This is a genomic window from Kitasatospora sp. NPDC001664, assembly GCF_053596675.1.
This window is the reverse complement of sequence record NZ_JBSFGS010000012.1, coordinates 1-53,194: the sequence shown is the minus strand read 5'-3', so window position 1 is coordinate 53,194 and position 53,194 is coordinate 1. Positions and strand designations below refer to the sequence as shown.

Annotated in this window: 62 protein-coding genes (1 of these 62 cut by a window edge); 45 read left to right on the top strand and 17 right to left on the bottom strand. The window is 71.8% G+C overall.

Features of this window, described 5'->3' with window-relative positions:
* From ACWCYY_RS18290 to ACWCYY_RS18160, 27 genes are all read left to right on the top strand, one after another.
* Positions 1-236 carry the 3' portion of a hypothetical protein gene (locus tag ACWCYY_RS18290; RefSeq protein WP_449796609.1) on the top strand. It extends 970 nt beyond the left edge of the window, so 236 of the gene's 1,206 nt are visible here — the last part of the coding sequence; the start codon falls outside the window, past its left edge; it ends in the stop codon at positions 234-236.
* Positions 237-245: 9 nt separating this feature from the next.
* Positions 246-1,427 carry a hypothetical protein gene (locus ACWCYY_RS18285; RefSeq protein ID WP_449796608.1) on the top strand — a complete coding sequence of 394 codons (1,182 nt, stop codon included), beginning with the start codon at positions 246-248 and terminating at the stop codon, positions 1,425-1,427.
* 2 nt (positions 1,428-1,429) lie between these two features.
* Positions 1,430-1,954 carry a hypothetical protein gene (locus ACWCYY_RS18280; protein ID WP_449796607.1) on the top strand — a complete coding sequence of 175 codons (525 nt, stop codon included), beginning with the start codon at positions 1,430-1,432 and terminating at the stop codon, positions 1,952-1,954.
* 67 nt (positions 1,955-2,021) lie between these two features.
* Positions 2,022-3,536: a LysM peptidoglycan-binding domain-containing protein gene (locus tag ACWCYY_RS18275; protein ID WP_449796606.1), complete on the top strand. Its 1,515-nt coding sequence runs from the start codon at positions 2,022-2,024 to the stop codon at positions 3,534-3,536.
* Positions 3,536-3,781: a hypothetical protein gene (locus ACWCYY_RS18270; RefSeq protein WP_449796605.1), complete on the top strand. Its 246-nt coding sequence runs from the start codon at positions 3,536-3,538 to the stop codon at positions 3,779-3,781. Before ACWCYY_RS18275 ends, ACWCYY_RS18270 begins: the two co-directional genes overlap by 1 nt.
* 1 nt (position 3,782) lies before the next feature.
* The gene (locus ACWCYY_RS18265) at positions 3,783-4,085 is read left to right on the top strand and encodes a hypothetical protein (protein ID WP_449796604.1); all 303 of its coding nucleotides are present in this window, start codon (positions 3,783-3,785) and stop codon (positions 4,083-4,085) included.
* Positions 4,086-4,220: 135 nt separating this feature from the next.
* Positions 4,221-5,477, top strand: coding sequence for a hypothetical protein (locus ACWCYY_RS18260; RefSeq protein WP_449796603.1), 1,257 nt, complete (start codon positions 4,221-4,223; stop codon positions 5,475-5,477).
* 314 nt (positions 5,478-5,791) lie between these two features.
* Entirely contained in the window at positions 5,792-6,352 is a 561-nt protein-coding gene (locus ACWCYY_RS18255) for a deoxynucleotide monophosphate kinase family protein (protein ID WP_449796602.1), read from the top strand.
* On the top strand, positions 6,349-6,537 hold the full coding sequence (locus ACWCYY_RS18250; protein ID WP_449796601.1) for a hypothetical protein: 189 nt from the start codon (positions 6,349-6,351) through the stop codon (positions 6,535-6,537). The genes ACWCYY_RS18255 and ACWCYY_RS18250 overlap by 4 nt, the downstream gene beginning before the upstream one ends.
* Before the next feature lie 94 nt (positions 6,538-6,631).
* Positions 6,632-7,435: a hypothetical protein gene (locus ACWCYY_RS18245; protein ID WP_449796600.1), complete on the top strand. Its 804-nt coding sequence runs from the start codon at positions 6,632-6,634 to the stop codon at positions 7,433-7,435.
* A gap of 113 nt (positions 7,436-7,548) precedes the next feature.
* A complete protein-coding gene (locus ACWCYY_RS18240) occupies positions 7,549-8,310 on the top strand; it encodes a recombination directionality factor (RefSeq protein WP_449796599.1) in 762 nt (253 codons plus the stop codon).
* 98 nt (positions 8,311-8,408) lie between these two features.
* Positions 8,409-8,720 carry a hypothetical protein gene (locus ACWCYY_RS18235; protein WP_449796598.1) on the top strand — a complete coding sequence of 104 codons (312 nt, stop codon included), beginning with the start codon at positions 8,409-8,411 and terminating at the stop codon, positions 8,718-8,720.
* Positions 8,717-8,902 (top strand): hypothetical protein, encoded by a 186-nt coding sequence (locus ACWCYY_RS18230; protein ID WP_449796597.1) that lies wholly within the window; start codon positions 8,717-8,719, stop codon positions 8,900-8,902. The genes ACWCYY_RS18235 and ACWCYY_RS18230 overlap by 4 nt, the downstream gene beginning before the upstream one ends.
* Positions 8,902-9,069 carry a hypothetical protein gene (locus ACWCYY_RS18225; protein WP_449796596.1) on the top strand — a complete coding sequence of 56 codons (168 nt, stop codon included), beginning with the start codon at positions 8,902-8,904 and terminating at the stop codon, positions 9,067-9,069. Before ACWCYY_RS18230 ends, ACWCYY_RS18225 begins: the two co-directional genes overlap by 1 nt.
* Positions 9,066-9,245, top strand: a complete 180-nt coding sequence (locus ACWCYY_RS18220; RefSeq protein ID WP_449796595.1) for a hypothetical protein — start codon at positions 9,066-9,068, stop codon at positions 9,243-9,245. The genes ACWCYY_RS18225 and ACWCYY_RS18220 overlap by 4 nt, the downstream gene beginning before the upstream one ends.
* 108 nt (positions 9,246-9,353) lie before the next feature.
* Positions 9,354-9,752, top strand: a complete 399-nt coding sequence (locus tag ACWCYY_RS18215) for a hypothetical protein (protein ID WP_449796594.1) — start codon at positions 9,354-9,356, stop codon at positions 9,750-9,752.
* A gap of 51 nt (positions 9,753-9,803) precedes the next feature.
* Positions 9,804-10,679 (top strand): toprim domain-containing protein, encoded by an 876-nt coding sequence (locus ACWCYY_RS18210; protein WP_449796593.1) that lies wholly within the window; start codon positions 9,804-9,806, stop codon positions 10,677-10,679.
* A complete protein-coding gene (locus ACWCYY_RS18205; protein ID WP_449796592.1) occupies positions 10,676-12,247 on the top strand; it encodes a DNA primase family protein in 1,572 nt (523 codons plus the stop codon). Before ACWCYY_RS18210 ends, ACWCYY_RS18205 begins: the two co-directional genes overlap by 4 nt.
* Before the next feature lie 11 nt (positions 12,248-12,258).
* Positions 12,259-14,127, top strand: coding sequence for a DNA polymerase (locus ACWCYY_RS18200; RefSeq protein ID WP_449796591.1), 1,869 nt, complete (start codon positions 12,259-12,261; stop codon positions 14,125-14,127).
* Between the two features lie 11 nt (positions 14,128-14,138).
* Positions 14,139-14,585 carry an endonuclease domain-containing protein gene (locus ACWCYY_RS18195; RefSeq protein WP_449796590.1) on the top strand — a complete coding sequence of 149 codons (447 nt, stop codon included), beginning with the start codon at positions 14,139-14,141 and terminating at the stop codon, positions 14,583-14,585.
* A 201-nt stretch (positions 14,586-14,786) separates the two neighbouring features.
* Positions 14,787-15,167, top strand: coding sequence for a hypothetical protein (locus tag ACWCYY_RS18190; protein ID WP_449796589.1), 381 nt, complete (start codon positions 14,787-14,789; stop codon positions 15,165-15,167).
* A 252-nt stretch (positions 15,168-15,419) separates the two neighbouring features.
* The gene (locus ACWCYY_RS18185) at positions 15,420-16,415 is read left to right on the top strand and encodes a sigma-70 family RNA polymerase sigma factor (protein ID WP_449796588.1); all 996 of its coding nucleotides are present in this window, start codon (positions 15,420-15,422) and stop codon (positions 16,413-16,415) included.
* A 49-nt stretch (positions 16,416-16,464) separates the two neighbouring features.
* The gene (locus ACWCYY_RS18180; RefSeq protein ID WP_449796587.1) at positions 16,465-16,629 is read left to right on the top strand and encodes a hypothetical protein; all 165 of its coding nucleotides are present in this window, start codon (positions 16,465-16,467) and stop codon (positions 16,627-16,629) included.
* Positions 16,630-16,645: 16 nt separating this feature from the next.
* Positions 16,646-16,963, top strand: coding sequence for a hypothetical protein (locus ACWCYY_RS18175; protein WP_449796586.1), 318 nt, complete (start codon positions 16,646-16,648; stop codon positions 16,961-16,963).
* Positions 16,963-17,118 (top strand): hypothetical protein, encoded by a 156-nt coding sequence (locus ACWCYY_RS18170; RefSeq protein WP_449796585.1) that lies wholly within the window; start codon positions 16,963-16,965, stop codon positions 17,116-17,118. The genes ACWCYY_RS18175 and ACWCYY_RS18170 overlap by 1 nt, the downstream gene beginning before the upstream one ends.
* Complete coding sequence (locus ACWCYY_RS18165; RefSeq protein WP_449796584.1) at positions 17,105-17,569, top strand: hypothetical protein; 465 nt, start codon at positions 17,105-17,107, stop codon at positions 17,567-17,569. The genes ACWCYY_RS18170 and ACWCYY_RS18165 overlap by 14 nt, the downstream gene beginning before the upstream one ends.
* 2 nt (positions 17,570-17,571) lie before the next feature.
* Positions 17,572-17,817 (top strand): hypothetical protein, encoded by a 246-nt coding sequence (locus ACWCYY_RS18160; RefSeq protein WP_449796583.1) that lies wholly within the window; start codon positions 17,572-17,574, stop codon positions 17,815-17,817.
* 67 nt (positions 17,818-17,884) lie between these two features.
* Here ACWCYY_RS18160 and ACWCYY_RS18155 read toward each other — a convergent pair whose 3' ends face one another.
* On the bottom strand, positions 17,885-19,540 hold the full coding sequence (locus tag ACWCYY_RS18155; protein ID WP_449796582.1) for a recombinase family protein: 1,656 nt from the start codon (positions 19,538-19,540) through the stop codon (positions 17,885-17,887).
* Positions 19,541-19,586: 46 nt separating this feature from the next.
* Between ACWCYY_RS18155 and ACWCYY_RS18150 the strand changes: the two genes are divergently transcribed.
* Positions 19,587-19,721: a hypothetical protein gene (locus ACWCYY_RS18150; protein ID WP_449796581.1), complete on the top strand. Its 135-nt coding sequence runs from the start codon at positions 19,587-19,589 to the stop codon at positions 19,719-19,721.
* An 83-nt stretch (positions 19,722-19,804) separates the two neighbouring features.
* Here ACWCYY_RS18150 and ACWCYY_RS18145 read toward each other — a convergent pair whose 3' ends face one another.
* On the bottom strand, positions 19,805-20,701 hold the full coding sequence (locus ACWCYY_RS18145) for an MBL fold metallo-hydrolase (protein WP_449796580.1): 897 nt from the start codon (positions 20,699-20,701) through the stop codon (positions 19,805-19,807).
* Between the two features lie 81 nt (positions 20,702-20,782).
* Here ACWCYY_RS18145 and ACWCYY_RS18140 point away from each other — a divergent pair, with 81 nt between their 5' ends.
* Positions 20,783-21,637: a LysR substrate-binding domain-containing protein gene (locus tag ACWCYY_RS18140; protein WP_449796579.1), complete on the top strand. Its 855-nt coding sequence runs from the start codon at positions 20,783-20,785 to the stop codon at positions 21,635-21,637.
* 7 nt (positions 21,638-21,644) lie between these two features.
* Here ACWCYY_RS18140 and ACWCYY_RS18135 read toward each other — a convergent pair whose 3' ends face one another.
* A complete protein-coding gene (locus ACWCYY_RS18135) occupies positions 21,645-21,875 on the bottom strand; it encodes a hypothetical protein (protein WP_380150027.1) in 231 nt (76 codons plus the stop codon).
* A 150-nt stretch (positions 21,876-22,025) separates the two neighbouring features.
* On the opposite strand from ACWCYY_RS18135, the gene ACWCYY_RS18130 reads away from it, so the two are divergent.
* Positions 22,026-22,574: a hypothetical protein gene (locus tag ACWCYY_RS18130; protein WP_449796578.1), complete on the top strand. Its 549-nt coding sequence runs from the start codon at positions 22,026-22,028 to the stop codon at positions 22,572-22,574.
* A 32-nt stretch (positions 22,575-22,606) separates the two neighbouring features.
* Positions 22,607-22,981 (top strand): hypothetical protein, encoded by a 375-nt coding sequence (locus tag ACWCYY_RS18125; RefSeq protein ID WP_449796577.1) that lies wholly within the window; start codon positions 22,607-22,609, stop codon positions 22,979-22,981.
* On the opposite strand, the gene ACWCYY_RS18120 is transcribed toward ACWCYY_RS18125, so the two are convergent.
* Entirely contained in the window at positions 22,962-23,402 is a 441-nt protein-coding gene (locus tag ACWCYY_RS18120; protein WP_449796576.1) for a hypothetical protein, read from the bottom strand. The genes ACWCYY_RS18125 and ACWCYY_RS18120 overlap by 20 nt on opposite strands.
* A 130-nt stretch (positions 23,403-23,532) precedes the next feature.
* Positions 23,533-24,315: an IclR family transcriptional regulator gene (locus ACWCYY_RS18115; RefSeq protein WP_345279958.1), complete on the bottom strand. Its 783-nt coding sequence runs from the start codon at positions 24,313-24,315 to the stop codon at positions 23,533-23,535.
* 319 nt (positions 24,316-24,634) lie between these two features.
* On the opposite strand from ACWCYY_RS18115, the gene ACWCYY_RS18110 reads away from it, so the two are divergent.
* From ACWCYY_RS18110 to ACWCYY_RS18080, 7 genes are read left to right on the top strand one after another with little or no spacing between them, the layout of a single operon-like run.
* A complete protein-coding gene (locus ACWCYY_RS18110; protein WP_449796575.1) occupies positions 24,635-25,651 on the top strand; it encodes an ABC transporter substrate-binding protein in 1,017 nt (338 codons plus the stop codon).
* 24 nt (positions 25,652-25,675) lie between these two features.
* Positions 25,676-26,686, top strand: coding sequence for an NrtA/SsuA/CpmA family ABC transporter substrate-binding protein (locus tag ACWCYY_RS18105; RefSeq protein ID WP_449796574.1), 1,011 nt, complete (start codon positions 25,676-25,678; stop codon positions 26,684-26,686).
* On the top strand, positions 26,683-27,498 hold the full coding sequence (locus ACWCYY_RS18100) for an ABC transporter permease (protein ID WP_380150028.1): 816 nt from the start codon (positions 26,683-26,685) through the stop codon (positions 27,496-27,498). The genes ACWCYY_RS18105 and ACWCYY_RS18100 overlap by 4 nt, the downstream gene beginning before the upstream one ends.
* Complete coding sequence (locus ACWCYY_RS18095; protein ID WP_449796573.1) at positions 27,495-28,244, top strand: ABC transporter ATP-binding protein; 750 nt, start codon at positions 27,495-27,497, stop codon at positions 28,242-28,244. Before ACWCYY_RS18100 ends, ACWCYY_RS18095 begins: the two co-directional genes overlap by 4 nt.
* Complete coding sequence (locus ACWCYY_RS18090) at positions 28,245-29,105, top strand: ABC transporter substrate-binding protein (protein WP_449796572.1); 861 nt, start codon at positions 28,245-28,247, stop codon at positions 29,103-29,105. It begins immediately after the preceding gene.
* Positions 29,105-30,178, top strand: coding sequence for an LLM class flavin-dependent oxidoreductase (locus ACWCYY_RS18085; RefSeq protein WP_345279967.1), 1,074 nt, complete (start codon positions 29,105-29,107; stop codon positions 30,176-30,178). Before ACWCYY_RS18090 ends, ACWCYY_RS18085 begins: the two co-directional genes overlap by 1 nt.
* A gap of 49 nt (positions 30,179-30,227) precedes the next feature.
* Complete coding sequence (locus ACWCYY_RS18080) at positions 30,228-31,433, top strand: amidohydrolase (RefSeq protein WP_449796571.1); 1,206 nt, start codon at positions 30,228-30,230, stop codon at positions 31,431-31,433.
* A 6-nt stretch (positions 31,434-31,439) separates the two neighbouring features.
* On the opposite strand, the gene ACWCYY_RS18075 is transcribed toward ACWCYY_RS18080, so the two are convergent.
* The 4 genes from ACWCYY_RS18075 to ACWCYY_RS18060 form a co-directional block, all read right to left on the bottom strand.
* A complete protein-coding gene (locus ACWCYY_RS18075; RefSeq protein ID WP_449796570.1) occupies positions 31,440-33,812 on the bottom strand; it encodes a lamin tail domain-containing protein in 2,373 nt (790 codons plus the stop codon).
* Positions 33,813-33,933: 121 nt separating this feature from the next.
* Positions 33,934-35,937 (bottom strand): acyltransferase family protein, encoded by a 2,004-nt coding sequence (locus ACWCYY_RS18070; protein WP_449796569.1) that lies wholly within the window; start codon positions 35,935-35,937, stop codon positions 33,934-33,936.
* Between the two features lie 168 nt (positions 35,938-36,105).
* On the bottom strand, positions 36,106-37,809 hold the full coding sequence (locus ACWCYY_RS18065) for a glycosyltransferase family 2 protein (protein ID WP_380150029.1): 1,704 nt from the start codon (positions 37,807-37,809) through the stop codon (positions 36,106-36,108).
* Positions 37,810-37,962: 153 nt separating this feature from the next.
* Positions 37,963-38,499 carry a GNAT family N-acetyltransferase gene (locus tag ACWCYY_RS18060; protein WP_380150030.1) on the bottom strand — a complete coding sequence of 179 codons (537 nt, stop codon included), beginning with the start codon at positions 38,497-38,499 and terminating at the stop codon, positions 37,963-37,965.
* A gap of 200 nt (positions 38,500-38,699) precedes the next feature.
* Here ACWCYY_RS18060 and ACWCYY_RS18055 point away from each other — a divergent pair, with 200 nt between their 5' ends.
* Entirely contained in the window at positions 38,700-39,548 is an 849-nt protein-coding gene (locus ACWCYY_RS18055; protein ID WP_449796568.1) for a lysozyme, read from the top strand.
* 262 nt (positions 39,549-39,810) lie between these two features.
* On the opposite strand, the gene ACWCYY_RS18050 is transcribed toward ACWCYY_RS18055, so the two are convergent.
* A complete protein-coding gene (locus ACWCYY_RS18050) occupies positions 39,811-40,401 on the bottom strand; it encodes a TetR/AcrR family transcriptional regulator (RefSeq protein WP_449796567.1) in 591 nt (196 codons plus the stop codon).
* 74 nt (positions 40,402-40,475) lie between these two features.
* Between ACWCYY_RS18050 and ACWCYY_RS18045 the strand changes: the two genes are divergently transcribed.
* Complete coding sequence (locus ACWCYY_RS18045; RefSeq protein WP_449796566.1) at positions 40,476-41,636, top strand: FAD-dependent monooxygenase; 1,161 nt, start codon at positions 40,476-40,478, stop codon at positions 41,634-41,636.
* A 238-nt stretch (positions 41,637-41,874) separates the two neighbouring features.
* Here ACWCYY_RS18045 and fxsT read toward each other — a convergent pair whose 3' ends face one another.
* From fxsT to ACWCYY_RS18020, 5 genes are all read right to left on the bottom strand, one after another.
* On the bottom strand, positions 41,875-44,265 hold the full coding sequence (fxsT, locus tag ACWCYY_RS18040; RefSeq protein WP_449796565.1) for an FxSxx-COOH system tetratricopeptide repeat protein: 2,391 nt from the start codon (positions 44,263-44,265) through the stop codon (positions 41,875-41,877).
* 290 nt (positions 44,266-44,555) lie between these two features.
* Positions 44,556-44,927: a hypothetical protein gene (locus tag ACWCYY_RS18035; RefSeq protein WP_380150035.1), complete on the bottom strand. Its 372-nt coding sequence runs from the start codon at positions 44,925-44,927 to the stop codon at positions 44,556-44,558.
* Entirely contained in the window at positions 44,927-46,186 is a 1,260-nt protein-coding gene (locus ACWCYY_RS18030; protein ID WP_449796564.1) for an amidase domain-containing protein, read from the bottom strand. The genes ACWCYY_RS18035 and ACWCYY_RS18030 overlap by 1 nt, the downstream gene beginning before the upstream one ends.
* 5 nt (positions 46,187-46,191) lie before the next feature.
* Entirely contained in the window at positions 46,192-46,509 is a 318-nt protein-coding gene (locus ACWCYY_RS18025) for a type VII secretion target (RefSeq protein ID WP_380150037.1), read from the bottom strand.
* Between the two features lie 75 nt (positions 46,510-46,584).
* Positions 46,585-47,007 (bottom strand): SRPBCC family protein, encoded by a 423-nt coding sequence (locus ACWCYY_RS18020; RefSeq protein ID WP_449796563.1) that lies wholly within the window; start codon positions 47,005-47,007, stop codon positions 46,585-46,587.
* A gap of 152 nt (positions 47,008-47,159) precedes the next feature.
* Here ACWCYY_RS18020 and ACWCYY_RS18015 point away from each other — a divergent pair, with 152 nt between their 5' ends.
* Together ACWCYY_RS18015 and ACWCYY_RS18010 are read left to right on the top strand one after the other, a co-directional pair.
* Positions 47,160-47,999: an ABC transporter ATP-binding protein gene (locus ACWCYY_RS18015; protein WP_449796562.1), complete on the top strand. Its 840-nt coding sequence runs from the start codon at positions 47,160-47,162 to the stop codon at positions 47,997-47,999.
* A gap of 104 nt (positions 48,000-48,103) precedes the next feature.
* Positions 48,104-48,910 carry a YhjD/YihY/BrkB family envelope integrity protein gene (locus tag ACWCYY_RS18010; protein WP_449796561.1) on the top strand — a complete coding sequence of 269 codons (807 nt, stop codon included), beginning with the start codon at positions 48,104-48,106 and terminating at the stop codon, positions 48,908-48,910.
* Here ACWCYY_RS18010 and ACWCYY_RS18005 read toward each other — a convergent pair whose 3' ends face one another.
* The gene (locus tag ACWCYY_RS18005) at positions 48,911-49,990 is read right to left on the bottom strand and encodes a PP2C family protein-serine/threonine phosphatase (RefSeq protein ID WP_449796560.1); all 1,080 of its coding nucleotides are present in this window, start codon (positions 49,988-49,990) and stop codon (positions 48,911-48,913) included.
* A 146-nt stretch (positions 49,991-50,136) separates the two neighbouring features.
* Here ACWCYY_RS18005 and ACWCYY_RS18000 point away from each other — a divergent pair, with 146 nt between their 5' ends.
* Entirely contained in the window at positions 50,137-50,391 is a 255-nt protein-coding gene (locus tag ACWCYY_RS18000) for a LapA family protein (protein ID WP_449796559.1), read from the top strand.
* Between the two features lie 51 nt (positions 50,392-50,442).
* On the opposite strand, the gene ACWCYY_RS17995 is transcribed toward ACWCYY_RS18000, so the two are convergent.
* Positions 50,443-50,991 carry an LURP-one-related/scramblase family protein gene (locus tag ACWCYY_RS17995; RefSeq protein ID WP_449796558.1) on the bottom strand — a complete coding sequence of 183 codons (549 nt, stop codon included), beginning with the start codon at positions 50,989-50,991 and terminating at the stop codon, positions 50,443-50,445.
* 179 nt (positions 50,992-51,170) lie between these two features.
* Between ACWCYY_RS17995 and ACWCYY_RS17990 the strand changes: the two genes are divergently transcribed.
* Both ACWCYY_RS17990 and ACWCYY_RS17985 read left to right on the top strand, forming a co-directional pair.
* Positions 51,171-51,878 (top strand): lipase/acyltransferase domain-containing protein, encoded by a 708-nt coding sequence (locus tag ACWCYY_RS17990; protein ID WP_449796557.1) that lies wholly within the window; start codon positions 51,171-51,173, stop codon positions 51,876-51,878.
* A 265-nt stretch (positions 51,879-52,143) separates the two neighbouring features.
* Entirely contained in the window at positions 52,144-53,070 is a 927-nt protein-coding gene (locus tag ACWCYY_RS17985; RefSeq protein WP_449796556.1) for a DUF6426 family protein, read from the top strand.
* Positions 53,071-53,194 lie beyond the last annotated feature (124 nt).

Genomic DNA, 53,194 nt, shown 5'->3' with positions numbered 1-53,194 from the left:
GCAACGCCGACTATCAGGTCTGGCTCCGAGTCCAGTACAACGGCGCGGACTTGGCCTCGTACGGCCCGCAGTTCCCGGGCCGGGGCGCGGAGATCAACCTCAACAAGGGGCACGCCCGCGTCCTCCCGGCTGGCCAGGCCCTCAACGTCACCGTTCAGGGCGGCTGCCAGGGCGGCTGGCAGTGGAAGCGCCCGTCCGGCCCGGCCTCGCTGATCGTGTCCGACTCCCCCGCGTAAGGAGGCCGCATGGCTGAGTACCGAATACTCCTCTCGGAGTTCAAGACGGGTGCCGTCCTGGCCGAGCTTCCAGCGTCGGACCTCCAGTTCCGTTCGGTGCTCTCCGCGCCAGGAGCCGGCCGAGTCCAAGTCCCTCTGACGGCCAGGCCGTTGGAGGGCCTGGACTGGTCGCTCATCTCGCCGTGGCGCACGCTGGTGCACGTCCAGCGGGGCCCGCTCATCCTGTGGGCGGGCCCGCTGGTCTCCTGGGACGTGGACATGGCCTCGGAGGTCATGACGATGGACCTCATCGGCCTGTGGGGCTACTACCGGCGGTGCATCATCAACCGGGAGTCGCCCCGGAGCGAGGTCGGATACGTCGTCAACCAGCTCGGCCAGCATGTGATTGCGCGGGAGCTGATTCAGCTCTACGGCGACAACTCGGCCGAGCGGGGCGGGAGCTACTGGCGCTCGAACGGGCCGGACGCACTGACCTTCGACCCGGACCAGGCGGACGGCAAGCTGAGGGACCGTACGTACCTCTGGTACGACTGGAAGAACCTGGGCGAGGCCGTGGAGCAACTGGCAGCCGTCATCGACGGGTTCGACTTCCGCATTGACCATCGCCGACCCGGCACCGGCCGCATCGTGAACGACTTCGTGTTCCTCCCACAGGGCGGGACGCCCACGACGTTCATCCTGGAGCACGGGGTCAATTGCGACGTAACGCGGGTGACTTCGAGCGGCGATCAGATGTGCTCGGAGACCGGCGTCAACGGTGCTGGCGAGGGCTGGGGCCAGCTCAAGAGCTGGTGGTACAACGGCGCGCTTGAGTCGGAGGCTGGCCGCCGGATTCCCCGGCTGGCCGCGATCGAGACCCACAACTCGGTGACCGAGTACAACACCGCCGCAGCACACGCCTGGCGCATGGCTGCCGTCGGCCAGACGCCGATGGTCGTGCCGGAGCTGCGACTTCACCCCGGCGGCGATGTGAGCGCCGGGAACCTGCGGGTTGGCCATATCGTCCGCGTCCGGGCCCGGCTGGCGTCGTGGCCGGGCGTGGAGGGGGACTACATCGTCCAGGAGATCGACACCCGCGTGACCGGCTCCGGCGAGGAGACCACGCTCTCTCTCGTGCCCGTGAGCATCTACAAGCGCGTGGAGGGCCTGGAGCCCGGCGACGGCGACCCGGGCGCTTCACGGAAGGAGTGACCATGCAGGTTGGACGGCCAACGCTGGCCGACGAGTTCAATGGGATCAACTCCCGCATCTCGGCCATGGAGCGCCAGAGTTCAGCGTGGGGCGAGGTGCTGACGTTCGGGACGTACCCATTCGCGCAGGACCAGCCCGGCTGGTACGCCTGCGGGTTCGTCTCCACGATCTCCCTGACGCAGCCCGTCATCCGGCTGGACTTCCGGACGGCCATCAAGGCAGGCATCGCGGCCCGCTTCCGGCTGTTCGACTCGGACACCGGATGGACTACGGAAGAAGGCGTCATCCAGGGTCTCAACGACTCGACCGGCAAGGCCGTCAATCAGTGGGTCCAGCTCTCGTGGGCTCACGGGCTCCCCGTCGGTCGGGCACGCAAGTGGCACCGGATGGCCTTCCAGGTCTCCGGGGCCCCGGGCGGCATGAACTTTGACCCCGGCGTCGCCCTCTCCCTCCCCCATAGCCAAGCACCCGAGGCGACCGCCTCCGGTCACTGGCAAATGATCGAGAAGCCGCCCGGCTTCCACTGACACCGCATCAACCCTGGGCCGCTCATTGGATATCCAATGAGCGGCCCTCTGTATGACAGGACACCGCATGAGCTACACCGCAGAGACCGTCATCCGCCTGGCCCGCGCCGAGGTGGGATACCGCGAGGGCCGCGACAACGACACCAAGTTCAACCGGTCGTTTGGCCAGATCCCGGGCTACCCGGCGAACGGCTACGGCTACCCCTGGTGCCAGAGCTTCCAGTCCGTGATTCACAAGGCCGCTGGCGGCCGGGCGAACACTGACTTCCCGTGGACCGCCGGGTGTTCGGCGGCTACCTCCTGGGCCAAGTCCCGGAACCGCTTCTACTCTCAGCCGCGCGTCGGCGACATGGTGATGTTCGGCCCCGGCGGCGGCACTCACGTGGAGCTGGTCGTGGCCGTCGAGTCCGGCCGCATCAAGACCATCGGCGGCAACACCAACGACAACGGCAGCGCCAACGGCGATGGCGTGTACGAGAAGTGGGTCACCAAGTCCTCCCGCATCCACGGCTACGTGCGCCCGAACTACGCGGCTGGCGGCTCTGGCGACGGGGGCAACTCCGTGACTGAGGGTCAGGCCGGCGGCGACGGAACGTGGCGGGTTTCGAAGGGGCAGACGCTCGGCGGCATCGCTGCTCTCCTGGGCGTCTCGGTCGGCGCGATCGTCGCGCTGAACCCGTCGATCACTAACCCGGACCGCATCAACGAGGGCCAGACGCTCAAGGTCCCGGCGAAGTCCGGCGAGGCCCACAAGCCGACCACCCCGGCGGAGAAGCCGACCAAGCCGACTAAGCCGACGACCCCGGCGGCGGGCAGCTACACCGTGAAGTCCGGCGACACCCTCGGGGGTATCGCTGCGAAGCACGGCGTCAGTCTGGCCGCGCTACTCAAGGCGAACGAGGGTCGGTTCCCCAACCCGAACGTCATCATGCCGGGCCAGACGGTCCACCTCCCGGCCAAGGGCTCGAAGGCCGTCACCTCCACCCCTGCCCCGGCCCCGGCGAAGGCGAAGCCGAGCATCCCGCCCGCGCCGGTGAAGGGCGAGAAGGGTGACCCTGGTCCGCAGGGCCCGAAGGGCGACAAGGGCGACAAGGGCGACCGTGGCGAGAAGGGCGAGCCCGGCAAGGTGATCGTGGTGAAGCCGCTCAAGCCCGGGAAGACCCCGGAGGTTCAGCCCCCGGGCCCGGCTAAGGAGACCGTCCCGGCAACCCCGCTGGAGAAGAAGCCCGTCAAGACTCAGGGCACCTCCCTGGACTCGTGGATCGAGCAGGCCCGCGAGGAGCTGCGCAAGCACGGGGACAAGGTGCCGTCCGCTGCCGCGATCAAGGCGCGCGTCATGACCGAGTCCGGCGGCAACCCGAAGGCGATCAACCTGTGGGACTCGAACGCCAAGCGAGGCACCCCGTCCAAGGGCCTCATTCAGACGATCGACCCCACTTTCCGGGCCTACAAGCTAGCGCATCTCTCGGATGACCCGTACGACCCGGTGTCCAACATCGTGGCGGGCGTCCGGTACGCGAACGCGACCTACAAGGCCGTGGGCGGATTCGAGGGCATCGCACTCAAGAAGGGTGGTTACTGATGGCCGAGCGGCCGGACCCGCTGGGCGTCACGATCGGCGCGCGGGAGATTTACACGGAGCTGGTGGGCGTGCGGGACGACGTGCGCTCGCTGGCCCAGTCGCGGGACACCGTGGACGCGGTCTTGGAGGACCACGAGACCCGCGTGCGCGCCCTGGAGCGCTGGCGCTGGGGCGTCGGTGCCGGGGCTGCCTCGGGCTTCGGCGCGATGGTGATTGAACTCGTCCGAGCTACTGGAAGGGCATGACATGAAGGAACTCATCCGCAAGAACCCTGTCCGCTTCCGGGCGGCCGTCGTCGCCCTGGTCGCGCTGCTGGCCAGCGTGGTACCCGCGCTGGCCGACGTGAACGCCGAGGCGGTGGCGGGCCCTATTGTGGCCATCGTCGCCCTCTGGGCTGGCCAGTCCGCCGGTCGTCGCGTGATGCTCTCCGAGGATCACCAGGCGGCAGAGCTGACGGCACAGCGCGCCATGGCGGAACGTGACGCTGCCCACGACGAAGCGATGGCGCTGCTGGCCGCCGCTCCCCCGCCGGAGCCCGAAGCCCAGTAACCCCTAGGCCCCTCCTGTCCGTGCCGGGCGGAGGGGCCTTCGCTCATTGTGTATCCAATCAGCGCGTGTGGCTGCGCGGTGTCGCCGGGGTGCGCTACAGTCGGTTTCGTAAGCGCGATCAACCGAGGAGACGCCGTGGCAGCCCAGCCGAGCATTGACCCCTTCAACCCGCCGGAGGACGCTTCCAGCGAGGACGTGGATGCGCTGGACGCGCTCCGCGCGGAGTACGAGGAGAAGTACCACGCGGGCCTGGCCTCCGCCCTGGGTGTGGAGGCCGAGACCCTGACCACGGTCCTGGCCCGTGAGCTGCCCACCGACGTGGCGACGGCGAAGGCGCTCGGTGTGAAGGTGAAGCCGCTCCGCGACGCCACGGCGAAGGTCCACGAGGATCTGGCCGACCTGATCCGCGACCTGACGGCGGCGGACGAGCTGGAGGCCATCATCGAGCGCCTTCCGGGTGAGGGTGCGGACATTGCCGAGCTGGAGAAGGAGGCGGGCGCGTTCCTGGCGGCGATCGAGAACGACGAGGTCCGCGAACTCCTCAAGGCGTCCGTGGAGGCGGCGGTGGAGTCGGCCCGTGCGGGTAAGCCGCTTGAGGGCGTGGTCGTTGAGGTCAAGCCGGAGTCCACGGACTACGCGGTCGCGCTGGGCGACAAGGCCGAGGAGACCACGAAGAAGGCCACCGAGCTCACCAAGACGCTGGGCGAGTCCATGGGCTCGCTGGCCAAGTCGGCCGTAGCGCTGGCCCAGCACGTCTACGACGTGCGCAAGCAGCTCACCAACGGCAAGGGGCTCGAAGACCTCAAGGGTGACTCTCCCGCCGCACAGGCGTGGAAGGCGAAGTTCCTGGATGACGCGGGGCTTGCCCCGGCAGAGGGTGACTCCCCGGCCGAAGCTGCCGAGAAGCTCAAGAACCGTGAGCGGGTTGACCAGGCCATCGCCGAGGCCATGTCCCCGATCCGCGTGCTGGACATTCGGGACCTGGACAACAAGCCCGAGGAGCTGGCCGCGCGGTTCCCGGGGATGACCTCCTCCGCCGACGTCTTCAAGGCGTACAAGCTCAAGGACAAGACGCAGGCGGAGATCCGGGCGGAGAACTACCGGCTCAAGAAGGAGGCCGAGCGCGCGGCCCTGGAGGCGGCCAAGGCCAAGTCCGACGCTGGCGACGGCGAAGGCGGCGGCGAGGGCGACGAGGGCGGCGAGGAGACCGGCACCGAGCTGGAGAAGGCCGAGAAGAAGTTCGCGGCCGTGAAGCGTGGGATCAAGGCGCTGACGAAGGACGAGGCCCTGGACGCCCTGGACGAGCTGACCGACGCGCGCAAGAAGGAGATCAAGGCGGACGCCGAAGCCATGATCAAGCAGCTTCGCAAGGTTGTCGCCGCCGTCATCTGACGCGCAGTACCCGGGCCCCGGCTCTCCCACTGGGAGGGCCGGGGCCTTTTGTGTACCCGGGTGCAGCTACGGTCTGTGCCCGCCGGCCTTCCGTCGAGTAGTCATCCCTGGTCAGCGGGGTCGGCGGGGGTGGTCAGTGTAGTTATGTATGAAGTGAAGTTCTTCTAGAACAAATACACAGACAGAGCCCTCCTCTCTCCGGCTCTCCCCTCCTCGGTGTACGTGCACCTGCACTCGTGCACTCGCCCTCTCCGGGCTCACCTGACGCATCCCGGTAAGTCAGGACGAAGCAACCGAGGAACGGAGACAACGACATGAACGGCGTGGCTCTGATCGGCCGGGCTCGGTCCGGCAAGGACACGGTGGCCGCGATCCTCCGACGCGACTACGGGTTCACCCGCGTCGCCCTGGCCGACCCGCTCAAGGACATGGCCCTGGCCGTTGACCCGGTCATCGGCCTGGAGCTGCTGGGCATGAACGCCCCGGCTCCGCTCCACCTGCGGACGGCGGTGGAGCGGTACGGCTGGGAGCGCGTCAAGGACGAGTATCCCGAGGCCCGGCGGTTCCTCCAGCGGCTCGGCTCGGAAGGCATCCGCGAGCACGTGGACCGCGATTTCTGGATTCGGCGGTGTCTGCGTACGGCCGCAGCCGCGCCCGGCCCCGTGGTCGTGACGGACGTGCGATTCGCCAACGAGGCCGTCCACCTGGTCCGCAACGGCTTCAAGGTCTGGTTCATCGACCGGGGAGGCCCGGACGGCGAGCACCCGAGCGAGCGCCTGGAGGCGAAGCACGCTGACCTGACCATCGACAACCGCACCACTCTGGCCGCCCTGGAGTGCCAGATCCACACCGCTATGAAGGAGAACCGCGCATGAGCCTGCGAGACCTGGACCTGATCGACCGCATCGCCACCGCCGTGGAGGAGCGCGTCTACCGCTACACCCCGGCCGAGGAGACGGAGGCCGAGGCGGCGATGCGCGAGGCCGCCGAGCGGTCCGCTACAGCCCGCGTGGCCAACGAGGTGCCCGGCTACGTGGACGGCCTCCCGTCCATCGGCTGACGCCATCCCGGCCCAGCGGCCGGCACTGACAACTCATCAGAAACGAAGGCCCGTCCCACCTCTGGGGCGGGCCTTCCGCATGCAAGGAGAGAACATGAGCGGCGTTCAGACGGTCTACCGATCGGGCTCGCGCTACTACATCCACCCGAAGACGGACGCGCTGGCTCCCTCGGTCACGTCGGTGTTGAACATGGAGGCGAAGCCTTTCCTCCAGGGGTGGTCGGCCAAGATGGCGGCGGAGTGCGCGGTGGAGGATCTGGAGGTGGTCCAGCGCATCGCCGACCGCGACCGCGCGGCGGCGGTGGACTTCCTCAAGAACGCGGCGAAGCGCTACACGAAGGTGCGCGCGGACGTGGGCAGCCTGGTCCATGACGTGTGGGAGCTGGAGCTTCGTGGCGAGCATCAGCGCCGCGTGCATCCGGACGTAGAGCCGTACATGCCCGCGATCCGGGCGTTCCTGGACCACTACCAGCCGGAGCTGATGTACGCGGAAGACGTGGCGTGGTCTCACGGCTCGGGCCCGGACACGACCTATGCGGGCTCGTTCGACTTCATGGTGCGGATCAACGGCAAGGTGGTCTTGGGCGACCTCAAGACCTCCAAGGACGTCTATCCGTCGGTGGCCAAGCAACTCGCGGCCTATGCCCACGCGGACGAGCTGATCACGTCCGATCTCGTCTCGCAGCCGTTCCCGAAGATCGACCGTGGCGCGGTGCTGCACCTGACGCCCGCGAAGTCCGAGTTCCGGCCGGTCGAGATCGGCGACGGCGAGTTCGCCAAGTTCATGAACCACCGCGAGTCGTTCAAGCACTCGCGCGCTGGCGTCGCCGGGATCATCGGCCGCGCCGCCTGGCAGTTCAGCGACGGGACCGTGACGGGCACTGCCCGCCGGTCCTGACCTGACGCACCCCGGTAAGTGAGAACGAGGGGCGGGCCACGCCGACGCGATGCGCTCGCGGGTGAAACCCAATAGGTCCGCCCCTCCCCCAACCCCCAACGACTGGAGAGCACATGACCCACAGCAGCACCCTGGACAACATCTTCGCTGGCGACCCGGAGCACGCGCAGAAGGTCGCGGAGAAGTCGGAGCGCTTCTCTGACGACGTGGTCGGCAAGTTCCGCAACTACCGCGCGGTGCCGGGCGGCGGCTTCCCCGAGAAGGTCACCAACTGGGACGTGACGTGTGCCGTCCCGGCGGACGCCCAGGCCGTCTACGAGCTGCTGGGCGGTCAGCCGCCGGTGGAGCGGGAGACCGAGGCGGAGGACGCTCTCCTGGTGGCCACCGACACCAACTCGGTGCCCATCATCATCGCGGGCCCGGAGGCCATCCGCTTCGACATGAAGCATTGGATCAATGGGAAGCTCGCGCACCACTGCAACGGCGTGACCTTCCTTTCCCCCGACGAGGACAAGGGCGTCCCCTGCGGCTGCCCGAAGACGATCGCCGAGCGCAAGGAGCGCGCGAAGAACGAGCGCGGGCCGAAGCCGGATATCCGCCTGCACTTCCGCCTCGCCGATGACCCGTCGCTGGGCATCTTCGAGTACAAGACCTCCGGCTGGACCCTCCTGGACGACCTCCACTCGATCTTCAAGGGCCTGGACGCGGTGGGCGGTCCGGCGCTGGCCCAGCTCAACGATGAGTTGGTGGAGTACACCACGAAGGCCGGGCGGGAGGTCTCGTACACCAAGCTCCAGGTCAAGATCCTCAAGGCGTACGAGGACGCCATCACCGACTCGCCGGAGGCGGGCTACGACGAGGAGCCCCCGTTCTAACGGGTGCTCGCTCATTGGATATCCAATCAGGGGCCCTGGCCAACGACGAGCCGGGCCCCCTTCCCTGCGGCCGGAGGCCGCGAAACTCTGGAGAGAGAATGCAGATCGACAGCACTCACACGGTGAACCCCCTTGCCGACTCGGCGCAGGCTCAGGCCACCATGCGCCGCGCCGTGGGAAGCACCCGCGACTACGCCCAGACGTACCCCCAGCGGCACCCGTCGCCCTCGCAGGGCACGGGCAACTCGCAGGCGAAGCTCAACGCTGACAAGGTGCTGGCGATCCGCAAGGCGGCCGACGCTGGCGCGCGCCTGGCCGAGCTGGCGGAGGCGTTCGAGATCAGCGTTCGCGCCTGTCGGCACATCGCCCGCCGGACCAGTTGGACCCACCTCCCCGAGGAGGCCCGATGAAGACGGCGGCGTACTCCACGGCCCTGTGGTCGGTCCGTCCTGCGCTCCGGCGTGAGCTGCTGCACGACCGAAAGCGTGAGCTGGTGGCCGACGGCGCGGACTGGAATGCGATTCGGCTCGCGGACGACGCCTGCCACATGAACGACTACGGGAAGTACCCGGACGGCGAGGAGTGGTTCTGATGCTCTACTACGGCAACAACGGGGAGGCCCGGGCGATCCGGGATCTGACGGAGGCGGCTGACAGTATCGTCGCCTCGTCTCCTCTGGTGGCCGCCGCTGCGCTGGCCGAGGCCGGAGAGCGGGCGACCGCGCTGGCGAAGCTCATCCGGGCGGAGGAGGGCCAGTGATCTACCGCATCAGCAAGGACGCCGCCCCGGCCCTCGGGGACGTTCAGGACGCCGGGCCCGGAGACATGGTGATGATCCTCCGGGATGCCCGTGAGCGTCACGACATGGCCCGCTACTGGGCTGCCGCAGGCGTCGCGTTCCAGCGCGGGGCCACCATCACGGGATCGGGGATCTGATGAAGCACCACATGTACCACTGGCTTACCTGCATCGTCGTGTGCCTGGCGGTCCACGTCGGCCTGGAGGTCTCGGGCGTCTTCCCGCTGCTGGGAGAGAGGCAGGCCCATGGGTAACCCGAACAAGGCGAAGGGGACCGCGCACGAGACGGCGGTGTCCCGGTTCCTGAACGAGGAACTGGGGCTCGGGCAGTACGAGGAGTGGCAGAAGCGGTTTGTCTTCGCCGACCCGCACAACCCGGACAACGTCCGCCGTCAGGTTCAGACCGGCGTGCACGACGTGGGCGACCTGATGGCCCGGCCGTTCATCGTGGAGTGCAAGGACGAACAGACGATCCGGCTGCCGGAGTACGTCCGGCAGGCGAACCGCGAGGCGGCCAACGCCGGGGTGCCGTGGGGCGTCGCGGTGGTGAAGGCCCGGCGGAAGAAGATCGCCGACGCCTACGCGGTGATGGACCTGATGACGTTCTCCAAGGTGCTGGCGGCTCTCCGGGCCGCCCGTGAGTGATGACAGGCAGTCAGGCCGGCGGCTGCACACAGTGAGGAGAGACCCGTGCGCATGACCGAGATCCTGGACCGCCTGGAGGAGTGGCACGACTACCAGCCGGGCGAGTGGGTGGCCCGCTGCCCGGCCCACGCCGATGGGAAGCCGTCGCTGTGGTTGTCGCTCAAGGAGTCCGGCACCGTGGGCCTGGCCTGCCGTGCCGGGTGCCGCTTCGGGGACGTGGTGGCCGCCATGGGCCTACTCCCCCGCCACCTCTTCAACGTCCGGGCGGACGGCCTGGAGGCTGCTCCGGCAGCACGGCCGGAGGCGGTCTCTCCGCGCTACGTGGCGGGCCTTCGCGGGTGGCTGGACGGCCTCCAGCGGGCCGGGGAGGTGCCGGAGGTCTCCAAGTACGTCCGGGGTCGCTTCGGGCTCTCAGACGCCGACGTGGAGCGTCTGGGCCTGCGGGCGTGGGAGCCGCAGCCGTGCCCGGAGTGGGTTCCCGGCTCGTTCGTCCGGTACCCGCGCCTAGTTGTGCCGATGCACGACATGGCGGGGGTGGCCAGGGGTGCTCAGGGCCGGGACCTCTCCGGCCGCTGCCCCGTCCGCTGGGTGTCGCTGGCGAACCCGGAGGGCTTCGCCTGGCAGAAGTGGGCGTGGTTCCCGGGGCCATCGGACACGGTCCTGGTGTGCGAGGGCATGGGAGATCCGCTGTCGGCGGTATCGCTCGGATACTCGGCGGTGGGTGTCCGTGGGGCTTCGCTGGCCACCTCGCCGGAACTGGCGGAGCTGGCCGACCACTTGCGGGGCCGTGACGTGGTCCTGGTGGGCGACGGCGACAAGTCCGGCCGCCGCTTCAATGCCGCGCTCGCGGAACTGCTCGGGGGCGACGTGCGCACCCTGGACCTGCCTCCGGGCACGGACCTGACTGACTGGAGGAACGCCGCATGACGAGCTGCAACAACACCGACATTCACGCCGCCATCGCGGCGGCCCCGAAGTACCCACCGCTGATTGGAGATCCAATCAGCGAGTCACTGACACTACCGTCGGCGGAGGCGGTGGACGCCTACAAGGACGTGGCCCGCCGGTACGGGGCGTCCGACATGGTGAACGCCGCCGCTCTGGTGCGGTTCACCCGGGGCGGAATCAAGTACGCGCCGGGGCTGGGCTTCCACGTGTGGGACGGCCGCAAGTGGGTGCGGTCGGACGTGAAGGTCCGGCAGGCAGCTCACGATCTCGGCGCGGCCATCATGGAACAGAACGCCTTGGACCGCGACGACTTGCGGGCGAAGCTGGCCGCCACGGTCGCGCCCGCCGACCTGGACGCGGTCTTCGAGAAGGAGGCCGAGAAGCTACCCCTTGCGAAGACGGCGAAGGGGTTCACTATGTCGCGCCGGATCTCCGACATGATCACGGAGCTGGCCTCCGTGGACGGCGTCCACACGGACGTGGACGAGTTCGACAACAAGCCGGAGTTGCTGACGTTCCAGAACGGGACGGTGAACCTGCGAACGGGCGAGATCCGGGCGCACGACAAGGCCGACATGCTGACGAAGGCGCTCCCCTTCGACTACAACCCCGCCGCGACTTGTCCGCGCTGGGAGAGGTTCTTGAAGGAGATTTTCCCGGACCGGCCGGACATGCTCGGCTACATGCGGCGGCTGGCTGGGTACGGCATCACCGGTTCGACGGCGGAGCAGTGTTTCGCCGTGTTGATCGGAAAGGGCGCGAACGGGAAATCCGTCTTCCTAGACACGCTGACGCACGTCTTCGGGGACCTCTCCGAAACGACCCGCTTCGAGACCTTCGAGGACCGGGGCAACTCGATCCCCGCCGACCTGGCGGCCCTGCGCGGCTCCAGGATGGTGATGGCCTCGGAGGGCGAGGCGGGGAAGCCCATGTCCGAGAGCGTGCTCAAGCGCGCGACCGGCAGCGACAAGCTGACGGCCCGCTTTATGCGTGAAAACTTCTTCACCTACCAGCCCACTTTCCTCCTGTGGCTGGCCTCCAACCACACCCCCTCGTTCCGATCGCAGGACGAGGGCCTGTGGCGTCGCGTGAAGCTGATCAAGTTCGATCGGTACTTCGCGCCGCACGAGCGTGATCACGGGATCTTCGCCACGCTGCGGAGCGAGGCGGAGGGCATCGCGGCCTGGGCGGTCAGGGGCGCTATGGAGTGGTTCCGGGAGGGCCTGGTCGAGCCGGAGAGCATCAAGGCGGCTACGGCGAACTTCAAGGAGACCAGCGACGCCCTGTCCGAGTTCTTCCCGGACGTGATGGTGAAGACCCACGAGGAATCGGACCGGGTTCCTCTCCAGGACGCCTACAACGCTTACCGGGACTGGATGGAGGCTTCCGGCGAACGCCCGTGGACGAAGCGGGGGTTCGCGTCCGCGATGGACGAACGAGGGGTGCGCAAGGTGCGCGCGGCCTCCGGCATGGTGCTGACCGGCGTACGGCTGGCAGGCACCCACAGCGGCCCGGCAGGGCCCGGGATCTTCGGCGGTGACGCCTAGAAGGAGAGAACATGATCAGGCGTACGCTGCGGCTCGCTGGCGAGACCCTTCCCTACTCGGTGCCCGAACGGCCGGAAGACCTGCGGGAGTTCCGGGCCTGGGTGCAGAGGCAGGCAGCGGCCGGCACTGACGTGGGGTCAGACTCGGAGACGACCGGACTCGACTGGTACAGCTCGGAGTTCAGGGTCCGGCTCTGGCAGTTCGGGACGACGCACGAAGCGTGGGTGATCCCGGTTGAGCTGGGTGCACCGTTCGCGGAGGCGGTCCGCTGGGCACTCCGCACGCTCCCCCGACTCACCTTCCAGAACGCCACGTTCGACCTCCTGACCGCTGACGCCCAGCTCGGCGTTCCACTGGAGGAGACCTACCCGAAGGTCACGGACACGCGCATCCTGGCCCACCTCACCGACAGTCGCCAGGACTTCGAAGGCGGCGTGGGCCTGTCCCTCAAGCCGCTGGCGGCTCACTACGTGGACCCGGCGGCCCAGGACCCGCAGAAGGCGCTACAGGGCGAGTTCCGCGCGGCGGGGGGCAACAAGGACACCGGATGGTCCCGGATCGACCTGTTCAACCCTTTCTATCTGGAGTACGCCGCGCTGGACCCGATCCTCTGTGCGCGCATCCGGCCGCGTCTGCTGGAGGAGTTCAACCGGCTCGGGGTGCGTGAGGCGCTGATCCCCTTCGAGCACCGGATTGCGCTGGTGTGCGCGAAGATGCAGCGGCGGGGCCTCCTGGTGGACCAGGAGTACACCCGGGAACTGATCGACCGCCTTGCGGAGGAGCAGGCCGAGTACGAGGCCGTGGCGGCGCGCTACGGGGTGACCTCGGTCAACTCCCCCCGGCAGGTGGCGGAGGCGCTACAGGGCATGGGCGTGACTCTCACGGACCGCACGAAGGGCGGGGCCCTGGCGGTCGGCAAGGAGGTGCTTATGCCGCTGGCGGCTCTCGATGGCCAGTGGCAGCGAATAGAGGGCCTGCCGGTCAACCCGCTGGCCGACGCGGTATTGCGGGCGAAGCGGGCCGGGAAGTGGTCCGTCTCGTACGCTCAGGCGACGTTGGCGAACCTGGACCCCGACGGCCGGGTGCATCCGTCGCTGAACCCCCTCGGGGCGAAGACGGGCCGCGCCTCGGTGTCAGGTCCGCCGTACCAGCAACTCCCCTCCAAGGGCTGGACGATCCGCCGGACCGTGGTCGCGGACCCGGGGCACCACATGTTCGAGGTTGACCAATCGTCAGTGGAGCTGGTCGTCCTGGCCGCACTCTCCCAGGAACCCCGAATGTGCCAGGCCATCCGAGACGGCCGAAACCTCCACGACTACACGGCTTCGCTGATGTTCGGCCAGAACTTCACGAAGTACCAGCGGGGCCTGGCGAAGGTCGCGGGCCTGGGCTACTCGTACCAGGGCGGCGCGGCGACGCTGGCGAAGCAGACCGGCATCCCGGTGGATGACATGGCGTCAGCCCTCCAGGGCTACAAGCGCTCTTACCCGGGACTCCCCCGCTGGGCGAAGAAGATGCAGCGCGAGGCCCTGTCGTACGGCTGCGACTTCCGGACACTGACTGGCCGACGGCTGATGCTGGACCGGGACCGGCTGTACAAGGTCGTTGCATACGCCTGCCAGAGCACCGCGCGGGACACGATGGGCCAGGCGCTCATCGACATGGAGGCGAAGGGCCTGACCGAGCACCTGTCCATCTGGGTGCATGACGCCGTGATCGGCTCGGCCCCGAAGAAGGACGTTCCGGAGATCATGGCGGAGATCGAGAAGTGCACGTCCATGGATCTCATGGGCGTTCCGATCCGCTCGGACAAGGCGGATTTCGGAGAGACCTGGGCAGGCGGCTACGGCCTGCCGGACGAGTATGCCGTGAGGCGCTGATAGGAGATCCAATGAGGCCCGCTGACCGAGACCCCAACGTCCTCGTCTGCGAGGTGTGCGACGACGACAAGCCGAAGGGGCAGTTCGGCAAGCGGAAGCGATCCCCCACGGGGCGTAACAACGTCTGCCGGGCGTGCGTCAAGGCGGCGAGCTACAAGGCAAGCCGAGACCCGGCGACGATCCGCAAGCGGCGAGACGCCCGGCTGCGGCGCGTCTACGGCATCTCGCTGGCCGACTACGAGCGGATGGGCCGTCGGCAGCGCTGGCGGTGCGCCATCTGCGGGGAGAAGGCCGGGGCCGGTGAGCGTCTGGTGGTGGACCACGACCACGACAAGCCGCACGGCCAGGCGGTCCGGCGGCTGCTTTGCCGGGGCGAGAACTCCGCTTTGGGGCACTTCGGGGACAGTTCCGCCCGCATGGACGCCGGGGCGGACTACCTGCGAGCCCACGGGAAGTGACGTGCACCACCCCCCGCTCGGGTAGGTGATTGGATATCCAATCAGCGTATGCGCAGGTCACGGGGGTCATCCCGGAGGATGATCCTCGTAACGATCCGGCCGGGAGGCCCCTCTTCGATTTGCACCCCTGTCGGTGGCCTGTGCATGGTGGTTGAGCGCCCGCCGGTTTAGGTGGGCCTTACTCGGCGAGGAGGTGACACGATGCGCACGATCACTTGGCAGGCTGGCCCCATGGCCATCACTGCGACCCGTGCGCGTCGCCTCCGACGCATGGAGCGGACTCGTGACGAGCTGGCCCGCACGCTGACGCCGGAGGCGGTTCTCCAGCTCCGCGCGGCTATCGGCCTCGCGCCGAACCCCCAGTTCGCCGTGCTCCGGCAGAGCTTCACCAGCACTGCCCGGAACATGCTGGAGATCATCCAGGAAGGGCTTCGGGAGCTGGTCAAGCGCGCGGCTACCCGCGTGCGCCGCCGCACCCCGAAGGTCTTGCGCGCCAACGTGTGCCGCAACGCTTCCCGTAGCTCCATCCTGCGCGTGCGCCGCTTGGCGCTCGCTGGCACCCCTACCTCCGCCGGAGCGTAGCGGGAGCCCACCCCTTGAGGCCCCTGCCGTCCGGCATACCCGGACGGTAGGGGCCTTTTTTCATGCCCCGGCAGTGGCCGACCTGTAACAGGCCATGACCGGGGCTTTGCCATGCCCTGAGCGCGGCCGGCATTACCCCGCGTAGTCACTTCACCACACCAACTCCCGGGCATCGCCATGCCCTTTTCCGGCCTGTCTGGCCGACCTGACGCACCCCGGTTCATCACCACGAACCGCGAGAGAGGCACCAAAATGACCATCTGCACCAACACCATCGAGTCCGCCAAGGCTGGCGACAAGGACGCTTTCGCCAAGGTGATCGGCTCCCTGGACGGGATGGTCCGCACCATCGCCTCCTCGCAGCTCCGCGCCACCCCGCGCGGGAACGAGTTCGATGACCTCGTGCAGGAGGGGTACTTGGCGGCCGTGGACGCTCTCCACGGCTTCACGCCGGGCAAGGCCAAGTTCTCGACCTTCGCCCACAAGCGCATAACCGGCGCGGTGACGACCGCCGCGTTCCGCGCTGCCGCCCCCGGGATCAACCGTGACCACCTGGAGACCTACCGGGCCGCCCTCGGCCGGACCGACGGGGACCACGAGAAGGCCGCCGAGATCGTGTCTGACGCCGACCAGGTCGGCAAGCACCGCATGTCGGCGGACGCCATCGCGGACACCCGGGCCGCCCTGACGCCGATGAGCGACGTTCTCGACCTGGGCGAGGACGTTCACCCGCTCTCGTGGGCGGAGACGGAGGACTTCGACCTGTCCCCCGAGCTGCGGGACGAGTCGGACACCGAGCGCGCCCACCGCAAGGCCCGCGTGGAGCTGGCGCACGCCGTACTGTCCACCCTGCCCGCCGGTTCGATTGACGTGCTGGAGCTGGCCTACGGCCTGAACGGCAAGGCCCGCATGATTCACATGGACCCCGACTCGCCGCAGTTCGGCCAGCCGGACGCCGAAGCGATCGGCGCGGAGCTGGGCAAGCGCCCCGGCACCGTCCGTGAGGCCCTGCGCGCCGCTCACGTGAAGCTCTCCGAGGCTGGCCAGACCCCCGAGTTCACCACCCTGCCGCTTGAGCTGGCCGACCTGTACCGCGCGGACCAGCTCCGCCCGGAGCCCCGCACCAACCGGCCCGTGGAGAAGCGCCCGGCGGGCCGCCACTCGGGCCCGTCGGCCGAGCGCTACAGCGGCGGCTTCGCCTGCTCCGGCGTGACCTTCGATGCCCGCGCGGACTACTTCCGCGCCTGACCTGACGCACCCCGGTAGATCAGTACGACCCCCCAGCAAGGAGAGAGACATGAACGGCATCTACAAGACCCTGACCGGCGAGACCGTGCACGTGATCGAGATCCGCCCCGGCCGCTGGGAGCTGGAAGTGATGCGCGACGGGGACACCATCGCCGTGCACTACGAGTCCACCGCCAACGCCTCCGTACTGACCGCCGCTTGCGTCCGCGCCTGACCGAGGAGAGAACCCCATGGGCCTGATCGAGAAGACCGAGCACACCGCGAGCATGCCGCTCAACTCCGGCCGCCTGGTTGCGAGTCGGACGCCGGGGCACTCCTCCTGCCTGACGCTGGCCGTCCACGACGAGAGGCCGGGGCCGGGCATGCCGAACCACCCGGCACAGGCGACGCCCACCGAACTCCGGGAGATGGCGCGCTACTTCGTGCGCCAGGCGGACGCCCTGGAGACGCAGAACCGGGCGCGGGAGACCGAGCGCCGCATGGCGATGCGGGAGCACGTCGCCAGCACCCACGGTTCGCCGACGCGCCCCATGTGGGGGTCGATCTGATGACCCGCGCGGAGGCCCTGGAGCTGGCCCAGAAGACAGTGAACGGCATGGGAACCAACGCCCGTGGCTACAACGACAACTCCCTAGAGTCGCGCGTGGCCGCCACGCTGCGAGTCGCCAACTTCCTGATGGAGAGCACCAATGACGACGAGTGAGCCCCACAGCTTCCCCTGCCTGTTCGACGGGCCACACGACTACCTGACGGCAAGCCTCCAGCCGGACGGCACCCTCCTCCTGGTGGCGCGCTCGGGTCACGACGAGGGGGTGCAGCAGGCGTGCGTGTATCTCAACGAGGGCGGCATGGGCGAACTCGCCGACACCCTCACGGAGTTGCAGGCGGAGGCGAAGGCGATCAACCGGAAGCGGGAGGCGGAGCGAATCGCCGCACGGGCAGTGGAGGCGATCAATCCGGAGCCGGTCAACACGGCAGCCGCGCAGGAGATCGTGGCGGTTCCGCCCACCTCGTTCGCGGCGACGACCATGCCGCAGCCGGGGACGGAGGCGCGGGAGCGGGCGTTCATTCGGGCGCGGTTCATGCTGGGCGAGGATGCGAGCGTGGTCAAGGTGCTGGCGCTGGCGAAGTTCCTGATCCAGGAGGAGGTTTGAGCATGCTGCCGCAAGTCTTCGGCGTAACGAAGCAGTCCGCCCGCGCGTACGCCGGGCTGGACTCCGCCGGAGCGCCGGTCATCGTCGTGGAGAGCACGTACCGCAACGGGGGTAGCTCATCCACGGAGGTGGCACCCCTGCCCCGAGAGATCGGCTACCGGCTGGCCCTGGAGATCCTGAGTGCCCACATGACCCTCGGCGACCACGAGATCATCGAGAGCCTTCGCGGCACCGAATACCCTGCATGAAAGTGGCCCCGGTCACTGATTGGATATCCAATCAGTGACCGGGGCCCTTTTTTGTGCCCTTATGTTACTAGACAGTAACATCCATGAGGACTTCAACCGGCTCGTCCGACTGGTGCCACTCCAGCAGGGTCACCCGCGCGTCCCCGTCGAACACCCCTTGCGGGTCAATCGCCTCGTCCCACTGCCGGACCTCAATGCGCCGGATCGCCAGGTGGGCCAGCTCGCGCCGCCCGGCCCGGTCTGCGACCTCCCACGCCTTCTCGGTGAGCCCGGGGTTCTGGAGGAACGGGGGAAGGGCCAGGGGGCCACCTCCGGCCTCCTTGAGCGCCGCCTTGGCCACTTCCACCTCCTCCTCCGCCTCGGCCAGCAGAGTGGGCCACATGCGCCGGGAATGGCCCTTGCTGAACAGGGCCTTGCGGTTGCGGAGCAGGTATTCCACCTCGGCCTCGGCGGTCTTGACGGCGGCCAGCAGGTCGGCCGACGCCTCCCGCGCCTCGGGGTTCTTGAGCGCGGCGTACCGCTCGGCGAGCGCGATCGTGAGGTCATCGTCCGGCCCGAGGTTCGAGACCATGTAGACCCACCGCTCCCCCACGTACTCGTCCAGGAGTTCGCGCTTCACGTTGGCCGGGGCCGGGCAGAACCGGCGGCGCTCGGGGTCGCAGCGGTAGGCGGTGCCGCCCATCTGCATGCGCCCCTTGCAGCCCGCGCAGAACAGGATGCCGGTACAGATGTGCTTGCCGAGCCCGGCGGCGTTGCCGAACCCCTCGGGCAGGATGATCCCCTTGCTGGTGAGCTGGGCCTTCTCCCATAGCTCATCGCTGACTGTGGCCTTGCCGAGCAGTCGGACGTGCTTGCCCGTGTCGGGGTGCCGGTATTTGGCGTGCCGACCACCCGGAATATCGTTGCCGTCCTCGTCCTTCGCCCTGAGCACCTGCCATCCGGCGAGCGCCGGATTGGTCACGGTGCTGGCGAGGCTGGCCGTGGACCACAGGGGTCGGCCGGCACTGGAAGGAATCCCCAACTCGTATAGCTTGTCCTGGATCTGGCGGTAACTCAGCTTTTCGGCGCGCAGCTCCAGGATCTTCACCGCCACGTCGGCCCGGGTCTCCTCCCGCTTCCCCGGCGCGGCCAGGGCGTCATCGGGGATCAGACCGCCGGTCTCGGGGTCCTTCTTCGTGCCGTAGGGGCAGTAGGAGTTGATCCACTGGCCGAGCTGGCGGTACTCCTCGCGCGCGTCGTGGAGGCGGTCCCCGAGGTCTTCGGAGTACTGCCGGGCGTCCTCGGCGCGGCGGATGATCTCGCCTCGGTGTGCTGCCACGGACGAGTCCAGCCCGTCCTTGAAGAAGATCACCCGGAGACGGCGGGTCACGATTTCCAACACGTCGCCTGCGCCCTTCCGGCTGAACCGGTCGAGCTTGTACAGCCACAGGGCGGGCACGTCGCCGTTGCGGACGGAGTCCAGGGCGTACCGGAAGCCGGGGCGGTCCACGTTGGCCTTGAAGGCGCTCAGGATGTCCCGGAAGACGTGCCGGACACGGAAGCCGTGTTCGTGGGCCCAGTCGTGGCCCTGGTCCCGCTGCACGTCCGTGGAGACCTCGCGCCGCCGTCCGGCTACGCTGGCCGACTTCCGGCAATAGAGGTTGATCTCCGGGCTGCCGGGCGGGGGGCAGTCCGGGCAGGGGCCGGATTGGGGGTCCAGCGCAGCCTTGAGCAACGGGTCCACAGGCGTACTCTCCGACGTTTCCGCAGGTCACGCCACCCGAGCGCGGGTGACGTCACGTGTTCGGAACTTCGAGAAGTTCGTGATCTCCCCCGACGGCGCCGTGACGGCCCGCATCCGCCCCCGCACCGAGCCCGAGTCCGCCGAGGTCACCACCGCCATCGAGGCGCAGCTCCCCGCCTGACCCGCCCTCACCGCACCCGACGGCCTCCCCGCACCCCCGCCCGGGAGGCCGTCGGCGTATCTCCGCCCGCCCGCCGGTGCCCGTCAGCCGGGCAGCTCCGCGCACAGGCAGCCGACGCCCGGCCCGATCCACTCCCTCCCGGTCCACTCCGGGTGACGCCCGATCAGCAGGGCCCGCACCTCGGCCACCGTCTCGGCCTCGCCCCGCCCGGCCCGGCACCGCCGCCAGGTCTCGTCGCGCAGTTCCCGCAGGTAGTCGCGGACCTCGGCGAGCAGCTCCGGCCCGGCGACCGCGCCGTGCCCAGGGACCACCGTCCGGTGCCCGGCGGCGGCCAGCCCCTCCAGCACCGCCAGCCAGCCGACCCCCGAGACCTCGGTGTCGTGCGGCGGGAACCAGGGGAAGATCGCGAACTGCCCGTTCTCGGCCAGGTCCCCGGTGAACAGCACGCCCGCGTCCGGCACCTCCACCACCTGGTCGCCCCGCGTGTGCCCCCGGCCGGTGGGGCGCAGCCGCACGCTGCGCCCGCCGAGGTCGAGCTCGTGGCCGTCGTCCCCGTACACCTGGTCCGGCGTCGGCAGCACCACGCCGTCCAGGCGGCGGGCGACCGTCTCGCCCAGGCCCCGGAACATCTCCAGGTACCCCGGCCCCCGGGTGCGCAGTTCCTCGGCCTGGGTCCGGTTCACCAGGTAGGTGGCGCTGCCCGCGAACACCGAGGCGCCGAAGGCGTGTTCGGGGTGGAAGTGGGTGGTGGTCAGGTAGAGGCGGCGGCCCCCGGCCACCTCGGCGGCGAGGGCCAGCACCTGTTCGGCGTTGGCGGGGCCGAGGCCGGTGTCGACCACCAGGACGGCTTCGGTGCCGCCGATGACGCCGATGTTGGGGACCAGCGGCACGCCGCCGTCCGGGACCACCAGCAGGTCCGGGGCGATCTCACGGGCGTCGGCCACCCGCACGGCCGGGTCGGGAAGGGGTTCGTGATCCATGCCCCGATTCCACCGCCGGGGCGGCGCCGCCGTCCAAGACCCGTTCCGCACGGGCCGATGCCCCACGGGTATCGTCGCAGCATGGAGCTGCGGACCCTGCGCTACTTCGTCGCCGTCGCCGAGGAACGCCACGTCGGCCGGGCCGCCGCCCGGCTGCACCTCAGCCAGCCCGCGCTCAGCCGGGCGGTCCGACAGCTGGAGGCCGAGCTCGGCGCCGTCCTCCTGGACCGTTCCCCACGGGGCGTCAGCCCGACACCGGCGGGCGCGGTCCTCCTGACCGAGGCGCGCGAGGTGCTGGACCGGGCGGAGCTCGCCCGCACCCGGGTGGCCTCGGCAGCGGGCCCCGCCCGGGTCACGGTCGGACTCCTGGGCGACGGCACCGACCCGGGTGCCGTCCGCCTCGCCGACGCCTTCCGCGCACGGCACCCGGCCGTCGAGATCCGGATCCGCGAGGCCGACCTCACCGACCCCACCTGCGGCCTGCGCACCGGCCGGGTCGACCTCGCCCTCACCCGCGGCCCCTTCGACACCACCGGCCTGACCGTCCGTCAACTGCGCACCGACCCGGTCGGCGCGGTGCTCCGCAGCGACGACCCCCTCGCCCACCGCGACCACCTCACCCTGGCCGAGCTGGCCGGGCGCACGTGGTTCCGCTTCCCGGAGGGCACCGACGCCCAGTGGGCCGCCTACTGGAGCGGCGGCGAGCCCCGGTCCGGGCCGGTGGTCCGGGCCGTGCAGGAGTGCCGCCAGGCCGTGCTCTGGAACGGCACGGTCGGCCTGACCCCGCTCGGCCACGCCCTGCCGCCCGGCCTCACCGCAGTCCCGCTCCCCGAGGTCGAGCCCAGCCCGGTGGTGGTCGCCTGGAACGAGGACGACCCGAACCCACTGCTCCGCTCCCTGCTCCGGATCGCGGCCACCGCCTACCGGAACGGGTGATCCGACGTCAGGCCTCGCCGGGGTGCCAGGCGGGCCACTCCCACGGGCGGTCCGCCCAGTGCACCCGGATCGGGTCGTGCGGGTCGAGCTCGGGGAAGAGCTGGAGCGCCCTAGGCTCGAACTCCTCCGGGGCGAGCGGCTCCCAGCCCGTCCCCCGGAAGTGCACCAGGCGGTAGCGGCTGTCGGTGCGGAACTCGGCCACCTCGACGAGGACGGTGGGGGTCTCGTGTGCGCTCATACCACCCACCATCGACCGCGCCCACCCGCACCGCATCCCCGGCCACCGCCGTACGGCGGAGCGCACCGCCCGGCCCGCTCCGTCGTTGAGCACCACGGTTGCCGCCATCTGGCGGACCGTCAGGGGAGGCGCAGCGGTGGAGGTGCAGCGGTGAACGAGCAGTGGCAGGCCCCGTGGCAGTACGAGTGGGAGCGCCAGCCCCCACCTCCGCCCACCCACCCGTGGCAACCCCCGGTCACCCCCTTCCCCGTACCCCCGCCCTCTCCGGCGCACCGGAACCGCCGCCGCGCCGCCTGGGCCGCCGGCGCGGTCGGCGTCGTCGGCCTGCTGGCCCTCCTCCCGGGGGCCTGCTCCTCCGACCAGGCCCCCACCGCCGCCGTCCTCAACTCCCCCGAGCCGAGCCCGGTCACCTCCCCCACCCCGATCCCGCTGCCGCCCCCACCATCGCTCCCCGCCCTCACCCCTCTCCCGTCCCCGACCCCGAGCCCCTCCTCCACCCGCTCCACCCCACCCCCGAAACCCCGTCAGCCCCGCTCCCCCAAGCCCTCCGCCTCCCCCAAGCCCCCCGCCTCCGCCAAACCGTCCCCCAGCCCGCCCCTGCTCGCCGCCCTCGGCATCTGCTCCCAGGCCGAACAGCTCGGCCAGTGGCCCCCCGGCTCCGAACAGGCCCGCATCTGCCGCGCCCTCTACGGCGGCTGACCCGCATCCTCGGCATCTGCGATGATCACCGCATGAGCGAGGACCCGTGGGACGACCTGCCCGGCATCGAGCAGGCCTTCATGATCAATGCCTTCGAGATCGACATCCTCCCGGGAGCCCGGGGTGATTTCGACGAGGCCGACCAAGACCGGCCGGTCGGCGAGATCGCCGCGGTCCTGCTCGCCCTCGTCGACCGCGGATGGGTCGAGGTCCGACGGATCGTGCCGTGGGTCTCGCCAGACGGCCGCATGGGGTACGGGCACGGAGATCTGGTGCCGCGCGATCACCTGGAGACGGTCCTGCAGGACGAGGCGAGCTGGGAGTACCCGGACGACGGCGACTGGATCGGTGCCCTGACCCTGGTCGAGACCGACGCCGGCCGGAGGATCACCCGCAAGGACCCGTAGGGCCGCGGTCGAGGGCCGGCACCGGGGCGCGGAGCTCCAGCCGGGTGTCGGCCGTGCTGGCCAGGTACCAGTGGCCGCCGACCAACGCCAGGCGGTAGTACGGGTCCTGGGGGTCGACGTCGACGAAGGCGGTGTCGGTGCCGCACAGCACGTCCACGCCGTGCCGCTCCGCCAGGCGTGACGCGATCCGCAGGTCGGGGTGGGCGCCGAGCCCGCAGTCGTCCCCGGCCAGCACGTCCAGGGAGAGCGGCCACGCGGGGTCCTCGTTGGCCACCAGCCCCACCCAGGCGTCTCCCGAGAGGTCCGGCGACCCGCCGTCGTCCGGTTCGACCACGATCCGCAGCCCCGGCAGGACCACCGCCTCGAACACGGCGCGCACCTCGGCGGGGGTGAGCTCCTGTGACACGGTGATGCTGAACATGACCGTCACCGAACCACACCCCACCGCCCCGCCGCACCCCGGACGACACCTGGTGGCGCCGGCGCCAGGTCCGCCGCCGTCACGAGGTGTTCATGCCGCGTTGACACCCGAGCGGACCTCGGCGACGCCCTCAGTCGAAGACGCGCACCCTGCGCCGGTCCGGCGGCAGCAGCAGGACCTCCAGCGCCTCCGCGCAGGCCCGCACCCGCGCCAGGAAGGAGGGCAGCCGGGCATCGGTGAGCACGTCCGGCGTGGACCGCAGCGCCAGGGCGAACCGCGCCCGGCCCGTCGAGTCCAGGACCGGGACGCCCAAGGTCCGGACGCCGTAGGCGGATTCACCGTCGTTCACGGCGTAGCCGACCGACCGGACCAGGTCGAGTTCCGCGGCCAGCGCGGCCCGGTCGACGATGGTGCGGTCGGTCTGCGCGGTCAGCGGCGGGAGTGCGGTGAGGTCGTCCTCGCCCGGGCCGGCCCAGGCCAGCAGGACCTTGCCGAGCGCGGTGGAGTGCAGCGGACGCCGCAGCCCGAGACCGGTGCTGGGCTGGATGGAGGCGCCGACCAGGATCACCGCGTGGTCGCCGCTCCGGATCGCCAGGTCGGCCGCGGCGCCGGTGGCGGTCGAGAGGGCCGCCAACTCCGGTGTGGCGCGGTGCAGTCCGCGTTGGTGCAGGGAGAGCTGGCCGAGCTCGGCGACGGCCGGGCCGAGCCGGTAGCGGGAGGTGCGGTCGCTCTGCTCCAGGAACCCGGCCGCGACCAGGGTGCGGGCCAGCCGGTGCGCGGTGGAGACGGAGAGCTCCATCTGCCGGGCCAGGTCGGAGGCGCTGAGTTCGCCCGTGTTGTCCCGGAAGCAGTGCAGCAGTCCCAGCGCGCGGGTGACCGCCTGGGCCCCGGCGGGGGCGTCCGTCGTCGTCATGTCCCCAGCATGCGAACGCTGCCACCATCTGGCAACCATTGCCGCAGTGTGAACGCGAGTTGCACCCCCTGACGGCTCTGCCAACAGATGGGTTCCCACCATGTGGCAGCCTTGCCCCGGCCGCCCGCTCCGTGCCAACCTCCAGTCACCAGGCCGCCGGGACCGGAAAGGAGCAGCACGATGACCATCGCTCGACCGCTGCGCCCGGCCCTCTCCCGCTGTTGTCGCTGACCCTCCCGCGACCGCTCCGCCCCTCCGCCTTGCCGCGTGGTGAGAACCCCGTGCGCCAACGCGTCACCACACTCTGGGAGTTCCGTCCATGGACCGACTCTGGTTCACCCGCTGCCCGGTGCCGACCGCCACCGGCATCGCCGCCGACCGAGGCCGACTGGCCGAGGAGTTCGCCCCGGACGGCATCACCGTCCGGTCGCTGCAGGAGGCCTCCGCCGCCGAGGCCGCCGACCACCACTTCACCCACGCCCTGGACGGGCTGTTCCGCGAGGGCGGCAACGTGCCTGCCCTGTGGGCCCGTTCGGGAGGCGAGCAGACCAGGCTGATCGGGCTGACCTGGATCGAGGAGCGGCAGTCGGTGCTGGTCCGGGCCGGCCGCGACCTCAGCGGGCCGGCCGCGCTGCGCGGGCTGCGGCTGGCCGTCCCCGTGCACCCGGTCGGGATCGACTTCTGGCGGGCGATGGCACTGGCCGGCTTCGCCGGTGCGCTGGCCTCGGCCGGACTCACCCTGGCCGACGCCGAGTTGACCGAGGTGCCGGGCTCCCCGGTCGGCCAGTGGGAGGGCGAGCTGACCGCCCTGCGGGAGGGCCGGGTGGACGCCGTCTACGTGAAGGGTGCGCTGGCGGTCGAGGCGGCCGAGCGCTTCGGGGCCGTGGTGGCGATCGACCTGGACGCCCTGCCGGACCGCCGGCACCGGGTCAACAACGGCACCCCGCGCCCGATCACCGTGCACCAACGCCTGCTGGAACAGCGCCCGGACCTGGTCGCCCGCTTCCTCGCCGTCCTGATCGAGTCCGCCGAGTGGGCCCGTGACCGGCCGGCCGAGCTGGCCCGTATCCTGAGCGCCGAGACCGGCGCGGGGGCCTCCGGAGTGGCCGGCGCCTACCACCCCGAGATCGGCCACTCACTGCAGATCGACCTGTCCGACGAGCGGTTGGACCTGCTGGCGCAGCAGGAGCGCTTCCTCTCCGCCCAAGGCTTCCTGCCCGCCCCGGTGGACGTCCGGAGCTGGGTCGACCCGGCCCCCCTGGCGCGGGCCCGCGCCCTGCTCGACTCCCGCCGCTCCTCCCTCCCCCGCCCTTCCCTCCCCCGCCACGGCAACTGACCCGCTACCAGAATGCGAACCTTCATGAACTCCCGCTGGCTCCCGTCCGCCGCGCTCCTCACCGCCGCCCTGCTCGGCCTGGCCGCCTGCAGCTCCACCAGCGGTGGTGCGACCGGCGACAAGGCCGCCCTGATCGAGGTCCGGATCCCCGAGGACGGCAACTCCGGTCTGCTCGCGCTGGCCAAGAAGGACGGCTCGCTGGACGCGGCGCTGGCCAAGGTGAACGCCAAGGTCGTCTGGACCGGCACCGCCGGGGCCTTCGCCCCCGCCGCTCAGCAACTCGACGCCGGTGCGCTGGACTTCGCCCAGGGCTCGATCACCTCCGCCACCGCCGCACTGGCCGCCTCCCCGGGCTTCAAGCTGTTCGCCGCCGTCGCCCCCGACGCACTCGGCGAGGGCATCCTGGTCAAGAACGACTCCGGCATCACCACCGTGAAGGACCTGGTCGGCAAGAAGGTCGCGGTCTGGCACGGCGGCACCAGCGAGTACCTGCTGCTGAAGGCGCTGAAGCAGAACGACATCCCGGCCGACCAGGTCGAGCGGGTCTACCTCCAGCCCAACCAGGCCGCCCCGGTCTTCAACTCCGGCCAGGTGCACGCCTGGTCCACCTGGGGCACCTACTCCGTCCCGCAACTCGCCGACCGCAACGCCCGTTTCCTGGTCAACGGAGGCCAGGTCGGCTCGGAGAACTACGCGGTCTGGACGGTGCGCACCAAGTTCGCCGACGCCCACCCCGCCGTGGTCAAGGCGCTGTACGAGTACCTGCACACGTCCGGCCTCAAGCTGCAGGCCGACCCGGGCGCCTACCTGAACGTGAAGACCGCCTCCGGGCCGGAGGCCGTCAGTGCCGCCCAGCGGGAGATCCAGATCCCGTTCGACAAAGCGCGGGGCGTCGCCGAGCCGATCACCGAGGCCGACCTGAACCGCTTCCACACCGTGGCGCAGTTCTTCGCCGACCAGCAGATCATCAAGGGCTTCTTCGACGTCAAGCCGTACCTGATCGACGTCAACACCCTTCCCGGGAGCGCCGGATGAGCAACGGCCTGCTGGTCACCCCCCGCCCCCGCACCGCCCGCCCGCGCCGGCCCGGCACCGCGCTCGCCCTGCGCGCCCTCGGCCCCCTGGTGGTCCTGCTCGCCTGGTACGCCGCCTCGGCCACCGGTCTGCTCACCGACGACCTGCTGGCCTCTCCCGGCGCCGTGCTCCAGGCACTGGGCGAGCTCTGGTCCTCCGGTCAGCTGGGCGACGCGCTCACCGTGTCCCTGGGCCGGGCCGGCACCGGTCTGCTGATCGGCGCGAGCACCGGCCTCGCGCTCGGCGTGCTGACCGGCTTCTCCCGGATCGGCGAGGAACTCGTCGACTCCACCGTCCAGTTGCTGCGCACGATCCCGTTCCTCTCGCTGGTCCCGCTGTTCATGGTCTGGTTCGGCATCGGCGAGACCGCCCGGGTGGTGCTGATCGCGGTCGCCACCAGTTTCCCGATGTACGTCTCCGCCTCGGGCGGGGTGCGCAACACCGACCGCAAGCTGATCGAGGCGATGCGCAGCTTCGGGATGGGCCGGGCCGCCCTGGTCCGCGAGGTGGTGCTGCCGGGCGCCCTGCCCGCGCTGCTCTCCGGCCTGCGGCTCTCCATGACGCTCAGCGTGATCGCGCTGATCGCCGCCGAGGAGATCAACTCCACTGCCGGGATCGGCTACTTGATGTCCACCGCGCAGGAGTACTCGCGCACCGACGTCCTGACCGTCTGCATCCTGGTCTACGCCCTGATCGGGCTGATCGCGGACGGACTCGTCCGCCTGCTGGAGCGCTTGCTCATGCCGTGGCGCACCCAAGGAGCACAGCGATGACCACGACCGTTCCCGACGGCACCGCCGTCCACCTGCGCGGCCTGCGCCGGACCTTCGGCGACCGGCACGTGCTGGACGGCCTGGACCTCGACCTGGCCCGCGGCGAGTTCCTGGCCCTGCTCGGCGCCAGCGGCACCGGCAAGACCACGCTGCTGCGGATCCTCGGCGCGCTGGACCGCCACGACGCGGGGACGGTGCTGGTGCCCGAGGCCCGCACCATCGTCTTCCAGGAGCCCCGGCTGGTTCCCTCCAAGAAGGTGTTGGCCAATGTCCTGGTCGGCCTGCCCCGGGGCGCGGCCGGCCGGGAGACCGCCCTGCGCGCGCTGACCGAGGTCGGGCTGGAGCGTCACGCCGAGGCCTGGCCCGCGACGCTCTCCGGCGGCGAGGCCCAGCGGGTCGCGCTGGCCCGGGCCCTGGTCCGGGAGCCCGAACTGCTGCTGCTCGACGAACCGTTCGCCGCGCTGGACGCGCTGACCCGGCTGCGGATGCAGGACCTGGTCGGCGAACTCTGCCGGGCCCACCGCCCGGCCGTGCTGCTGGTCACCCACGACGTCGAGGAGGCCGTCCGGCTGGCCGACCGGGTGGCCGTGCTGCGCGACGGCAAGCTCGTCACCGACGAGCGGATCCCGTTCGACCACCCGCGCGACCCCGCCGACCCGGCCTTCGCCGACCTCCGCCGCCGCCTGCTCGCCGACCTCGGCGTGCACACCCCCCTCGTCACCCCGTCTGCCTCTGGAGCGCACTGAATGACCGTCAACATCGGCGTGCACAACGCGAACCCGTCCCTCTACCACCTGTCCCGCCTCGGCCTGCTGGAGGCCGCCCTCGTCCCGCTCGGCGAGACCGTGGCCTGGCACCAGGTCGGGGGCCTGGACACCGCCGCCGCGCTGGCCGACGGCACCATCGACTTCGGCGGCACCGGCTCCACCCCGCCGCTCTCCGCCCAGGCCGCCGGGCACGACCTGGTGTACGCCGCCGTCTCCGCACCCCGCCCCGGCCACGGCGCACTGCTGGTCGCGGCCGACAGCCCGATCCGCAGCGTCGCCGAACTCGGCGGCCGGACCGTCGCGTTGGCGATCGGCTCCTGGCAGACGCACTTCACCGCCAAGGCCCTGGCCGCCGCCGGGCTGGGCTACGGCACCGACATCACCGCGCGGCGGTCCGACGCGGGCTCGTACGAGGACCTGCTGGCCGGCCGGATCGACGCCTGGGTGGCCCAGGGCGCCGAACTGGCCGCCGCCCGCCGGGCCGGGACGGTCCGCACCCTCGCCGAGGCCGGGGACGTGATCACCGACCGGTCCGTCTTCTTCACCCGCCGGGACTTCGCGGCCACCCGCCCCGAGCTGGTCTCGGTGATCGTGACCGCCCTCGCGGAGGCCGACGCCTGGGCCGCGAGCCACCTGGACGAAGCAGCCGCGATCGCCGCCGCCGACCAGGGCGGCAGCACGGCCGACTGGCGCGAGGCGCTCGCCGCCCTGCCCTGGACCCTGGAGCCGGTCTCCGCCGCCTTCCTGGCCGAGCAGCAGGAGGCCGCCGACATCCTGACCGCGGCCGGTTTCCTGCCCACCCCGATCACCGTCGCCGACGCCGTCCTCGGAGCCCGCTGATGCCCACCCCCGAAATCCTCTGGTACGTCATCCCGCGCGAAGGCGCGTTCCCCTGGGAACCCGAGGGCCGCCGCTCCGTCGACCTGGCCTACCTCCAGCAGCTCGGCGTCGCCGCGGACCGCCTGGGCTACGACGGCGCGCTGTTCGCCACCGACCTCTACGACGTCTGGCCGCTGGCCAGTGCGCTGGCCGCCGTGACCCGCCCGAGCTTCAAGCCGCTGCTGGCCGTGCACCCCGGGCTGATCTCGCCGACCCTGCTGGCCAAGATGGCACTGAGCTTCAGTCAGCTGTTCGGCCCCGACCGGCTCCGCTTCAACGTGGTGAACGGCTCCACCGAGCAGCTCCGGCAGTCCGGTCTGCACCTGGAGCACGACGAGCGCTACCTGCTGAGCGCCGAGTACTGGTCGATCGTCAAGCGGCTGACGGCCGGTGAGGTCTTCGACCACAAGGGCAGGTTCTACGACCTGCCGGGCGCGGGCAGCTCGCTGCGCGAACTCGCACCCGTCCAGGGCGGCCGTCACACTCCGCTCTGGTTCGGCGGCTCCTCCGCCCCCGGCATCGAGATGGCCGCCGAACACGTCGACGTCTACCTCACCTGGGGCGAGCCCCTGGAGCAGCTCCGGCAGAAGCTCGACCTGGTCCGCGCGCGGGCCGCCGCCCACGGCCGGACGCTGCGGCTCGGCCTGCGCCTGCACCTGATCGTCCGGGACACCGAGGAGCAGGCCTGGGCCGCGGCCGACCACCTGCTCGACGTCACCAGCCAGGCCACCTACACCCGGATGCTCGGCAACGGCGCCGAGGACGGCGTCGGCTGGCAGCGCCAGTTCCGCCAGCACGGCGGACGGGTGCCGCACCACGCGCGCGAGTTGGAGACCCACCCCAACCTCTGGCCCGGCATGAGCCTGTTCCGCCCCGGCCCGGGCACCGCCGTGGTCGGCAGCACCCGGCAGGTGATCGAGCGCCTCCAGGAGTACCGGTCCCTCGGCGTCGACACCTTCATCCTGTCCGGCAACCCGCTGCTGGAGGAGGCGTACCGGGTCGCCGAGACCGTGCTGCCCGCCCTGCGAGAATGACGGTCGGGTACGACCCACCGTCGGCCCGTCCGCCCGAGCAGGAGGCTCCATGCCCACGTCCACCGCCACCGTGTTCCGTGACGTCCGCCCGTTCGGCGAGGGCGGGCCCGTCGACCTGGTGGCCGTCGGCGGGGTACTGACGGACCGAGTGCCGGCCGGCGCGGCGGTGGAGTACGTCGAGGGCGGCGGGCGGATCGCGCTGCCGGGGCTGGTGGACGCGCACATCCACCCGGACAAGACCGCCTGGGGCGAGCCCTGGTACAGCCGCCGGCCGGCCGCCGGGCTGCCCGAGTACGTGAAGGGGGACGTGGAGCTGCACGACTGGCAGCGCACCTCCCTCGCGGACCGCGCCACCCGCCTGCTGGCCAACGCGGTGGCCCGCGGCACCCGCGCCGTCCGCGCCCACGTGGACGTGGCGCCGGCGTACGGGCTGGAGGCGGTGACCGGTCTGGCCGAGGCGCGCGAGCGGCTGCGCTCCGCCCTCGACGTGCAGATCGTGGCCTTCCCGCAACACGGGGTGCGCCGCGAGCCCGGGGCGGGGGCGCTGCTCGCGGAGGCGGCGGCGAGCGGGCTGGTGGACGCGGTCGGCGGGCTCGACCCGGCGGGGTTCGACGGGGTGGACGGCGGCGAGGGCCCGGCCCAGCTCGACCAGGTCTTCGCGCTCGCCGAGCGCCACGGCCTCCCGGTCGACGTCCACCTGCACGACCGCGGCGAGCGCGGCCTGGCGCCGCTGCGCGACATCGCCGCGCGGACGAAGGCGGCGGGGCTGCAGGGCCGCGTCGTGGTCAGCCACGCGTTCTGCGTCCCGGAGCTGACGGGCCGTGCGCTGGAGGAGCTGGCCGAGCTGCTGAGCGGTGCGGGCGTCGGGCTGACCACGGTGGCCCCCTCCGCCCACCAGGTGCTTCCGTTCCGCCGGCTGCAGGCCGCGGGCGTCCGGGTGGGTCTCGGCTCGGACGGCGTGCGGGACTCCTGGAGCCCGTTCGGCAACGCCGACATGCTGCACCGCGCCCACCTGCTCGGCTGGACCACCGACGCCCGCACCGACCGGGACCTGACCGAGTGCTTCGACCTCGCGGCCACCGGCGGCGCCGAGCTGCTCGGCCTCCCGGCCGCCACCCTCGCCCCCGGCTCCCCGGCCGACTTCTTCCTGGTCGAGGGCGAGTGCCTGCCCCAGGTGGTGGTGGACCTGCCCGCCCGTGACCTGGTGGTCAAGGGCGGGCAGGTCGTCGCCCGCGAGGGGCGGATCACCGGCTGAGCGGGGCTACGGCAGCGGGAGGCTGACGACCTGCGGGTCGTGGTCGCTCAGCTGGGTGCCGAACTCGCTGTTCAGGTGGACGATGTCGTACGCGTACGGGGTGGCCGCCAGGGCTCCGGAGACCAGGATGTGGTCGAGGACCTGGGAGTTGCCCTCGTACACGTAGGTGTGGCGCTCGGCCGCCGGCAGCGTGCGCGGCAGGTCGGTCAGCGCGCCGCCCGCCGTCAGGATGTCGGCGGTCTGCGAGAACTCGAAGTCGTTCAGGTCGCCGAGCACGACCACCGAGGCGGCCGGGTCGACCGCCAGCAGCTGGTCGGTGAAGGCCTTCACCACGCCCGCCTGGGCGGTGCGCTGGGTCTCCGAGGAGCGGCTCGGCGGCTGGTAGCGGCCGAACAGCGGCTGGTCACCGCCCTTGGAGTTGAAGTGGTTGGCGATCACGAAGACCGGCTTGCCGTGCCAGCTGAACTCCCCGGCCAGCGGCTTGCGGCTGGACGCGAAGGCGGAGTTGCCGGGGTCGATCCGGCTCGGGGAGTAACTCAGCGCGGGCGTACCGGAGTTGTTGACCACGGTGGTGGCGGTGGTGGCTCCGGCGCCGGGGCGGTCGGTGAAGCTGAGACCGCGGTCGGTGCGGTAGAGGAACACCTGGCGGATGTTGCCGCCGGGCTCGCCGCCGTCCTGGTCGTTCTGCGGGTTGATCTGGCGGTAGGAGTAACTCGGTCCGCCCGCCGCCGAGATGGCGGCGGTGAGCTTGGTGATGGTCTGGTCGGCGGCGGTCACGCCGTTGTCGGTGGCGCCGTTGTTGTCCTGGATCTCCTCCAGGGCCAGCAGGTCGGGGGCGCGCAGGTTGCCGACCACGGCGCCGGCCAGGCCGTCGAACTTGCTCTGCGGGTCGCTCGGGTCGAGGTTCTCCACGTTGAAGGTGGCCACGTTGAGGGTGCCGGCCGCCGGGGCGGGGGTGGTCTCCCTGACCAGGCCGCCGGGGCTCACCACCGGCGTGGCGGTGACCAGCAGCTTGAAGTTGCCGAAGGAGTAGTCGAGCACCCCGACGGTGGCCCCGGTCAGCGTGTCGCCGGTGTCGGCGGCCGGGGTGGGCGCCAACGCGTCGTCCAGCAGCACGCGTTCGGGGTTGAAGTCGCCCGCCTGGATCACGATGCCGCCGCGTGCCGTCCGGGTGGCGCTGCCCGCCGGGACGACGGGTATCTCGCCGACGGAGCTGCGCGGGCCGACCACGGCGGCGTCGCTCAGCTGGAGCCGCATGCCCTCCAGTGACTCCCAGAAGTCGATGCCGTCGGTCGTGGGCTGGAACGAACCGCCGGTCTCCACGTCGCCGTTGGCGTCGTCGTCGATCACCGCGGCGGGCGGCACCCGGCCACCTGTGCCGACCACCACCGGAGCGGGCAACGCGGCGCCGTGGGCGACCAGGGCGACGGTGGGCGAGGTGAGCTCCGTCGTGGTCAGGTTGTTGGTGCCACCGGTGCCGCCGGGCCGGTACTCGGCGACGGTGCCGCCGACCGTGACCGAGTCGGCGACGGCCACGGTGGGCGCCGAGGCGGTGTAGACGAACACGGCCTCACTGGTCGCCGGATCGGCGTCCGGGTTCGGGTCCTGGAACCAGAAGCCGGTCGCGGACACCGCCGTGACGACCCCCGGCAGACCGCTGACGGACTGGCCGGTCTTCGGCGAGCGGTGCGCGGCGCCCTGCACGTCGTGGATCCGGGCCGAGCCGCCTCCGCCGCCGTTGTAGGAGGAGTTCCGCGGGTTGGGCGAAGTCACGGCGAAGTCAGCCGAGTTGGCGTCGGTGTCGGTGGCGCCGCCACCGGACCGCACGGCGGCGGTGGTGTTGGCGAGGGCGCCGGTCGGCGAGCCCTCGGCGGAGCTGGCGCCGCTGCCGTAGCCGACGAAGTCCCGTACGCCCGGCTTGGTGGCACAGCCGGTGGAGCAGGTCAGCGCGGTGGCGTTGGTGACCAGGGCGACCTTGCCGGTGGTCGCGCTCATCGCGATGGTGCCGGTGCTGTCGGGGGTGGGCAGCGCGGCGCCCGCACCGCTGCCGGCGGCCTCGCGGACCAGGTGGTAGCGGCCGGGTGCGATGGTGCCGGAGAGCGCCGTGGTGGACCAGGACGATCCGGTGGACGAGGCGTACTGGACGGTCCAGCCGGACAGCGAGACGGTAGCGGACCCCCGGTTGTAGAGCTCGATGAAGTCATGGGTGTACGGGGCGCCGGAGTTGCCGCCACCGCCGTACACCTGGCTGATCACGACGTCCGGGGAGACCGCTTGGGCGGTCTGGCCGGGCAGGGAGAGCAGGGCGCCCAGCACGGTGGCGGCACTGGCCGCCGCCACCGTGCGTGGCCGCCGGAGCGACCGGATACGACGCGACATCGGGTGTCCTCCTGAGGAGCCGACGAGGGACGGGGACGGTACGGTCAGCACTCCTCCCCCGTCTTCCCCCGCTGACACCGACGCCCAGGCGTACGCCGGACGAACAGCCGGCGTGCTCACCTCACGGCAGCAGCCCGGCCGTCCGCAGGTCCAGGTCGATCCGCGGCGCCAGCGTCGCCGCCAGGGTCGAGGTGATGTGGCCGGTGTCCCGGTAGAGCAGCACCCCCTCACGGGCCGGCGGGCACTCCCCTTCGCCCGGGCAGAGCAGGGCGCGGTAGTCCAGCACGGTGACCCCGTACTTGGTGGCCAGGCCGTCGGTGAGCAACGGCTCGGGCAGCAGGGCCTGTTCACGCGAGAAGGTGCAGGTCTCGCCGGAGGCCAGGCAGACGGGGACGTCCTTGCCGGGCATCGGGGTGTCGGCCAGGTAGGCGACCGGCGCCCCGACGGCCTTCAGCCGCTCCAGGGCGGTGGCCCAGCCGGCCGAGCGCTGCTCGGCGCTGCCGAAGCGGTTCAGGCCGGCGACCACCACCAGGCGGGGCTTCGGGCCAGTGGCCAGCCGGGTGAGGGTGTTCTCCCGCCAGCGGTCGCACTCGGTGTACTCGCGGCCGAGCACCTCGTCCCGCACCGTCATGGTGGGCAGCGGGCAGCCGGGCTTGACCAACACCTCCAATGCCCAGCCGCGTTGGCGCACCACCGAGAGCAGCCCGGCCATCCACTGCCCGGCGTGCGAGTCGCCGAGCAGCACCACCCGGTCCGGGGAGCGGGTGTCGCCGAACAGGCAGGGCGGGCTCTGATCGGCCGTCAGGGCGATCTGGCAGTCGCCGGCCGGCGGGTGGTCGGTCCGGGCCTGGGCCAAGGTCGGGGTCAGACCGGTGAGTTGGACGCCGGGTGCGAGCAGCAGCGGGCCGCTCGGCGCACCGGCCGGGATCACCACCACGGCGTCCGGGTCGCCGAGGGCGCGCACGGCCCCGCCGCCCAGGGTGAGCCCGGCGATCAGCGGGACGGTGAGGGCCACCGCGCCGACCGACAGGCCCTTGCGCGGGGCGTTGGAGCGGCCGCGCCGCAGCGGCCTCTCGACGTAGCGCAGGGTCAGCCAGGCGGGCAGCGCGGAGCCGAGCGCGAGGGCGACCGTGACGGCCAACGGCAGGGCGCCGTACCGGGCCTGGGCCAGCGTCAGGACCGGCCAGTGCCAGAGGTACCAGGCGTACGACAGGCGGCCGGCGGCCCGCAGCGGCGGGCTGGCCAGCAGCCCGCCGGCCTGGTACCAGCGGCCGGTGCCCGGGCCGCTCAGCAGCAGGGCGGCGGTGCCGAGGGCCGGCAGCAGGGCCGCGCTGCCGGGGAAGGGGGTGGCGCGGTCGTAGAGCAGGGCGGCCGTCAGCACCGCGGCCAGGCCGAGCCAGCCGAGCAGGGTGGAGCCGAACAGGCGGCGCCGGTAGAGCAGGGCGGCGGCCCCGCCGATCGCGAACTCCCAGAGCCGGGTGGCGGTGGAGAAGTAGCCGAGCGGCGCGGCGTCGGCGGTCCAGCGCAGGCAGAGCAGCAGCGACAGCGTGCCGACCAGCAGCGTGACGGCCCAGACGGCCGGGCGGCGGCCCTTGGCCAGCAGCAGGACCAGGCCGCCCCAGAGCAGGTAGAACTGGTTCTCCACGCCCAGCGACCAGAAGTGCAGCACCGGGCTCGGGTCCCGGGTGGCGGTCAGGTAGTCGGTCTGCTGCCCGGCGAACCGCCAGTTGGCGAACTGCCCGGCGGCAGCCAGCAGGTCACGGGCCAGGTCGGCGCCGCGCAACGGGTCCAGCAGCAGCCAGCCGCCCAGCGCGGTGGCGGTCAGCACCACGGCGGCGGCGGGCAGGATGCGGCGGGCACGGCGAGCCAGGAAGTCCCGCAGGGCGAGCGGGCGGGGGCCGGCCAGCAGGCCGGTGATGAGGAAGCCGGAGAGGACGAAGAAGACGTCCACGCCCACGTAACCGCCGCTCAGGGCGGGGACTCCGGCGTGGAAGGCGAGCACCGTCAGCACGGCGACGCCGCGCAGGCCCTCGATGTCGGGGCGGAAGGGTGCGGCGCCGCTGCGCGGTGCGGGCGGCGCGGGGGCCGTTCTGGTCGGCCGGGTCAGGGTGATCAGGTCGGACACGGTGGTGCTCCTTGCGACGGCTGCGGTGGGTGTTACCGCCGGGCCCATGGGGGTGGGCCTCCCGGCGGCCGTTCCCGCGCCGGTGGGGCGACGCGCACGGAGGTGCTGAGGGTGTGGTGGTGCTGAGGGGTGTGGTGGCGCTCAGGGTGTGTCGGTGCTGAGGGCCGGTCAGAAGAGCGGGTCGGCCCAGCCGCTGGCCAGCAGGGCGGTGAGCGCGAGCACGGCGGTGACCGCGAGCGCCTCGGGGCGCCCGAAGCTCTCCGCGCCGGCCTCCGTGGGGGCCCGCTTCGGCCCGCGCACCTGGTCCTCGCCGCGCAGCAGCGCCCAGAGCGCGGTGAGCACCGGCACGGTGGTGTACGCGGTGAGCACCAGCAGCCCGGCCAGCGCCCAGTACGGCTGCCAGCCGTGCAGCAGGACGGCCCGCACCAGGCCGACGACGCCGGCGGCCAGGCAGAACGAGAGCCAGAGCACCCCGATCCGGCCGACGGTGCGGCCGAGCGCGGAGCGGCCGGCGATGGCGCCGGTGGGCACCCAGTCGGCACTGCGGCTGCGCAGCGCGTGGCCGAGCGCGATCACGTGGCAGAAGCCGCTGAGGAGTTGGACCCGGGTGACCTCGAACCGCCAGCGGGTGCGGGAGGCGGCGGGCAGCAGGGCGAGCGAGACCCAGAGCGGCGGCAGGAAGGGCAGCACCTGCCAGGGCTCGATCCGCTCGGGGGCGAAGAAGAGCAGCAGCAGGGCGGGCAGCGGCACGGCGAAGACGTTCACGGCGCTGCTGAGGTAGCCGAGGATGCCGTTCCAGAAGCAGATCCGGGCGGAGCGGGACAGCGGGCCGCGGTGGAAGTCGGGGTCGCGCAGCAGGGCGAGCGAGCCGAGGCACCAGCGGTACTGCTGGCTGATGAACGCGGACAGGCCGGTGGGCGAGAGGCCCTTGGCGAGCAGGGTGGGCACGTAGCGGGTGCGGTAGCCGTGCCGGGCCAGCGCGAGACCGGTGTAGAGGTCCTCGCTGTGGTCCGACTCGAAGAATCCGCCCGCGAGTTCGAGTGCGTGGCGCCGGTACAGCGCGTTGGTGCCGCAGCAGACGGTGCCGTCCTGGGCGTCCCGGGAGGGCTGGATCCAGCGGTAGAAGATCTCCTGGGTCGCTCCGGCCCCGCGCTCCAGCCAGCTCATCGAGGCGTCGGTGTCGAAGCACTGCGGGCTCTGCACGATGCCGGTCTCGGGCTGGTCGAAGTAGGGCACCAGGTGGTCCAGGAAGTCCTCGCGCGGGCAGAAGTCCGCGTCCAGCACCGCCACCAGGTCGGAACTACCCGCCGCCAGACCGAAGTTGAGGTTTCCGGCCTTCTTGAACCGGCCCCGGTCGGGTCGGCTGTGGTAGCGGAAACCGTACTCCTCGGCGAGGGCTCGGACGGCCGGGTCGTCGGCGTCGTCGAGCACCCGGACGGTCAACTCGCCGTCCCAGCGCACCCGGGAGACGTGCCGGTAGGCGTTCTCCAGGACGGTGAGGGGTTCGCCGCAGGTGGGCAGCAGCAGGTCGACGCTGGGGATCCGCTCGGGGCGCCAGGCCCGGAGCAGCAGTTGGTGGCTGTCCAGCGAGTGGCGGCGCTGGCGCTGGCCGTCACCGAGGCCGAGCAGCCAGGTGGCGCCGTTCAGCACCACCAGTACCAGGAAGGGCCAGAGCAGCGGGTGGCTCAGGGCGAACAGGCCGAGGGTGACGGTGGCTCCGGCATAGGAGAGCGCGGAGCAGAGCAGCACCCAGCGGCGCTGCGGGCCGAAGTACCAGTAGAGCTCCCGGTCGTCGGGCGGCTCCGGCAGGGCCGGAGCGGGCGATCCCGGCGAACCGGGCGTCGCGGACGGAGTGATCTGGCGTGCGGGCATGCGGAAGAAAGCCCCCCCCGGGCTCGAACGGACGGAACCGTACGCCCGTCAGTCTCCCACATTGGTCTGGACCAATCGTGAACAGGGTATGAATCACGCCAGGCAGTAAGGTTCCTGACGCTCCATCAACCCCTTCGCCCTCGCGCCCCAGCCTCAGAGCGCCTTCGTCAGCCGCTCGAACCGCAGGTCCTCACGGAGCGGAACGCCGAACCGCTCGTCCCCGTACGGGAACGGCGAGAACTCGCCGGTGCGGCGGAACCCGCGCCGCTCGTACCAGGCGATCAGGTCCGCCCGCTGCTCGATCACCGTCATCTCCAGCTCGCGCGCACCCCACTCGGCCCCGGCCACCCGCTCCGCCTCGGCCAGCACCTGCCGCCCGACCCCGCCGCCCTGGAGCTCCGGACGGACCGAGAACATGCCGAAGTACGCACGGTCACCCCGGTGTTCGAGCTGGCAGCAGGCCAGCAGCTCGCCGTCCCGCTCCGCCAGCAGCAGCCGGCTGCCCGGCGCCTCGATCACCGCGGCCACGCCCTCGGCGTCCGTCCGCTGACCCTCCAGCAGGTCCGCCTCGGTGGTCCAGCCGGCCCGGCTGCTGTCACCGCGGTAGGCCGACTCGACCAGCGCCACCAGCGCCGGAACGTCGGCGGGCCCGGCCGGACGGAAGGTCAGTTCGGAGGTCTCGGAGGTCATCGTCGGTACTCGCTTTCCGCTTCCCGGGCCGACCGCCGGCCCGCCCCTGCATCGTGCCACAGCGCCGCGCCATGTCGGCTTCCACCACCATCTGGGCGCCGATGGTGTGGTCTACGCGCCATGGCGCCGCTGTCCCGTGCATGACTACTCTCGTCCGCGCCCGGCGAGCCCCCTCGCTCGCCCGTCTCCCAGGAGTGCCCATGCCCCACCGTGCACCCGTACTCCGCACCCCCGCCGGCTCCCTGCTGCGCGCCGCCCTCGCGGCCGCCACCACCGGCGCCCTCCTCCTCGGCACGGCCACCCTCGCGCAGGCCGCCCCCTCCCCCTCCCACCCCTCCCACCCCGAGCGCGACTTCGCCGGCTCCACCGTGGCCGCCCACGAGGGCAGATCGGCCGCCGCCCCGCTCGCCTCCCTGGCCGTCACCCAGACCCTCGGCAACGACGTCTCCAGCTGGCAGGGGAACGTCAACTGGTCCACCGCCAAGGCCAACGGCGCCCGCTTCTCCTACGTCAAGGCCACCGAGGGCACCAGCTACACCAACCCGTACTTCGCCCAGCAGTACAACGGCTCCTACAACGCCGGCCTGATCCGCGGCGCCTACCACTTCGCCCTGCCGAACAACTCCAGCGGCGCCACCCAGGCCACCTGGTTCGTCAACCACGGCGGTGGCTGGTCGGCCGACGGCAAGACCCTCCCGCCCGCCCTCGACATCGAGTACAACCCCTACGGCGCCACCTGCTACGGCCTCTCCCAGAGCGCCATGGTCAGCTGGATCCGCTCCTTCTCCGACACCGTCCGCTCCCGCACCGGCCGCTACCCCGCCATCTACACCACCACCAACTGGTGGCAGCAGTGCACCGGCAACAACGCCTCCTTCGCCACCACCAACCCCCTCTGGCTCGCCCGCTACGCCTCCACCCCGGGCACCCTCCCGGCCGGCTGGACCTACCAGACCATCTGGCAGTTCGCCGACTCCGGCCCCCTCCCCGGCGACCAGAACTACTTCAACGGCGCCTACGACCGCCTCCAAGCCCTCGCCAAGGGCTGACCCCCCACCCCGGCCCGGGAGGCACCCCCGCCTCCCGGGCCGGCTCCGCTCAAGCCCTACCAGCCGAACTGCGGCTGCCCGACGATCCGCGCACCGACCTTGGACGCCAACCACGTCGCCCGCTCATGCCCGTCGGCCCGGTCCGAGTTCGCCTTCGCCAAGGCCTTCGAGAGCCACTACGGATCACCACCGGGCACCCACCGGAAGCGGGCCACGACACCGGTGGGCGGACCGCGCGCCGCCGGCTGACCGGCCCCTCGCCTCAGGCCTCGTCGAGCACGGCCCGCAGCATCTTCCGTACCACCCCGGCGAGTTCGGCGCGATCCGGCGCCGGGCGGGTGCGGGCGGTGGCTCCGGCGAGGCGGTCGTAGAGCAGGCCGTCAGTCCAGGAGACCATCAGGTCGGCCGCCGACTCCGGGTGGACGGCGCCCAGCGCACGGAGCAGCACCACTGCCCGGGCCCTCGCCGCACTGCCCGCCTGTTCCAACTCGGCCCGCAGCTCCGGTCGGCGGGCAGCCTCCAGGCTGAGTTCGAAGCGGACCAGCTGCCGCTCGCGGGCACCCGTCAGCCAGTGGTGCAGCAGCGCGGCCAGCCCCTCGGCCACCGCGTCCACATCCGAAACTCCGCCCAACTCGCTTCCCCCGGAATCGAGTTCGGCGAGGTCCAGCTCGGCCAGCCGCCGGTAGCAGGCGCCGATCAGCGCCTCCCGGGTGCGGAAGTAGTACGAGGTACTGCCCGCCGACAGCCCGGCTTCGAGGTCCACCGCGCGGTGGGTCAGCCCGCGCAGGCCGAGCGAGGCGACGGTGGCGATGGCGGCGTCGGCGATCAGGGTCCGGCGATCGGGGGTGGACATGTGAACACTCTACAGCTGTAGAGTGTCCACCCAGAAGCCTCTACACCTGTAGAGGCCGGGAGGAGGCACCCGACATGACGGATCGTCACGCCCTGATCGCGGGAGCGGGCATCGGAGGACTCACCGCGGCGGTGGCACTGCACCGGCGCGGCTGGCGGGTCACGGTCTGCGAACGGGCCACCGCCGTCTCCGCCGTCGGCGCCGGGATCGTGCTCGCCCCGAACGCCCTGCGCGCCCTCGCCACCCTCGACCTCGGCCCCGCCATGGCCACCGGACAGCCCCTCTCCGGCACCGCCGGGCTCCGCCGCCCGGACGGTCGCTGGCTCACCCGCTCCGACACCGGCTCCCTCACCGAGCGGTACGGGCTGCCCGCCCGCGCCGTCCACCGCGGCTTCCTGGTCGAGACCCTCACGTCGGCCCTCCCCTCCGACGCCATCCGCACCGGCACCGCGGCCACCGGCACCACCCAGGACGGGGACACCCCCGTCCTCCACACCACCACCGGCGACCTGCGCGCCGACGTGGTGATCGCCGCCGACGGCATCCGCAGCGCGCTGCGCCGGCAGCTCTTCCCCGCCCACCCCGGCCCCCGCCACGCGGGGGAAGCGGGCTGGCGCGCCGTCGTCCCCGGCGACGGTCTCGACATCCGCCAGGCGTCCGAGACCTGGGGCCGCGGCGAACGCTTCGGCATCGTCCCGCTCGCCGACGGCCGGATCTACCTCTACGCCACCGCCAGGAGCCGGCCCGGCACACGCCCCACCGACCACCGCGCCGAACTGCTCCGGCGCTTCGGCGCCTGGCACGACCCGATTCCGACCCTGCTCGAACGCCTCGGCCGGATCGACCCGGCCGCCGTCCTCCACCACGACCTCGACGAACTCGCCGTCCCACTACCGCAGTTCCACCACGGCCGGGTGGCCCTGCTCGGCGACGCTGCCCACGCCATGACGCCCAACCTCGGCCAGGGCGGCTGCCAGGCGATCGAGGACGCCGTCGTCCTGGCCCACCTGCTCGACACCACCCCCGACACCCCTCGCGCCCTCGCCGCCTACTCCACCGCCCGACTCGACCGCACCACCGCCATCAGCCGCCGCTCCCGCCGGGCCGGGCAGCTCGCCGCGCTCACCAACCCCCTGGCCACGGCCCTCCGCGACCTCGCCCTCCGCACCGCTCCCCCGTCGCTCGCGCTCCGCGCGATGGACGAGCTCTACGCCTGGCAGCCCCCGACCGCCTGACCACCCGTCCGATCGCGGGCGCGCCCGGCCGCACTCCCACCCGGGCGCGGTGCCCCCGTAGGCCCGCCGGGCACACCGGAGACCCTCCCTCGTGCGGAGCAACCATCGTGACGTCCCGTCACACCCCGCTCCGTCGAGGCCTCAGCGGGCTCGGACCGCCAGGAGCACGCCGCCGACCGGCGCAGTGATCGCCTGGCTGCCGCGCTCGATGCGCCTCGCATGCCTGCGACGTGCGTGATCACTCGTCGTCGGTGTCCTCCAGCTCCTCCCGCCACGCGGCGAGCTCGTTTCGGGTGTAGAGGGTGTCGGGGTGGTCGGGCCCCAGCACCCTGAGCTGATCGGCGAGCAGTTCCTCGTACGCCGTCACGGCCCCCTCCACATCCCCGGCCCGTCCCCGCCACATAGCCAGGCCATCTCGGCTGTCAAGGGTGTCGGGATGATCGGGGCCAAGCACCCTGAGCTGATCGGCGCGCAGTTCTTCGAACGCGGCTGCGGCCCCTGCCGCATCCCCGGCCCATCCCCGCCAGAAGGCCAGGACGTTTCGGGTGTCGAGGGTGTCGGGGTGGTCGGGACCAAGCACCCTGAGCTGATCGGCGAGCAGTTCCTCGTACGCCGTCACGGCCCCTGCCGCATCCCCGTCCTGTGCCCGCCAGAAGAGGAAGATGCCACGGGTATTGAGGGTGTCGGGGTGGTCGGGACCCAGCACCCTGAGCTGATCGGCGAGCAGTTCCCCGTACGCGGCCACAGCCCCTGCCACATCCCGTGCCTGTGCCCTTCCGGTGGCGAGGTTGAGCAGGGCAATGCGGGTGTAGGGGTGGTCCGGGCCGTGCACCCGAAGCTGGTCGGCGAGCAGTTCCTCATGTGCAGCCACAGCCCCCACCACATCCCCGGCAGCCCCCCGCGACAACGCGAGGCTGCCACGGGTATTGAGGGTGTCGGGGTGGTCGGGACCAAGCACCCTGAGCTGGTCAGCGAGCAGTTCCTCGTACGCGGCCACAGCCCCCACCAAATCCCGTGCCTGCCACTGCCAGTAGGCCAGGTCGCTCCGAGCGTCGAAGGTATCGGGGTGGTCGGGGCCGAGATGGTTGGTGGCGGATTCGACCAGGTGCTGGAAGTGGTCGCGAGCGGCGGCGGCCTGACCGCTGAAACCGAGGCTGTTTCCGGCCTTGGACAGCACCGGGTGGGCGACCGGCCGGTGCAGGAGGTCGAGGGCGTGGCCGCTGAGGGCGGTGGTGTTGGCCCGTAGGGCCTGGGCCAGTGCGATGTCGGTCTCGATGTCGGGCCAGACGGCGAGCAGGGCGTCAGCTGCTGCGCTGGCGTGGGGGATCGGGTCGAGGGTGTCGCGGACGGCGCGTTGGAGGAGCTGGTGGACCCGCACGGCTTGGTGAGGGGTCTCGGGGTCGTGGGTGATGAGGCCCAGCCGGTGCAGCACCCGCAGGGCCGCGACGGCATCGGCTTCCGTGACGGCGGAGACGGGCTCGGTAGCCGTGGTGGCGGCGGTACTTCGCATGAGGCGGGCCCACCAGCGGCGCGACCGCTTCGGGGCGGGGAGGGCGCGGGTGGGCGCGAGGTGGGCACGGGCGGGGGTACCGGTGAGGACGGTCTCAGGGATGCCATTGGCATCAAGGAACGCGGCAAGCCCCAGCATCGGGGCCGCCAGCCCCACAGGGTGCAGGGCGTCGGCGCGCTCGATGGACAGGGCCCAGGCGGCGGAGACGGCGTGGGTCTGGTCGTCGGGCAGCACCGCCAGGGCGGTGTCGGCCAGGGGGCGGGTGCGGTCGGCGAGCAGGGCCCGGTAGTCGGTGACGGAGATGCCGGCGTCGATCAGGTAGGCGGCGGCCTGCGACAGCGCGAGCGGCAGGTGCCCGAGGTCCGCCGCCAGGGCGCGCAGTTCGCCTTCGGGTTCGTGCCGGTCGCGGGCGGCGAGGGCCTCGGTCAGGTAGGCGAGGGCCTCGTCGGCGGTGAAGACGCCGACCTCGACCAGGCGCCGCCCGCCACCCGACAGTGCGGCGTCCCTCCGACGGGTCGTCACCAGGGTCCGGCCGTGCGGGCTCTGCGGCGGCCACCCGCCCCGCAGGTCGTCCGGATCGCCGACGTCGTCGAGCACGACGAGCCAACGGCACGGCCGCTCCTCGGCCTTGGGTTCCAGCCACGCCAGGAACGCCTCCGCCGCACCCTCCCGCTCCGCACCGAGCACCTCGGTGCCGGCCTGCGCGAATCCGGCCGCGACCGCCTCGGCGCTGGCCGCGGTGATCCACACCAACACGTCCAGCTCACCGCCGCTCCAGGCCGAGCGGGCGTAGTCCGCGGCCAGCTGCGTCTTGCCGACACCACCCAACCCGGTCAGCACACCACCCGCCCGCACCCCGCCGGCCGGACCGACCACCGCGGTCCCGCCGCCCTCCAACACCCCGGCCAGCCGCACCGCCTCCGCCCGCTCCTGGAACGAGCCCGCCCGCAGCGGGATCCGGCCGACCTGATGCGGCCACCTCGCCGGCATGGGCGGGGCCGCGTGGACGACGTAGTTGGTGTGGACCGTCACCGGTGCGTGAATGTCGCCCGCCGCCACCGAGGCGTGGCCGCTCGCGACGACCGAGGGATCACCCCCGCCCTCATCGACGTCCCTCACGAAGGCCTCTCCCCACCCGCTGACAGCACCGCCTCGGACGGTACCCACCGCACCACCCCGGGGCCGACCGAACGACCAACCCGTTACACACACGCCGCCGCCCACGCGACGCCCCGAGTCAGTACACGATTGGAGCATCACCCTGGTCCGGCCGGCGTCCAGGGCGTGGAAGGTGACCATCCCGGCGGCGTCGGTGCCGTGGGACGGCTGCCAGGGCGATCCGTTCGCCCGGGATCAGTTCGGTGACCGTCGCCTCGGTCGGCAGGCTGCGACACTGCCCTGACGTAGGCTCAGCGCAGCGGCGCCGCACCGGAGCAGAGCCGCCGCCCGGTCCCCAGGTCGAAGGTGTCGGACACCATGAGGGCCCCCGTCCCGACCAGCACCACCCCCGCCACCAGGGCGACCACCGCGAGGACGCCGTACCTGGCCCGGCCAGCCAGCCGCAGGGCGAGCGGCACCAGCACGGCGAGCAGCCCGAACCCGAGCACCCCCCAAGCCCCCACCCGCATACCGGAGTTGGCGGGCAGGTCCAGGCAGCTCGCCAGCACCGCCCGGTGCCGCTCCTCGTACGCCACCTCGAACCACCACGCGCAGAGCGCACCGAGCACCGCCGCCACCACGGCGAACACACCGGCCCCCGACGGAGCCCGACGGGCCGTCATCAGTACCAGCTCGGGGAGACTCGGACCACCCGCACGCGCTGCTCGCCCTCGGACTTCTCGGTGGCGGGCAGGCGGCCCTCCAGGCTGACGTTCTGCCGGGAGGTGGTGTGCTGGGTGTACTTGACGTCGCCGTCGGGGGTGACGGCGGTGACCACGGCTGCGTGGTGGGTGTTGCCCTTCTCGATGTGCTCGTTGTCGCCGGCCTGCTCGTAGAAGATCAGGTCACCGGGCATGGCCTCCGAGACCGGGACCTCGTGACCGCCGTTCTGCAGCATGAAGTTCTGCAGGTTCTCGGCGGCGCCCCAGCTCTTGGAGTAGTCCATCCGCTCGTCCCACCACCCGGAGTCGGCGTCGTCGTCGCGCCCCCAGCTGTCGTCGGACCAGCCCGGGCCCCAGCCGCTGTCCGGCTTCTCCCGCAGGCCGCCCTGCCTGAGCGACTCGGAGGCGAAGTTGGTGCAGTTGTTGTCGAGCTTGTCGATCGAGGTGTCGTCCCAGTGCTCCAGCGCCCACTGCACCTGCTTGACCCGGTCGTACTTGCCGTCCCGCCCCCGCAGGTCGAGCTTCACGCTCTCCGGGATGCCGTCCAGGTTGGCGATCCGCACCGGTTCGGCGCGCATCAGCTCGCGCTGCTCCTGGACCGAGAGCCCGGCCCACCAGTCCCGGACGACCTGCGGGTCGCGGCCGTCGGGGATGGCGGCCGAGAGGATGTTCATCTGGGTGTGCGAGGCGGCGGTCTGGGCCTCGTCCAGCGCCTTGGCCGGGTCGGACTCGTAGGTCATGCCCATCAGCGCGCGCAGCTCCGGCTCGGCGAGCGCATCGGCCTCGCGGGCCTGGCGCAGCGCCTCCTTGATGAGGTCGGAGACGTCGTTGAGGTCGGTGAGCTTCTGGCTGGTGACGCCGTCGCCCTGGGTGGAGGCGTTGCCGTTCTCGTCCACCGTGATGCCGTGGGCGTCGGCGAGTTCGAGGGCGTGGTGCAGGGTGCGCCGGGCGTACTCCATCGACGAGGCGAGCCCGTCCAGCACCATGGTGATGCCGCGCATGACGTCGGCGCCGGCCTCCAGCCGGTCGGCGACGTCCTTCAGATCGCCGGCGGCCTCCCGGCCGACGGCGTCCGTCCAGTTCTCCTCCAGCGGGCGGGAGCCGTTGGCCCGGATGTCCTCGGCCGCCTGCAGCGCGTGCTTGGAGAGCGAGAGCCAGTCCTCGGCGGCGGCCTGCCACAGGCTCGGATGGGCGTTCTTGAGGTCCGAGAAGGTGATCATGCCGCTCACGCCCGTCCGAGCTCGGTCATCGCGGCCCGCATCCGGGCCTCCGCCTCGGCGTCGGCGGCGTCGTAGCCGTCGGCCGAGCTGTGCAGCTGCTCCGAGAGCCGCTGCAGACGGTCGGCTAGCACCACCATGTGACGCTCCCAGTCCGCGGCGCACTCCCGCAGCGTGGCCGCCGAGGACCAGCCGGGGTCCGCGGAGCCCGCGGTCTCGCTGGAGTCCAGCGCACCGGAGAGCCGGCTCCTGGTCTGCCCGCTCAACTCCCCCATGCTCGTCCCCGCCCTGCGCACCCCGTCAGTGGAGATGCCTATGTCCTGCATCCGGACCCCCGTCCGTTCCCCGTCTCGACACCGGTCGTAGCCGGAGCCACCCTAGCGGGGCCGTCCGACGGTGCGTCAGGAGCCCTGGGTGTCCTGCTCCACGGTGGTCTTGAAGGACTGGAGGCAGCGCTGGGCGTCGTGGGCGGTGAAGCCGAGCCAGTCGGTGACGCTGTCCAGGACGCCGTGCGGGGTGTGGTCGAGTTGGAGCATCACCCTGGTCCGGCCGGCGTCCAGGGCGTGGAAGGTGACCACCCCGGCGGCGTCGGTGCCGTGGGACGGCTGCCAGGCGATCCGTTCGCCGGGGATCAGTTCGGTGACCGTCGCCTCGGACTCCCGCTGCTCGCCGTTGACCTCGGTGACCCACTGCAGGGCCGAGCCCGACAGCCGGACCGCCTCGACCCCGTGCAGGAAGCGCGGGTAGCCGGGGCTCGCCAGCCACCGTTCGTACGTGGCCGTCACCGGCGCTTCGACCTCCACCGACTCCGCTATGTGCGACACGGGACACTCCTCTGCGTTCGACAACGGTTCCGTCCGGCTCCGCCTGCCCCCGATCCGCCGGCCCACACCGACCCTGCCCCGAGAAGCCCGCCGCCGTCTCGGTCCGCAGACGCACCACCGCCTGACGGACCGTCGGCCGCTATCGTGCCGGGATGACCACCGCGCCCCAGTCGCCCCGGCCCACCGAACCGCCGCAGCCCGCCGTCCTCTCCCTCTCCGAGGTCTCGCTGCACCGCCCCACCTCCGGCCAGGAGGTCATCCTCGACCGGGTCGACTGGACCGTGCGGACCGGCCAGCACTGGGCACTGCTCGGCGCCAACGGGGCCGGCAAGACCACCCTGCTGAAGATCGTCGGCGCGGTCACCTTCCCCACCTCCGGCTCGGTCGAGGTGCTGGGCGAGCGCTTCGGCAAGGTCGACCTGCGCCAACTCCGGGCCCGGATCGGCCTGGTGTCGAGCGCTCAGAGCGTCCCGCAGGACACCACCGCGCACACCGTGGTGCTGACCGGGGCCACCGGCACGGTGCAGCCGGTCTGGCAGGCGTACGACGCGGCGACCCGCGAGCGGGCCCACCGGCTGCTGACCGAGCTCGGGCTGAAGGAGCTGGCCGAGCGCCGCTTCGGGGACTGCTCCAGCGGTCAGCGCGCCCGCGTCCTGATCAGCCGGGCCCTGATGGCCGACCCTTCCCTCCTGCTGCTCGACGAGCCGTTCAACGCCCTCGACCTGCCCTCCCGCGAGGACCTGATCGACGCGCTGCACCTGTTGGCGGACCGTCAGCCCGGCCTCACCACCATCACCGTCACCCACCACCTCGAGGAGCTCCCGCCGAACACCACCCACGCGCTGCTGCTCCGCGACGGCCGGGTGCTGGCCTCGGGCCCGGTCGCCACCACCCTGACCGCCGAGCACCTCAGCGCCTGCTTCGGCCGCCCGGTCCAGGTCACCCACGACGAGGGCCGCTGGTACGCCCGTTCGGGTCGCAGCGGCGGCTGACCCGAACGGATGGCTCCTGGTACACGGGTTCCCGCGCCGGGTACACGCGAGGAGGCCCGAACGGAGGCATCCATGTCCGTCCCCCGGCAACCGCACCCTCACCGGTGAGGCGCGCAGCGCGCCGGGCCGCCGCCGAACTGTGGGCGCGCGGCCGTGAGATCGAGCTGCTCCACCGGGCCATGGCCTTCGCCGCGCTCTGCTTCGTCACCCTCGTCCCCCTCCTCATCGTGATCGCCGCTGCCTCCCCCACCCAGGGCAGCGGCATCGCCGACTGGCTGATCGACGGCCTCGGCCTCTCCGGCCGCTCGGCCGACCGGGTGAGCGAGCTGTTCGCCTCGCCCCGCCAGGTGCTCAGCACCACCACCGCCCTCGGCCTGACCGCTCTGGCGGTCTTCGGCATCGGTCTGATGTCGGCGGTCCAGAACGCCTACGAACGCATCTGGGGCCTCCCGGCCGGCGCCTGGCACAACGTCTGGCGCCAGACCGTCGCGCTGGCCGGCCTGATCGGCTACATCCTGGCCGCGGCCTGGAGCGGCGTGCCCTGGCACGACACCGCCGCCCGGGCCGCGCTCCGCTGGTCCACCACCATCGTGGCGGGGGTCCTGCTCTTCTGGTGGCTGCAGCACTTCCTGCTCAACTCCCGGGTCCCCTGGCGCACCCTGTTCCCGGGTGCCCTGTGCACCGTGGTCGCCCTGACCGGTCTACGCGTCTTCTCCCGGCTGGTCTTCGCCCCGCTGGTGGTCGACAGCGCCATCTCCTACGGAGTGGTCGGCACCGTCCTGGTCGTCCAGTCCTGGCTGATCGGCGTCGGCTACACCGTCTACGGCGGCGCCCTGGCCGGCCGGACGCTGCACCACACCCGCCACCCGGACACCGACCTCGACACCACCCCCGACAGCGCCCCCGGCTGATCAGTAGGCGCGCGCCGAGGGCCCGAACAGCACCAGCGCCGCGTCGTCCTCGCGCGGCGCGCTGGCGTGCAGCTCCACTGCGGCCCGCAGGTCCGACAGGGCGTCAGCAAGGAGCGGTGCGTCCAGCAGGTGGGCGTGGTCGACGAGCGGGAAGAACCGCCCGGCGCGGTCGCGCGCCTCGACGATCCCGTCGGTGTAGAGCAGCACGCGGTCCCCGTCGGCCAACCGCAGGCGGCTCCGGCCGGGGCCCTCGCCGAGCAGGTCCCCCAGACCGAGCGGCAGGCCGGGCACCGTCGGCTCCACGAAGGCGGTGCGGCCGTCCACCGCCCGTACCAGGGGCGGGAGGTGACCGAAGTTCAGCACGCTCAGCACGCCGTCCTCGGTGTACTCGACGAGCACGAGCGTCACGAAGCGGTCCGAGTCGCGGCCCCGCCGCAGCGCGCGCTCCATCCGCTCACCGATCCGGTCCAGGCTCTCCACGTACGGGGCGGCCTCCCGGAACGCGCCGAGCACCCTGGTCGCGGTCCCGGCGGCCTCCAGCCCCTTGCCCTGGACGTCCCCGATCACCATCCGCACCCCGCCCGGCACGGCGGCCACGCCGTACAGGTCGCCGCCGATCGGCGTGGTGTGCCCGGCGCAGGTGCAGGAGGCGGCCACCGCCACCGGTCCGACGCTGGCCGGCACCGGCTCGAAGACCACCTGTCGGGCGACCCGCACCACCGGGGCCAGTGCGTCCAGCGCCCTGCGTGCCTCGTCCCGGGCCCGTTCGGTCCGGTGCCGCAGGACGGCCGCGTAGGCGGCCGCGGCCGTGACCCCGACGATGGTCGAGTAGGCGACCCAGGCCCGGAAGCTGTGCGCGGTGCCCGCGGACACGGCGACGACCAGACAGACGGACAGCGCCACCGCCCCCGTCCACACCACCCGCCTGACCCGCTCGTTGGCGGCGGCCACGGCGGGCGCGACGGAGTAGGCGGCCAGCAGGGTCAGCTCCTCGCCCACCAGGACGTCGGTGCCGACCACGACGGTCAGCACCGCGAAGGGATAGGCGGCCACCAGTCGGCGGCGCACGGTCGTGGTCACTGCTCTCACCTGCCTGTCGGGGGACGCTCCCCCCGGGCACGTGCCGCGAATCCTATCAAAACAGGCAAAGAGCAGGCAAAGGATGAATAAAGCAGAACTAACGGCTGAAACGGCGGAAGTCGGGGCACCTGCTCATACTGGGCCGCATGGAAGAGAAGACCACCACGTCCGAGCGCCCCTCGACCGTCACCGTGCGCGGCCGGTCCTTCCGGCTGCGGACCCTCGGGATCGTCCTCCTCGCGGCCCTGGCGATCTGGTTCATCGGCGTCAACACCGCCTCGGTCCGGATCAGGCTCTGGATCCCGACCGTCACCCTCCCGCTCTGGCTGGTGCTGGCGGCCACCCTGCTCGTCGGCGCCGCGATCGGCTGGATGGCCGCCCGGCGCCGCGCCAAGCGCTGACGCCGGGCCCACCCCGGTCGGAGCCCGGCCCGGCGCCGGCCTGAGGCCGCGTCACTTCGCGGGGTGCGCCATGGAGTCGATCGCGATCGCGGCGGCCACGATGGTGGCCTTGTCCACCGCGTCGGAGACGTCGAGGCCGTAGGTGTCCCGCATCCGGAACCACTTCTTCGAGACCTCGGCCACCTTGATGCCGTCCTGCTCGATCGTGTACTCGTGGTCGACGATGTTGCCCTGCACGGAGAGCTCGCCGCCGTCCTCCTGCTTGATCGTCCAACGCTCCCTCAGCGGACTGATCAGGGCCTTCTTCACCAAGGCGATCCGCTTCCCGTCCGCGTCCTCGATCTCCATCGAGTCCTTGATCCGCAGCGGCCGGCTCTGCACCTTCGCCACCCGCCGCCCGTCCGGCTCCTCGATCGCGTAGGTGTGGCGCAACCGCAGCGCCTTCCCGTTCACCTTGTAGGCGTGCTCCCCCGCCTCGTCGTCGATCCAGTAGTCGTCCCCGATCGAGAACATCTTCTGCTGCATCCGGTAGCGGGTGACGCCCTCCCCCGCGTCGAACGCGTGGTTGGCCTGGCGCCGGGCCCGACGGTCCTCGAACATCCCACGATCCTCTCCTCGGCGATCCGCTCCCTTCCTACCGCCGCCCCGAACGGCCCGCGCGCCTTGCGGGCATTCGAAGGACCCCTGGAGCGAACGCCGCCCGTACAGGGGTGGTGACCGCACCGACCTGTCAGGGCCATGCTGAACCTCCGCCCGCACGAACCCCGGAGGACACCACCATGCGCCGCCTGCTCCCGATCGCCCTCGCCACCGCCGCCACCCTCCTCTCCGCGCCCGCCCTCGCGGACACCGCCACCGCACCGGCCCGGGCCGGGGCCGGGGCCGCAGCCGGCGTCACACCCGTGATCCTCGTGCACGGCCGCAACGCCGGCCCCGGCGTCTGGGGCGCCGCGACCGCCGCGCTCGCCGCCCGCGGCGTCCCCGCCGACCGGATCTTCGCCTGGTCGTACGACACGTCCGCCTCCACCAACGAGGTGCTGGCCGGCCGGCTCGCCACCTACGTCGACCAGGTGCTCCGCGAGACCGGCGCGGCCAAGGTCGACCTGGTCGCACACAGCCTGGGCAGCCTGCCGACCCGTTGGTACGTCAAGTTCGGCGACGGCGGGCGCACCGTGCGGAACTGGGTCTCCCTGGGCGGCCCCAACCACGGCACCGGCCTCGCCTGGTTCTGCGCGCTCTGGGACCAGGGCTGCAAGGACATGACCCCGAACTCCTACGTCCTCGGCCACCTCAACGCCGCCCCCGAGACTCCCGGCCCGGTCCGTTACCGCACCTTCTGGTCCTCCTGCGACGAGCAGATCTCACCTCCCTCCAGCACCGAGCTCGCCGGCGCCGTCAACACCCGCACGGCCGCCTGCCTCAAGCACAACGACCTGCTGACCGACCCCACCGTCCTCGCCCAACTCGCCGCCTCGCTCACCGACTGACCCCTCATCAGGAGACACCGGAGAAACGATCGGGCCACTCCCAGCCATGGCAGCGGAGATGGAGGGAATCTGGCTGAAATTCACACTGGCTAATGACTTCCCGCTCTGCCAGTGTTGCCGCCGCACCGTCGAGCAACCCGACCGACTCGGCGATGGGCAGCCGGCGCGGGCAGGACTCCTCCCCGCCCGGAGCGGCCGCTGACGACCCGTCACGCACCGACCGCGCCGCCCACCGCCCCGGACACCTCATCCAGGGAAGAACACCATGGAACTCAGGAAGTTCGTGCTGGCAGCAGCACTCGGCACCACCGTGCTGACCACCGTCCCCGCACTGATCGCGCCGCAGGAGGCGGCCGCCAGCTGCTGGAGCCAGTACTACTCCGACTGCGAGCCCGACTACCCGACCGACCCCGGCGGCGGTGGGGACGACGGCGGGGGCGGCGACACCGGTGGCGGTGACGACGGCGGTGACGACGGCGGTGGTGACGACGGCGGCAGCGACACCGGCGGGGACACCGGCGGGGACTGGGGCGGCGGCGGGGACACCGGTGGCGGGGACTCCGGCACCGGGAACGACTGGGGTGACGGCGGCGGGGACTGGGGCAGCGACGGGGGCGCCGGCACCACCTGGGACCCGGGCCCCGACTTCACCGACCTCAGCACCGGGAACATCGGTGACTGGTTCTCACCGGAGATCCCGACGGTCGTGATCACGGCGCCCAGGCAGGAGTTCGACCGCTCCCTCTACCAGGGCAGTGGCGGGTCCGACTACCTCCGGACCGACGGCACCGGGGGCACCGGCGGCTCGGGCAGCGGCACGATGCCCGGCGCATGGATCATCGGCCGGGGCCAGACCTGGTTCGAACGGCAGAACTGCTACACCAACCCGAGCCAGGCCTCGACCAAGATCACCGATGGCATCAGCTACCAGGTGAACTACAAGGTCAGCGCGAACGTCACGGCCAAGGCCTCGGAGCTGCTCAGCGCCAACCTCGGCGCCGAGCTCAACAAGCAGCTCAACCGCACCCACACCCTGGAGATCACGCTCGGCCCGGGCCAGAGCTGGGCGCTCGACGTGCAGTACGAGACCGTGGCCTACCAGATCACCACGACGTGGCTCGGCGGCTACACCGTCGAGTACGTGAACGTCACCAAGCCGACCGGCCACGTGTCGTTCTCCTCCTGCCAGTGAACGACCGTTCCACCACGGCGGCGGGGGGGGGGGGGGGGGCCCCCCCGCCCCCGCCCCCACCGACCCACCCCCCCCCCCCCCCGCCCCCCCCCCCCCCCCCCCCCCCCCCCCCCCCCCCCCCCCC

What these genes read in the sequence shown, in the direction of transcription:
- ACWCYY_RS18105 (WP_449796574.1), top strand. Translation starts at nt 25,676, where the DNA reads ATGAACTCCCGCTGGCTCCCGTCCGCCGCGCTCCTCACCGCCGCCCTG.
- ACWCYY_RS18235 (WP_449796598.1), top strand. Translation starts at nt 8,409, where the DNA reads ATGCAGATCGACAGCACTCACACGGTGAACCCCCTTGCCGACTCGGCG.
- ACWCYY_RS18230 (WP_449796597.1), top strand. Translation starts at nt 8,717, where the DNA reads ATGAAGACGGCGGCGTACTCCACGGCCCTGTGGTCGGTCCGTCCTGCG.
- ACWCYY_RS17985 (WP_449796556.1), top strand. Translation starts at nt 52,144, where the DNA reads ATGGAACTCAGGAAGTTCGTGCTGGCAGCAGCACTCGGCACCACCGTG.
- ACWCYY_RS17990 (WP_449796557.1), top strand. Translation starts at nt 51,171, where the DNA reads ATGCGCCGCCTGCTCCCGATCGCCCTCGCCACCGCCGCCACCCTCCTC.
- ACWCYY_RS18045 (WP_449796566.1), top strand. Translation starts at nt 40,476, where the DNA reads ATGACGGATCGTCACGCCCTGATCGCGGGAGCGGGCATCGGAGGACTC.
- ACWCYY_RS18110 (WP_449796575.1), top strand. Translation starts at nt 24,635, where the DNA reads ATGGACCGACTCTGGTTCACCCGCTGCCCGGTGCCGACCGCCACCGGC.
- ACWCYY_RS18080 (WP_449796571.1), top strand. Translation starts at nt 30,228, where the DNA reads ATGCCCACGTCCACCGCCACCGTGTTCCGTGACGTCCGCCCGTTCGGC.
- ACWCYY_RS18185 (WP_449796588.1), top strand. Translation starts at nt 15,420, where the DNA reads ATGACCATCTGCACCAACACCATCGAGTCCGCCAAGGCTGGCGACAAG.
- ACWCYY_RS18175 (WP_449796586.1), top strand. Translation starts at nt 16,646, where the DNA reads ATGGGCCTGATCGAGAAGACCGAGCACACCGCGAGCATGCCGCTCAAC.
- ACWCYY_RS18270 (WP_449796605.1), top strand. Translation starts at nt 3,536, where the DNA reads ATGGCCGAGCGGCCGGACCCGCTGGGCGTCACGATCGGCGCGCGGGAG.
- ACWCYY_RS18125 (WP_449796577.1), top strand. Translation starts at nt 22,607, where the DNA reads ATGAGCGAGGACCCGTGGGACGACCTGCCCGGCATCGAGCAGGCCTTC.
- ACWCYY_RS18095 (WP_449796573.1), top strand. Translation starts at nt 27,495, where the DNA reads ATGACCACGACCGTTCCCGACGGCACCGCCGTCCACCTGCGCGGCCTG.
- ACWCYY_RS18135 (WP_380150027.1), bottom strand. Translation starts at nt 21,875, where the DNA reads ATGAGCGCACACGAGACCCCCACCGTCCTCGTCGAGGTGGCCGAGTTC.
- ACWCYY_RS18085 (WP_345279967.1), top strand. Translation starts at nt 29,105, where the DNA reads ATGCCCACCCCCGAAATCCTCTGGTACGTCATCCCGCGCGAAGGCGCG.
- ACWCYY_RS18180 (WP_449796587.1), top strand. Translation starts at nt 16,465, where the DNA reads ATGAACGGCATCTACAAGACCCTGACCGGCGAGACCGTGCACGTGATC.
- ACWCYY_RS18240 (WP_449796599.1), top strand. Translation starts at nt 7,549, where the DNA reads ATGACCCACAGCAGCACCCTGGACAACATCTTCGCTGGCGACCCGGAG.
- ACWCYY_RS18145 (WP_449796580.1), bottom strand. Translation starts at nt 20,701, where the DNA reads ATGGATCACGAACCCCTTCCCGACCCGGCCGTGCGGGTGGCCGACGCC.
- ACWCYY_RS18195 (WP_449796590.1), top strand. Translation starts at nt 14,139, where the DNA reads ATGAGGCCCGCTGACCGAGACCCCAACGTCCTCGTCTGCGAGGTGTGC.
- ACWCYY_RS18035 (WP_380150035.1), bottom strand. Translation starts at nt 44,927, where the DNA reads ATGACGGCCCGTCGGGCTCCGTCGGGGGCCGGTGTGTTCGCCGTGGTG.
- ACWCYY_RS18250 (WP_449796601.1), top strand. Translation starts at nt 6,349, where the DNA reads ATGAGCCTGCGAGACCTGGACCTGATCGACCGCATCGCCACCGCCGTG.
- ACWCYY_RS18025 (WP_380150037.1), bottom strand. Translation starts at nt 46,509, where the DNA reads ATGCAGGACATAGGCATCTCCACTGACGGGGTGCGCAGGGCGGGGACG.
- ACWCYY_RS18245 (WP_449796600.1), top strand. Translation starts at nt 6,632, where the DNA reads ATGAGCGGCGTTCAGACGGTCTACCGATCGGGCTCGCGCTACTACATC.
- ACWCYY_RS18170 (WP_449796585.1), top strand. Translation starts at nt 16,963, where the DNA reads ATGACCCGCGCGGAGGCCCTGGAGCTGGCCCAGAAGACAGTGAACGGC.
- ACWCYY_RS18265 (WP_449796604.1), top strand. Translation starts at nt 3,783, where the DNA reads ATGAAGGAACTCATCCGCAAGAACCCTGTCCGCTTCCGGGCGGCCGTC.
- ACWCYY_RS17995 (WP_449796558.1), bottom strand. Translation starts at nt 50,991, where the DNA reads ATGTTCGAGGACCGTCGGGCCCGGCGCCAGGCCAACCACGCGTTCGAC.
- ACWCYY_RS18280 (WP_449796607.1), top strand. Translation starts at nt 1,430, where the DNA reads ATGCAGGTTGGACGGCCAACGCTGGCCGACGAGTTCAATGGGATCAAC.
- ACWCYY_RS18205 (WP_449796592.1), top strand. Translation starts at nt 10,676, where the DNA reads ATGACGAGCTGCAACAACACCGACATTCACGCCGCCATCGCGGCGGCC.
- ACWCYY_RS18200 (WP_449796591.1), top strand. Translation starts at nt 12,259, where the DNA reads ATGATCAGGCGTACGCTGCGGCTCGCTGGCGAGACCCTTCCCTACTCG.
- ACWCYY_RS18055 (WP_449796568.1), top strand. Translation starts at nt 38,700, where the DNA reads ATGCCCCACCGTGCACCCGTACTCCGCACCCCCGCCGGCTCCCTGCTG.
- ACWCYY_RS18255 (WP_449796602.1), top strand. Translation starts at nt 5,792, where the DNA reads ATGAACGGCGTGGCTCTGATCGGCCGGGCTCGGTCCGGCAAGGACACG.
- ACWCYY_RS18165 (WP_449796584.1), top strand. Translation starts at nt 17,105, where the DNA reads ATGACGACGAGTGAGCCCCACAGCTTCCCCTGCCTGTTCGACGGGCCA.
- ACWCYY_RS18090 (WP_449796572.1), top strand. Translation starts at nt 28,245, where the DNA reads ATGACCGTCAACATCGGCGTGCACAACGCGAACCCGTCCCTCTACCAC.
- ACWCYY_RS18050 (WP_449796567.1), bottom strand. Translation starts at nt 40,401, where the DNA reads ATGTCCACCCCCGATCGCCGGACCCTGATCGCCGACGCCGCCATCGCC.
- ACWCYY_RS18225 (WP_449796596.1), top strand. Translation starts at nt 8,902, where the DNA reads ATGCTCTACTACGGCAACAACGGGGAGGCCCGGGCGATCCGGGATCTG.
- ACWCYY_RS18000 (WP_449796559.1), top strand. Translation starts at nt 50,137, where the DNA reads ATGGAAGAGAAGACCACCACGTCCGAGCGCCCCTCGACCGTCACCGTG.
- ACWCYY_RS18285 (WP_449796608.1), top strand. Translation starts at nt 246, where the DNA reads ATGGCTGAGTACCGAATACTCCTCTCGGAGTTCAAGACGGGTGCCGTC.
- ACWCYY_RS18065 (WP_380150029.1), bottom strand. Translation starts at nt 37,809, where the DNA reads ATGCCCGCACGCCAGATCACTCCGTCCGCGACGCCCGGTTCGCCGGGA.
- ACWCYY_RS18215 (WP_449796594.1), top strand. Translation starts at nt 9,354, where the DNA reads ATGGGTAACCCGAACAAGGCGAAGGGGACCGCGCACGAGACGGCGGTG.
- ACWCYY_RS18115 (WP_345279958.1), bottom strand. Translation starts at nt 24,315, where the DNA reads ATGACGACGACGGACGCCCCCGCCGGGGCCCAGGCGGTCACCCGCGCG.
- ACWCYY_RS18015 (WP_449796562.1), top strand. Translation starts at nt 47,160, where the DNA reads ATGACCACCGCGCCCCAGTCGCCCCGGCCCACCGAACCGCCGCAGCCC.
- ACWCYY_RS18160 (WP_449796583.1), top strand. Translation starts at nt 17,572, where the DNA reads ATGCTGCCGCAAGTCTTCGGCGTAACGAAGCAGTCCGCCCGCGCGTAC.
- ACWCYY_RS18100 (WP_380150028.1), top strand. Translation starts at nt 26,683, where the DNA reads ATGAGCAACGGCCTGCTGGTCACCCCCCGCCCCCGCACCGCCCGCCCG.
- ACWCYY_RS18060 (WP_380150030.1), bottom strand. Translation starts at nt 38,499, where the DNA reads ATGACCTCCGAGACCTCCGAACTGACCTTCCGTCCGGCCGGGCCCGCC.
- ACWCYY_RS18140 (WP_449796579.1), top strand. Translation starts at nt 20,783, where the DNA reads ATGGAGCTGCGGACCCTGCGCTACTTCGTCGCCGTCGCCGAGGAACGC.
- ACWCYY_RS18275 (WP_449796606.1), top strand. Translation starts at nt 2,022, where the DNA reads ATGAGCTACACCGCAGAGACCGTCATCCGCCTGGCCCGCGCCGAGGTG.
- ACWCYY_RS18210 (WP_449796593.1), top strand. Translation starts at nt 9,804, where the DNA reads ATGACCGAGATCCTGGACCGCCTGGAGGAGTGGCACGACTACCAGCCG.
- ACWCYY_RS18030 (WP_449796564.1), bottom strand. Translation starts at nt 46,186, where the DNA reads ATGATCACCTTCTCGGACCTCAAGAACGCCCATCCGAGCCTGTGGCAG.
- ACWCYY_RS18075 (WP_449796570.1), bottom strand. Translation starts at nt 33,812, where the DNA reads ATGTCGCGTCGTATCCGGTCGCTCCGGCGGCCACGCACGGTGGCGGCG.
- ACWCYY_RS18120 (WP_449796576.1), bottom strand. Translation starts at nt 23,402, where the DNA reads ATGTTCAGCATCACCGTGTCACAGGAGCTCACCCCCGCCGAGGTGCGC.
- ACWCYY_RS18190 (WP_449796589.1), top strand. Translation starts at nt 14,787, where the DNA reads ATGCGCACGATCACTTGGCAGGCTGGCCCCATGGCCATCACTGCGACC.